The organism is Pseudoflavonifractor sp. 524-17 (assembly GCF_009935845.1).
Classification (GTDB): domain Bacteria; phylum Bacillota; class Clostridia; order Oscillospirales; family Oscillospiraceae; genus Pseudoflavonifractor_A.
Genome location: NZ_QWEK01000002.1, coordinates 1 through 51,151, shown reverse-complemented (window position 1 = coordinate 51,151; position 51,151 = coordinate 1). Strand labels below are relative to the sequence as shown.

66 protein-coding genes are annotated in these 51,151 nt (G+C 58.2%); 52 read left to right on the top strand and 14 right to left on the bottom strand.

Annotated features, from left to right (window positions below; all coding sequences use genetic code 11):
* Nucleotides 1-304: hypothetical protein (locus D1159_RS00390; RefSeq protein WP_161843724.1), on the top strand; the 304-nt coding region annotated here is incomplete at its 5' end.
* Between the two features lie 195 nt (nucleotides 305-499).
* Here the strand turns inward: D1159_RS00390 and D1159_RS00385 are convergent.
* Nucleotides 500-766 (bottom strand): hypothetical protein, encoded by a 267-nt coding sequence (locus tag D1159_RS00385; RefSeq protein ID WP_161843723.1) that lies wholly within the window; start codon nucleotides 764-766, stop codon nucleotides 500-502.
* A gap of 284 nt (nucleotides 767-1,050) precedes the next feature.
* Here D1159_RS00385 and D1159_RS00380 point away from each other — a divergent pair, with 284 nt between their 5' ends.
* Nucleotides 1,051-1,257 carry a helix-turn-helix domain-containing protein gene (locus tag D1159_RS00380; RefSeq protein ID WP_243152034.1) on the top strand — a complete coding sequence of 69 codons (207 nt, stop codon included), beginning with the start codon at nucleotides 1,051-1,053 and terminating at the stop codon, nucleotides 1,255-1,257.
* Between the two features lie 292 nt (nucleotides 1,258-1,549).
* Here the strand turns inward: D1159_RS00380 and D1159_RS00375 are convergent, their stop codons facing one another.
* The 4 genes from D1159_RS00375 to D1159_RS00360 all read right to left on the bottom strand — a co-directional run bounded on the left by D1159_RS00375 (nucleotide 1,550) and on the right by D1159_RS00360 (nucleotide 6,169).
* Nucleotides 1,550-1,744 carry a helix-turn-helix transcriptional regulator gene (locus D1159_RS00375; RefSeq protein ID WP_347563609.1) on the bottom strand — a complete coding sequence of 65 codons (195 nt, stop codon included), beginning with the start codon at nucleotides 1,742-1,744 and terminating at the stop codon, nucleotides 1,550-1,552.
* A gap of 779 nt (nucleotides 1,745-2,523) precedes the next feature.
* The gene (locus D1159_RS00370) at nucleotides 2,524-3,720 is read right to left on the bottom strand and encodes a site-specific integrase (protein ID WP_161843721.1); all 1,197 of its coding nucleotides are present in this window, start codon (nucleotides 3,718-3,720) and stop codon (nucleotides 2,524-2,526) included.
* A gap of 121 nt (nucleotides 3,721-3,841) precedes the next feature.
* Nucleotides 3,842-4,960 carry a hypothetical protein gene (locus tag D1159_RS00365; RefSeq protein ID WP_161843720.1) on the bottom strand — a complete coding sequence of 373 codons (1,119 nt, stop codon included), beginning with the start codon at nucleotides 4,958-4,960 and terminating at the stop codon, nucleotides 3,842-3,844.
* Nucleotides 4,961-5,836: 876 nt separating this feature from the next.
* Nucleotides 5,837-6,169 carry a helix-turn-helix transcriptional regulator gene (locus D1159_RS00360; protein WP_161843719.1) on the bottom strand — a complete coding sequence of 111 codons (333 nt, stop codon included), beginning with the start codon at nucleotides 6,167-6,169 and terminating at the stop codon, nucleotides 5,837-5,839.
* Nucleotides 6,170-6,344: 175 nt separating this feature from the next.
* Between D1159_RS00360 and D1159_RS00355 the strand changes: the two genes are divergently transcribed.
* The 20 genes from D1159_RS00355 (at nucleotide 6,345) to D1159_RS00260 (ending at nucleotide 18,920) form a co-directional block, all read left to right on the top strand.
* A complete protein-coding gene (locus D1159_RS00355; RefSeq protein ID WP_161843718.1) occupies nucleotides 6,345-6,542 on the top strand; it encodes a helix-turn-helix transcriptional regulator in 198 nt (65 codons plus the stop codon).
* A gap of 172 nt (nucleotides 6,543-6,714) precedes the next feature.
* A complete protein-coding gene (locus tag D1159_RS00350; RefSeq protein WP_161843717.1) occupies nucleotides 6,715-6,927 on the top strand; it encodes a helix-turn-helix domain-containing protein in 213 nt (70 codons plus the stop codon).
* A 45-nt stretch (nucleotides 6,928-6,972) separates the two neighbouring features.
* A complete protein-coding gene (locus D1159_RS00345; RefSeq protein ID WP_161843716.1) occupies nucleotides 6,973-7,362 on the top strand; it encodes a hypothetical protein in 390 nt (129 codons plus the stop codon).
* A gap of 2 nt (nucleotides 7,363-7,364) precedes the next feature.
* A complete protein-coding gene (locus D1159_RS00340) occupies nucleotides 7,365-8,180 on the top strand; it encodes a hypothetical protein (RefSeq protein ID WP_161843715.1) in 816 nt (271 codons plus the stop codon).
* A 15-nt stretch (nucleotides 8,181-8,195) separates the two neighbouring features.
* A complete protein-coding gene (locus D1159_RS00335) occupies nucleotides 8,196-8,888 on the top strand; it encodes a hypothetical protein (protein WP_161843714.1) in 693 nt (230 codons plus the stop codon).
* 207 nt (nucleotides 8,889-9,095) lie between these two features.
* Nucleotides 9,096-9,425, top strand: a complete 330-nt coding sequence (locus D1159_RS00330) for a hypothetical protein (RefSeq protein WP_161843713.1) — start codon at nucleotides 9,096-9,098, stop codon at nucleotides 9,423-9,425.
* Between the two features lie 16 nt (nucleotides 9,426-9,441).
* On the top strand, nucleotides 9,442-9,861 hold the full coding sequence (locus tag D1159_RS00325) for a hypothetical protein (RefSeq protein ID WP_161843712.1): 420 nt from the start codon (nucleotides 9,442-9,444) through the stop codon (nucleotides 9,859-9,861).
* Entirely contained in the window at nucleotides 9,858-11,453 is a 1,596-nt protein-coding gene (locus tag D1159_RS00320) for a DNA cytosine methyltransferase (protein ID WP_243152029.1), read from the top strand. Before D1159_RS00325 ends, D1159_RS00320 begins: the two co-directional genes overlap by 4 nt.
* Before the next feature lie 213 nt (nucleotides 11,454-11,666).
* Nucleotides 11,667-12,239 (top strand): hypothetical protein, encoded by a 573-nt coding sequence (locus D1159_RS00315; protein ID WP_161843711.1) that lies wholly within the window; start codon nucleotides 11,667-11,669, stop codon nucleotides 12,237-12,239.
* 192 nt (nucleotides 12,240-12,431) lie between these two features.
* Nucleotides 12,432-13,241 (top strand): hypothetical protein, encoded by an 810-nt coding sequence (locus tag D1159_RS00310; RefSeq protein WP_161843710.1) that lies wholly within the window; start codon nucleotides 12,432-12,434, stop codon nucleotides 13,239-13,241.
* Nucleotides 13,238-13,432 (top strand): hypothetical protein, encoded by a 195-nt coding sequence (locus D1159_RS00305; protein WP_161843709.1) that lies wholly within the window; start codon nucleotides 13,238-13,240, stop codon nucleotides 13,430-13,432. Before D1159_RS00310 ends, D1159_RS00305 begins: the two co-directional genes overlap by 4 nt.
* Nucleotides 13,429-13,776 (top strand): hypothetical protein, encoded by a 348-nt coding sequence (locus tag D1159_RS00300; RefSeq protein ID WP_161843708.1) that lies wholly within the window; start codon nucleotides 13,429-13,431, stop codon nucleotides 13,774-13,776. Before D1159_RS00305 ends, D1159_RS00300 begins: the two co-directional genes overlap by 4 nt.
* Nucleotides 13,777-13,779: 3 nt before the next feature.
* Nucleotides 13,780-14,361, top strand: coding sequence for a DUF1064 domain-containing protein (locus tag D1159_RS00295; RefSeq protein WP_161843707.1), 582 nt, complete (start codon nucleotides 13,780-13,782; stop codon nucleotides 14,359-14,361).
* Nucleotides 14,362-14,364: 3 nt separating this feature from the next.
* Nucleotides 14,365-15,006 (top strand): hypothetical protein, encoded by a 642-nt coding sequence (locus tag D1159_RS00290; RefSeq protein ID WP_161843706.1) that lies wholly within the window; start codon nucleotides 14,365-14,367, stop codon nucleotides 15,004-15,006.
* Nucleotides 15,003-15,398, top strand: coding sequence for an ASCH domain-containing protein (locus tag D1159_RS00285; protein ID WP_161843705.1), 396 nt, complete (start codon nucleotides 15,003-15,005; stop codon nucleotides 15,396-15,398). Before D1159_RS00290 ends, D1159_RS00285 begins: the two co-directional genes overlap by 4 nt.
* Nucleotides 15,395-16,189: a ParA family protein gene (locus D1159_RS00280; protein ID WP_161843704.1), complete on the top strand. Its 795-nt coding sequence runs from the start codon at nucleotides 15,395-15,397 to the stop codon at nucleotides 16,187-16,189. The genes D1159_RS00285 and D1159_RS00280 overlap by 4 nt, the downstream gene beginning before the upstream one ends.
* 3 nt (nucleotides 16,190-16,192) lie before the next feature.
* On the top strand, nucleotides 16,193-16,435 hold the full coding sequence (locus D1159_RS00275) for a hypothetical protein (RefSeq protein WP_161843703.1): 243 nt from the start codon (nucleotides 16,193-16,195) through the stop codon (nucleotides 16,433-16,435).
* A gap of 14 nt (nucleotides 16,436-16,449) precedes the next feature.
* Nucleotides 16,450-17,622 carry a ParB N-terminal domain-containing protein gene (locus tag D1159_RS00270; RefSeq protein WP_161843702.1) on the top strand — a complete coding sequence of 391 codons (1,173 nt, stop codon included), beginning with the start codon at nucleotides 16,450-16,452 and terminating at the stop codon, nucleotides 17,620-17,622.
* Between the two features lie 101 nt (nucleotides 17,623-17,723).
* On the top strand, nucleotides 17,724-18,422 hold the full coding sequence (locus D1159_RS00265) for a hypothetical protein (RefSeq protein ID WP_161843701.1): 699 nt from the start codon (nucleotides 17,724-17,726) through the stop codon (nucleotides 18,420-18,422).
* Between the two features lie 15 nt (nucleotides 18,423-18,437).
* Nucleotides 18,438-18,920, top strand: coding sequence for a hypothetical protein (locus D1159_RS00260; RefSeq protein WP_161843700.1), 483 nt, complete (start codon nucleotides 18,438-18,440; stop codon nucleotides 18,918-18,920).
* Nucleotides 18,921-19,252: 332 nt separating this feature from the next.
* On the opposite strand, the gene D1159_RS00255 is transcribed toward D1159_RS00260, so the two are convergent.
* The 9 genes from D1159_RS00255 to D1159_RS00215 all read right to left on the bottom strand — a co-directional run bounded on the left by D1159_RS00255 (nucleotide 19,253) and on the right by D1159_RS00215 (nucleotide 24,487).
* On the bottom strand, nucleotides 19,253-19,573 hold the full coding sequence (locus D1159_RS00255; RefSeq protein ID WP_161843699.1) for a hypothetical protein: 321 nt from the start codon (nucleotides 19,571-19,573) through the stop codon (nucleotides 19,253-19,255).
* Entirely contained in the window at nucleotides 19,570-19,770 is a 201-nt protein-coding gene (locus D1159_RS00250) for a hypothetical protein (RefSeq protein ID WP_161843698.1), read from the bottom strand. Before D1159_RS00250 ends, D1159_RS00255 begins: the two co-directional genes overlap by 4 nt.
* 85 nt (nucleotides 19,771-19,855) lie before the next feature.
* Nucleotides 19,856-20,242 carry a hypothetical protein gene (locus tag D1159_RS00245; protein WP_161843697.1) on the bottom strand — a complete coding sequence of 129 codons (387 nt, stop codon included), beginning with the start codon at nucleotides 20,240-20,242 and terminating at the stop codon, nucleotides 19,856-19,858.
* 116 nt (nucleotides 20,243-20,358) lie between these two features.
* Nucleotides 20,359-21,387 carry a hypothetical protein gene (locus tag D1159_RS00240; RefSeq protein WP_202620873.1) on the bottom strand — a complete coding sequence of 343 codons (1,029 nt, stop codon included), beginning with the start codon at nucleotides 21,385-21,387 and terminating at the stop codon, nucleotides 20,359-20,361.
* Between the two features lie 169 nt (nucleotides 21,388-21,556).
* Nucleotides 21,557-22,558, bottom strand: coding sequence for a hypothetical protein (locus tag D1159_RS00235; protein WP_161843696.1), 1,002 nt, complete (start codon nucleotides 22,556-22,558; stop codon nucleotides 21,557-21,559).
* 134 nt (nucleotides 22,559-22,692) lie between these two features.
* Nucleotides 22,693-23,142, bottom strand: a complete 450-nt coding sequence (locus D1159_RS00230) for a hypothetical protein (protein WP_161843695.1) — start codon at nucleotides 23,140-23,142, stop codon at nucleotides 22,693-22,695.
* A gap of 156 nt (nucleotides 23,143-23,298) precedes the next feature.
* Nucleotides 23,299-23,532: a hypothetical protein gene (locus D1159_RS00225; RefSeq protein WP_161843694.1), complete on the bottom strand. Its 234-nt coding sequence runs from the start codon at nucleotides 23,530-23,532 to the stop codon at nucleotides 23,299-23,301.
* 135 nt (nucleotides 23,533-23,667) lie between these two features.
* Complete coding sequence (locus D1159_RS00220) at nucleotides 23,668-23,811, bottom strand: hypothetical protein (RefSeq protein ID WP_161843693.1); 144 nt, start codon at nucleotides 23,809-23,811, stop codon at nucleotides 23,668-23,670.
* Between the two features lie 154 nt (nucleotides 23,812-23,965).
* Entirely contained in the window at nucleotides 23,966-24,487 is a 522-nt protein-coding gene (locus D1159_RS00215; protein WP_161843692.1) for a hypothetical protein, read from the bottom strand.
* A 536-nt stretch (nucleotides 24,488-25,023) separates the two neighbouring features.
* On the opposite strand from D1159_RS00215, the gene terS reads away from it, so the two are divergent.
* The 30 genes from terS to D1159_RS00070 all read left to right on the top strand — a co-directional run bounded on the left by terS (nucleotide 25,024) and on the right by D1159_RS00070 (nucleotide 51,141).
* Nucleotides 25,024-25,758, top strand: a complete 735-nt coding sequence (terS, locus tag D1159_RS00210) for a phage terminase small subunit (protein ID WP_161843691.1) — start codon at nucleotides 25,024-25,026, stop codon at nucleotides 25,756-25,758.
* Nucleotides 25,755-26,240 carry a hypothetical protein gene (locus D1159_RS00205; protein WP_161843690.1) on the top strand — a complete coding sequence of 162 codons (486 nt, stop codon included), beginning with the start codon at nucleotides 25,755-25,757 and terminating at the stop codon, nucleotides 26,238-26,240. The genes terS and D1159_RS00205 overlap by 4 nt, the downstream gene beginning before the upstream one ends.
* A 311-nt stretch (nucleotides 26,241-26,551) precedes the next feature.
* Entirely contained in the window at nucleotides 26,552-28,360 is a 1,809-nt protein-coding gene (locus D1159_RS00200) for a phage terminase large subunit family protein (RefSeq protein WP_243152027.1), read from the top strand.
* Between the two features lie 129 nt (nucleotides 28,361-28,489).
* Complete coding sequence (locus D1159_RS00195; RefSeq protein WP_161843688.1) at nucleotides 28,490-28,726, top strand: DUF6148 family protein; 237 nt, start codon at nucleotides 28,490-28,492, stop codon at nucleotides 28,724-28,726.
* Between the two features lie 11 nt (nucleotides 28,727-28,737).
* Nucleotides 28,738-30,354 carry a phage portal protein gene (locus D1159_RS00190; protein WP_161843687.1) on the top strand — a complete coding sequence of 539 codons (1,617 nt, stop codon included), beginning with the start codon at nucleotides 28,738-28,740 and terminating at the stop codon, nucleotides 30,352-30,354.
* Nucleotides 30,347-31,447, top strand: a complete 1,101-nt coding sequence (locus D1159_RS00185; protein ID WP_161843686.1) for a head maturation protease, ClpP-related — start codon at nucleotides 30,347-30,349, stop codon at nucleotides 31,445-31,447. Before D1159_RS00190 ends, D1159_RS00185 begins: the two co-directional genes overlap by 8 nt.
* Nucleotides 31,448-31,682: 235 nt before the next feature.
* Entirely contained in the window at nucleotides 31,683-32,051 is a 369-nt protein-coding gene (locus D1159_RS00180; RefSeq protein ID WP_161843685.1) for a hypothetical protein, read from the top strand.
* 154 nt (nucleotides 32,052-32,205) lie between these two features.
* The gene (locus D1159_RS00175) at nucleotides 32,206-33,255 is read left to right on the top strand and encodes a major capsid protein (protein ID WP_161843684.1); all 1,050 of its coding nucleotides are present in this window, start codon (nucleotides 32,206-32,208) and stop codon (nucleotides 33,253-33,255) included.
* Between the two features lie 77 nt (nucleotides 33,256-33,332).
* Nucleotides 33,333-33,710, top strand: coding sequence for a hypothetical protein (locus D1159_RS00170; protein ID WP_161843683.1), 378 nt, complete (start codon nucleotides 33,333-33,335; stop codon nucleotides 33,708-33,710).
* Nucleotides 33,707-34,132 carry a hypothetical protein gene (locus D1159_RS00165; RefSeq protein ID WP_161843682.1) on the top strand — a complete coding sequence of 142 codons (426 nt, stop codon included), beginning with the start codon at nucleotides 33,707-33,709 and terminating at the stop codon, nucleotides 34,130-34,132. The genes D1159_RS00170 and D1159_RS00165 overlap by 4 nt, the downstream gene beginning before the upstream one ends.
* Nucleotides 34,133-34,231: 99 nt before the next feature.
* Nucleotides 34,232-34,939 carry a phage tail protein gene (locus D1159_RS00160; protein WP_161843681.1) on the top strand — a complete coding sequence of 236 codons (708 nt, stop codon included), beginning with the start codon at nucleotides 34,232-34,234 and terminating at the stop codon, nucleotides 34,937-34,939.
* A 1-nt stretch (nucleotide 34,940) separates the two neighbouring features.
* Nucleotides 34,941-35,549, top strand: a complete 609-nt coding sequence (locus D1159_RS00155) for a hypothetical protein (RefSeq protein WP_161843680.1) — start codon at nucleotides 34,941-34,943, stop codon at nucleotides 35,547-35,549.
* 22 nt (nucleotides 35,550-35,571) lie between these two features.
* The gene (locus D1159_RS00150) at nucleotides 35,572-35,931 is read left to right on the top strand and encodes a hypothetical protein (protein ID WP_161843679.1); all 360 of its coding nucleotides are present in this window, start codon (nucleotides 35,572-35,574) and stop codon (nucleotides 35,929-35,931) included.
* Between the two features lie 2 nt (nucleotides 35,932-35,933).
* Nucleotides 35,934-37,391 carry a phage tail protein gene (locus tag D1159_RS00145; RefSeq protein WP_161843678.1) on the top strand — a complete coding sequence of 486 codons (1,458 nt, stop codon included), beginning with the start codon at nucleotides 35,934-35,936 and terminating at the stop codon, nucleotides 37,389-37,391.
* 231 nt (nucleotides 37,392-37,622) lie between these two features.
* Nucleotides 37,623-38,141 carry a phage major tail tube protein gene (locus tag D1159_RS00140; protein WP_161843677.1) on the top strand — a complete coding sequence of 173 codons (519 nt, stop codon included), beginning with the start codon at nucleotides 37,623-37,625 and terminating at the stop codon, nucleotides 38,139-38,141.
* Between the two features lie 471 nt (nucleotides 38,142-38,612).
* On the top strand, nucleotides 38,613-39,023 hold the full coding sequence (locus tag D1159_RS00135) for a hypothetical protein (RefSeq protein WP_161843676.1): 411 nt from the start codon (nucleotides 38,613-38,615) through the stop codon (nucleotides 39,021-39,023).
* 149 nt (nucleotides 39,024-39,172) lie between these two features.
* Nucleotides 39,173-42,781 (top strand): phage tail tape measure protein, encoded by a 3,609-nt coding sequence (locus tag D1159_RS00130; protein ID WP_161843675.1) that lies wholly within the window; start codon nucleotides 39,173-39,175, stop codon nucleotides 42,779-42,781.
* On the top strand, nucleotides 42,778-42,981 hold the full coding sequence (locus D1159_RS00125) for a tail protein X (RefSeq protein WP_161843674.1): 204 nt from the start codon (nucleotides 42,778-42,780) through the stop codon (nucleotides 42,979-42,981). The genes D1159_RS00130 and D1159_RS00125 overlap by 4 nt, the downstream gene beginning before the upstream one ends.
* 46 nt (nucleotides 42,982-43,027) lie before the next feature.
* A complete protein-coding gene (locus tag D1159_RS00120; protein WP_161843673.1) occupies nucleotides 43,028-44,248 on the top strand; it encodes a contractile injection system protein, VgrG/Pvc8 family in 1,221 nt (406 codons plus the stop codon).
* Complete coding sequence (locus D1159_RS00115; RefSeq protein WP_161843672.1) at nucleotides 44,248-44,472, top strand: hypothetical protein; 225 nt, start codon at nucleotides 44,248-44,250, stop codon at nucleotides 44,470-44,472. Before D1159_RS00120 ends, D1159_RS00115 begins: the two co-directional genes overlap by 1 nt.
* A gap of 76 nt (nucleotides 44,473-44,548) precedes the next feature.
* Nucleotides 44,549-45,241: a phage tail protein gene (locus tag D1159_RS19400; RefSeq protein ID WP_243152026.1), complete on the top strand. Its 693-nt coding sequence runs from the start codon at nucleotides 44,549-44,551 to the stop codon at nucleotides 45,239-45,241.
* Nucleotides 45,242-45,620: 379 nt separating this feature from the next.
* On the top strand, nucleotides 45,621-45,944 hold the full coding sequence (locus D1159_RS00105; RefSeq protein ID WP_161843671.1) for a GPW/gp25 family protein: 324 nt from the start codon (nucleotides 45,621-45,623) through the stop codon (nucleotides 45,942-45,944).
* 120 nt (nucleotides 45,945-46,064) lie between these two features.
* Complete coding sequence (locus D1159_RS00100) at nucleotides 46,065-47,204, top strand: baseplate J/gp47 family protein (protein ID WP_161843670.1); 1,140 nt, start codon at nucleotides 46,065-46,067, stop codon at nucleotides 47,202-47,204.
* Between the two features lie 67 nt (nucleotides 47,205-47,271).
* Nucleotides 47,272-48,060: a phage tail protein I gene (locus D1159_RS00095; protein WP_161843669.1), complete on the top strand. Its 789-nt coding sequence runs from the start codon at nucleotides 47,272-47,274 to the stop codon at nucleotides 48,058-48,060.
* Complete coding sequence (locus tag D1159_RS00090; protein ID WP_161843668.1) at nucleotides 48,047-48,853, top strand: hypothetical protein; 807 nt, start codon at nucleotides 48,047-48,049, stop codon at nucleotides 48,851-48,853. Before D1159_RS00095 ends, D1159_RS00090 begins: the two co-directional genes overlap by 14 nt.
* 12 nt (nucleotides 48,854-48,865) lie before the next feature.
* Nucleotides 48,866-49,444, top strand: a complete 579-nt coding sequence (locus tag D1159_RS19085; RefSeq protein WP_202620872.1) for a hypothetical protein — start codon at nucleotides 48,866-48,868, stop codon at nucleotides 49,442-49,444.
* Nucleotides 49,445-49,454: 10 nt separating this feature from the next.
* Entirely contained in the window at nucleotides 49,455-50,252 is a 798-nt protein-coding gene (locus D1159_RS00085; RefSeq protein ID WP_161843667.1) for a hypothetical protein, read from the top strand.
* Nucleotides 50,253-50,267: 15 nt separating this feature from the next.
* Nucleotides 50,268-50,609: a hypothetical protein gene (locus D1159_RS00080; protein ID WP_161843666.1), complete on the top strand. Its 342-nt coding sequence runs from the start codon at nucleotides 50,268-50,270 to the stop codon at nucleotides 50,607-50,609.
* Nucleotides 50,602-50,727, top strand: coding sequence for an XkdX family protein (locus D1159_RS00075; RefSeq protein WP_161843665.1), 126 nt, complete (start codon nucleotides 50,602-50,604; stop codon nucleotides 50,725-50,727). The genes D1159_RS00080 and D1159_RS00075 overlap by 8 nt, the downstream gene beginning before the upstream one ends.
* A gap of 45 nt (nucleotides 50,728-50,772) precedes the next feature.
* Nucleotides 50,773-51,141 carry a hypothetical protein gene (locus D1159_RS00070; protein WP_161843664.1) on the top strand — a complete coding sequence of 123 codons (369 nt, stop codon included), beginning with the start codon at nucleotides 50,773-50,775 and terminating at the stop codon, nucleotides 51,139-51,141.
* The last annotated feature ends 10 nt before the right edge of the window (nucleotides 51,142-51,151 follow it).

Genomic DNA, 51,151 nt, shown 5'->3' with positions numbered 1-51,151 from the left:
GGTGGACGCCCGGAGCAAATCCAACACCCACCGGCTGGATGAGATGGGCGAAAAGGTGGACACGCTCCAGCGCCTGACCTCCGCCGTGGAGGTCATGGCCGCGGAGCAGAAGCACCAGAGCAGCACTATGGAGGAGATTAAAACCGACGTGACCAATCTGGGGCGGAAGGTGGACGCCATAGAGAAGAAGCCCGCCAAACGCTGGGACGGCATGGTGGAAAAGCTCCTGTATGGAGTGGCGGGCGTCCTGGCTGCGGCCCTGGGCACTGGCTTGCTGTACCTCCTGCGGGCGGCGCAGCAATAGACGGCGTAGACAGAGGAATACAGAAACAGGAACCAGCCCTTTTCGGGAGATATAATATTCTCCTGGAGAGGGCTGTTTTTTATTTTAGGACTGGGTTGCCGCAGAGGGCCGTAAGGCCCTGTTTGCCGTTTGCGCCCCCCTGGGGCGCGTTCTCCGGGTGGGTGGTTATCCCTCCACCACCGCAGGGGCTCTCTGTTACCGGTGACAGGGAGCGGCGATCCGCTTCTCGTATTCCTCTCCGTCCCGCTTGCTGGCCCGGTCCATCTCCAGGATTTTGCCGTTCAGCCGGTCAATCTCGGCAGCCCTGGCCTGGTAGACCTTCTTCTCGCCGTCGGCCTGGACAAAAGCCTTGCAGAAAGCGTCCTTGTCGCCGTCGAAGTTATAGTAGGCTTCTTCAATCTTCTCGTACTCGAAGGGGAGGGGCCGAAACCCGGTGCGCTCGATAAACTCGGATATCATCATTTTTGTGTACCTCCTTGAATTTTGGGGTCCGTTCTGTTATTCTGGAGGTGCCGGGCTTTCCCGGTGCCTCTTTTGGGGCGGGGCGGCGGTTTGCCTTGGTCGGGGGCCGCCGCTCCTTTTGCCGTTCGGCTTTCCCTCCCGGCATTACGAATTATACTACTTATAGAAAGCATACACAAGAGGTAAACCATACAATATACTACTTAAAAAATGTATAAAATGAACACTTTGCAAGTAGTATGTTGACGGTTATAATTAGCGGCGGGAGGTGGTACGCTGTGCCAATGAAATACGACAAGCTCTTTGCACTAATGAAAGAAAAAGGGCTGACTACCTATCGCATACGCCAGGATCACATAATTACCGAAACGACGCTCCAGAAACTGCGGGAGGGGCGAAATGTGACAACGGACTCCCTTGCCAGCCTGTGCCATGCGCTATCTTGTCAGCCAGGGGACATTATGGAGTATGTGGAGGACCCCGCCGATTGAAAATCCCAAACGTTTGGGCTTTTGGCGGGCCGGTAGGCGGGCGCAAAGTCACATTTCTGTGACGCTTGTGACTTTGCTACTGTCACAGGCTAAACACGCATGGCTGTATAGCTTTCGGGGGTTTGTGACACTTGTGACAGTAGGTAATAAGAACTAAACGAATTAAAGAGAGAACACCCGCATAACGCGCCTAATCCGTATGCGCGTAATATGCGAGTGTTCCCAGTGTCACAAGCGTCACAAAACGAAAAGCCCGGACGCCTAAAGCGTCTGGGCCAAAGGTCCAGCCTGGTTATTTTCGGCCCTTATCGGGCAGGGATGCGCTGGTGTGTGTCTTTACTCTCGGCTCCGGGTTGGGCGTGATCTCCAACAGGTCCGTCAGACCGCAGCCCAGCGCCTCACAGATCAGGTCGATGTGGTCCAGGCTGATCCGGGTTGCGATCTCGTTGTAAAGCTCGCTTATTGTGTTTTTGCGTATCCCCGTCATTCAGGCGAGGTCCGCCTGGGTCAACCGTCGTTCGCCAAGTCGGGTTGACAGTAAAATCCTAACCATAGCCATGCTCCTTTGCGATACAGTATAGCGATATTCATACCGCATCGCTTGATTTTGGTACAGAATATCGAAAACCGATACACAAATTATGCAGCGGGGGTGTGTTACCTGCGTGTTACTACCGGCCCCGTTTCCCCCGGTTTTGAGCGGTTCCAAAAATTCAGCAAAGCCCTGAATTTCAAGGGCCACAACGGATTAAAAATTGAACTGATTCATGGTACAATGACTTACCGGCTTTGCCGAATCAAGATTTGAGGAGAACTGTTATGCAAAAGGACACTATCAAAATTGATGTGGGCTTAATTCCGAACTATGTAAGGAACGATCTCGCTGCAGCAACTTTAGAATTCATGAAACGAATTCTGGAACAGCCTGGGGGCAGAGAAATGTTGGACACAAAAATGACACAGAGGACAAAAAAATAGGGGAGAAGTGGGCAGTATCCTTAACCTCAAACTCTCGTTTTAACCTCATTTTAACCCCAACCTTTCTTGTTTTTCTTTCTTCTGTTTTGTCAGACTTTACTACACGGAAAAACCCCGGAACCGTTGTGGCTCCGGGGTTTTGCAGCAATATCAGCGCTTGGAGAACTGAGGCGCGCGGCGGGCGGCTTTGAGGCCATATTTCTTACATCCTATCTAGAAAAGTCCTGTATTTTCAACGGCTGTACAGTTTTTAATTTTTAATGCACCCTTATATGCACCCCAAAAATACTATTTTGGATTGTTCGCAAATGCCTGGTTGACCTTCGAGATCAGATCCTTCGGCTGGTTATAGGTCAGGTGTGTGTAGATGTCCAGCGTGATCTTGGCGTGCTCATGGCCCGCCAGCACCTGCACTGTTTTGACGTCGACGCCGGCTAGGAGCAGGTTCGTGATGTAGGTGTGCCTGAGCTGATGGGGTGTCACCTCGAAGTCGATACTATACACCACATCGCTGTTGTGGGCGGCCCGTTCCCCCAGGACGGGGGTTACGGTATGCGGGATCTTCTGGCCGTTGACATAGCGGTAATAAGTCCGCTCCCTGACGGTGCGGGTTCGCACATAGCCCCACACCCGGCGCCATTGTGTTTCCGAGAGGGCTCCCCCATCCCGGTTGGCAATCACGAAGTCCGAGGCCGAATTCTCCTTGACCTCCTTCAAGCATTCCACCAGCTGGGGCGGGATGGGGATCGTCCGCTTGGCAGCCTTCGTCTTAAGGTCAGTCAGAATCACCGGCCGGTTGTGCTCCGTGTGCCAGGCCCGGCAGACAACGATATGCGGCGCATCCCCCTCCAGGAAGACGCTGTCCCACTGGAGGGCGAGAGCCTCCTCCCGGCGCAGGCCGGAGTAGAGGCAGAGCATGATGAAGGGGTACGGGGGTAGGTCGCGGACCGCGTCCAGGAGAGTGGCGACCTGCTCATCGGTGAGGGCCTTCTTCTCCTTCGGCGTTTTGCCGCCGCGGGGGTTTAGGTTCTTGCAGGGCGACTCATCAATGATGCGGCTCTCCAGAGCAGAGCCGAAGATCATCTTGTAGAGCATCTGGACGCTGCGGTAGATAGAAGCGGACTGCTGGGCGGCCTTGCCGATGGCCATTTTCACATCGTCCGGGGTGACCTCGGCCATGTACTTGTCCCCCAGCGGTTCGATGATATAGATTTTCACCTTGGAGGTATAGTCCGTCAGGGTGGTGGTGCGGACATGGGAGCCGTGCATGGCAAGCCATTTCTCAGCGTATTCCTTCACGGTTGGGTTCTCCCGGTGGTAGACCTCCTCCTCGATTTCCCGTTGGACGATGGCAATTTTAGCTGTCAGCTCTTCAGGGGTCTTAGCATAGACGGAGATACGATTCCCGCTGGGCCCTTTGAGCCGCTTTCTATACTCGTTTCGACTGGCTATAAATTCATAGATGGGCTTTTTTCGGCGGGGCATCCTCTTCACTCCTCTGCGGCGCGTTCCGCCCAGTATTCCTGAACACCGCAGCGGACCGCTTTTTCTACCCACGGTTGGGCTGTGCGTTCCGCTGGAACGGAAATTTTTATTGCACACTAGGCTATAAAAATTTCTCAAATCTATGATCCCATTCCTGTAGAAATTCGGAATTGACTACGGAAGTTATACCAGAGCACCAACGTTCCAAAGCGGGTGGAATCACAACCGCAACAAAATCCGCGTATTCTTTCTTCAAATATTGCTCATGGTGTTCTATGATATAATCAATAATCCTGGTTTTTGTCCAACTTGGGTAGCAGTCTGTTATGCCGAATTTTCTTATAGATGTTATGATTTTATCCTTTGTATGATGATTCAGAAGGGAAATGTAATCGACAGCATCAGACTGCAACAGCAATCCAAGTTCAAGCGATTTGTTGACACAGGAGGATTTATGTGTAGTCCATGGAAGATTCCCTCTGTTGTAGAGGGAACGGACGATATTAATATAGGACACTTTATCTGAGTCTGATAATTCTATAAACCCGGTCGCTTCGTACAAGTCAGTGACATTAATATCCAGAGAGTAGTCGGTGCCGACTGTCAGCTCATAAAAAAGACGGTACATATGTTTACATGGAAGGACACGGCTTTCATGGTCAGGACAGGTACAATCAAAGAGGGAGACAGAATAAATTGAATTCATATCATGGGAAAGGAAAAAGCCGTTACGCATTTTATGGTCAATGTAAACTGGAAACGTCCTGATGGAGCGTTTCTGTCGGATAAGCTGCTCGTAGGAATCGTGATCACACGAGAGGACATTCCAGTCAGACTGAATCTTCTGGTCTGGGGAGACAGTGGGGAAAAAATCAGTATGAAATACCTGTAATTCGGAAAGTAGCGTTGTATAATCGGAAACAGCCTCTTTTGCCTGACTGCTCGGAAAAATACAGGTATTGCGAAACCATTCCACACCGCCCCGCGATTGAGAGCAAAATGATTGCAATCTCGAATAACCATCAACAATCTCTTGCGCACAGTTCAGTTTTTTGCGGATGTCCGTCTTGGGATTGTTTAATTCCGAGGATAGTCTTGATATTTGAAGTTGATATTGATGCAGAGTTTTGTATTTGCGCTGTGCAAAGCCTTCGGGAGATATAAATTGGCGGAATTGTAACACAAAAACAGTCACAAGTATTAGAGGGAAAGCAAACATCATAATAAGAAGACTAAACATAATTACAGCCCTTTCCTTACCACAGCCGGGTCCCACGCTCCGCTGGGGTTATTTTTTGCTATCCATCTTGCGCGTTGCCCAACTGATTCTTGTCACTCTTTATATATTTCCCAGGGCTGACCATGGTATCAGATTGGTCGACCAATAGTTCCTGCCCCTCCTGATCGAGTTGTCGAAGTTCTGTATCAAAATAGCCCTTAGATAATCTGTGCCATCAAGAAATCGGCATGGTTGAATGCGTCATCGGCAAGTGCGCAGAGGTCTGCATGACCGGCCATTCCGTGTCATCATCACCGAACCGGGATGGTAAGTCCCCTCCGAATCTCTAAAAATGCGCAATAGACCAATAGAAGAACGATAATACCACCTCCCATCCGGATGCCAACAAGGAGGGTTATGTAGAAATGACAAACGTGAGTGTTATCAAGGAAATCTACGCAGATATAGCGGTGTTTAGGCTACTATCGTAACTATTATCCGCATCTTCCAGGCACCTAAAAGCTGGACAAATCTCAGAAGCCAGGGTGCCAATACCAATGAGCCTATCATAATAACTGAGCGGGGTATTCTAGAGGGACAAGCCACAATAAGCGTCTGAAAGACACTATGCTACAACTTTTTGCGCAGATTATTGTACGTTTTAATAAAGATTAAGGATATGCCAGTCACAGAATGATAAACGAAGATGCCAGATTTCCTTATAAATTACGAAAATACCCTGGAAATGCGCTGGAAATCAAAGCTCGGCCTATGCTATGATTCAACTGCGCAAATACACAGCCTAGGCGCCGGGGCGGAAAGGAAAGACTATGGAAGAAATAGATGAAGTAATTCTGGCTCTATTTCAGAGCCTGTCCCAAAAGCAGAAAGCAGAGGTCATTTGCCTTGCTCAAACAATACTTGCATCTGGGCAAGAAGAAGCTGCTTCTGATCTGGCGTCATTGCCTGAATAAACCCCAGTAAGCATCTGTCCATATCGTCCAGCCCGTCCCCGTCCGTGGGGGCGGGCTTCTTTTTTTGTTCTTCACCCCGAAGGAGGTAGTCTATTGAGCAGTCAAGAACTTCCCCGATTTTTAGGAGCGTTTCAAAGTCGGCCTCTCGCTTTCCTGTTTCGTACTGCGAGATAGCACTTTCGGAAACGCCGACCTTCTCCCCGAGCTCTTTCATGGTCAGCCCTTTCGACTTTCTTGTTGCGCGAAGCATTTTCATATCAACACCTCTCCTTTATGTTAGAATTATAGACTTTACAAACTGTGAAGTAAACCATCAAAAACAAAACTTAACAAAACGAGCAGAAATAGCTTGACAATACGTGAAGTTTATTGTAGTATGGACTTGTACTTAACAAAACGTGAAGTTATGAGGTGAGAAGATGCGGAGTTGGATGGAAAAGGCGAGAAAATGCTGTGGACTCACCATGAAGGCGGCTGCGACTCAACTTGGCATTTCGGAAAGCTACTATTCCATGATTGAGCGCGGGGAGCGCCAGCAAAAACTGGACATTGCTCTTGCTGTGAAGATGTCAGGGGTTTTTGGCGTCTCGTTAGAGTACATTGTCAACCAGGAAGAGGCGAGCGCATAAAAAAACTGCCCCAGGCGGCAGAAGGGAGGGCAGGCTACGGCGGCATGGACAGCAAAAATGCCCTGTCAGGTGCGGGGGCACCTGACAGGGCAAGCGGCCTAACGAAAACCAACAAAAGGCCACTGTTGGATTATATCACATCCTTCTGTGGACTGACAAGGAGGAAAAACTTATGAAGCTTTTGACCCGAAAAGAGGCGGCGGAGCGGCTGGGTATGTCGCTGCCCACGCTGGACCTGGAGCGGACCACCGGGAGGCTTGCCTACATACAAAGAAAGCCGGGAAGCAAAGTGTGGATTACCGAGGAGGCCATTGCCGAATATCTGGCGCGTGCCACCCATAAGGCAAGACCGGAGATGAAGCCCTATCGGTGCAGATGGGCTTGATATCCCGCTTGCAGAGGGACATTGAACAGGAAGGAGCGGGAGGCAATGCCTAAAAAGATCTATCCCGGAGGCTTTCGACTGACGCTGGCGACGGCCAGGAAGCTGGCCGTCCAGGAGTTCGGGACGGCAAAGGGCCTGGAGCCGGACCGGGGGACGTGCCTGGAAGGGTTTTTCAGGATGGAGCTAGAAAACCTTGTCGTCTCCATTCGGCCAGATATGAGAATGAGTGGGTGTATTGAGGCCCATGTGGCGCTGTGTACGGCAAGCCATACCTGCATCGGCTATTTCAACCGGGAGACGCTGGAGCCGGACTACGACGTGATGGAAAAGTACGAGCGCCAAGAGAAGCGCGAGGCGCTGGAGCAATGGGTGTCCGGCGGAGGGCCGGAGCCGTGCCACAAGCTCATTGACGAAGTGTGGGAGAAGGGGCGGTAAGCATGGCGGAAACCTGCAAGCCGGGAAAGAAAATCGTATGTTTCAGCGGTGGACATTCCTCTGCGTTGGCAGCGATTGAGACAGCGAGGAAATGCGGGAAAGATGGAATGGTGCTTCTTAACCACGACATTTCGCCACACGTTGAGCATGAGGACATCAAGCGGTTCAAACTGGAAGTGGCGGAGTATATCGGACTGCCTATCACCTATGCCAATATGCCGGGGTGGGAGACGACCCCGCCGCTGGCTGTTGCCGTGGCAAATAAGGCGTTTAAGGCGTACAACAGACCGGCGTTCTGCACCAGCAGGCTAAAAACAGAGCCGTTTTATAAGTGGCTGGAGGAAAACGGAGAGCGCGGAGACTGGGTAATATACGGATTTGACGCAGATGAAACCAACAGAATGAACCGAAGAAGCGACATTATGAACGCCATGGGATACAAAGCTGTGTTCCCGCTGGCAGACTGGGCGAGGACGATTTGGGCGACAGAGGAAGTGGGAATAGAGAGGCCCAGCACCTATGCGACCTATAAGCACGCAAACTGCATCGGGTGTTTGAAAGCCGGGAAACAGCACTGGTATTGCGTGTACTGCCTGCGCCCGGATATTTGGGAAGAGGCAAAGGCGGCGGAGGCGGAAATCGGATACAGCATCATCAAGGGCGCTTACCTGAAAGAACTTGAACCGAAGTTCCAGGAAATGCGCGATATCCTCCACATTATTCCAACGGATAAGACAAAAAGCGCCCTATTCTGGAAGGAAGTCCGGGAGGCAATACCGGAGGAACAATTAGAGATACCGTGTGACTGTAGCTTTTAGAGGAGAAGGCCAGATATGAACACTATCTACAAACCGAGGGGCGCGGCGGCGGAGTACGGCGACTACGCCGTGAACATCTATACCGGATGCCCCCACCGCTGCTATTACTGTTTTGCGCCCGGCGTACTGCATCGGGACCGGGAGGCGTTTCACTCCTGCGTGGGACCGCGCAAGGACATCGTGACCGAGCTGCGGCGGAAGTTGGAGCGAGAGAAAATCACTGGGAAGCTGGTCCACCTGTGCTTCACCTGTGACCCGTATCCCACCGGCCACGACACGACGGCCACGCGGGAGGTCATTCAGACGTTGAAGGAGTACGGCAACCACGTCCAGATTTTGACCAAGGGCGACGGGAGCCGGGACTTTGACCTGCTGGATGGCGGCGATTGGTACGGCGTGACTATCAGCGGAGCGGACCACGAAAGCCAAGAACCGGGGGCAATACCGGAGGGGCAAAGGCTGGGGATTATGCAGAACGCCCCGTGCAGAAAGTGGGTTTCCTTTGAGCCGGTCATACACCAGGACTTTGTTTTGACCATGCTTTCCTTGATTGGCGTGGGTGTGCGGGTGAAAATCGGGAAGCTGAACTACCACCAGTCGGACATCAACTGGGCGCAGTTTGGCCGGGAAGCCGAAAGGATTTGCCGAACGCGAGGACTGGACTACTACATAAAGGATAGCCTGCGGGCGGAAATGGACAAGCCGTGAGCGTGGGCGCGGACTTCTCCCGGACCTGCGAGGGCTGTGAGTACATACGGGGATCGCCGTGGACGGTAAAGGGAAGCTACAAAGAAACGTTCACGGCGTTTCGTTGCTTTGCGTCGGGGCCGTACCGGGGATATCACATGGGCACGGAACGGTTTTTCCCATATGTCCCAGCGTGGTGTCCAAAGATACGGGGAAAGGATGGGGACGATGGGACCGGAAAACAAGTTTGATCCGAACGCATTTACGCTATTCCTGGGCGACACACCGATTGCGCGGGGAGAAATCGCGCTGGCGGAAATCACGGTGCCGGATGAAGCGACTGAACCGCCGAAGGGCTTAGACGTGTTCCGGTGTGTGGAATTTACGATGACGGTCAAAACGCCGAAGCGCTGGCGGTGCCAGAGCCGGAAGCGGTTTATTAAGCTGATGATGTCAGAGGGGATAGGACGAAACCACGCGGAATGGATGGCGGACTTTGTGCGGGGCTGGATGCCATACAGGGAAGCGTGGAGGGAATACATCTGGAAAAAGCTGTGAAATGGGAGGTGAAACCGTGGAAAAGGTCAAGTACATCAAAATCCGAGCGGGACAAGACAAAAGGGGTCCCAACGAAAGCCCAGCGACTGAGCAGCCGTTGACGGTAAAGCCGCCTTACGGATGCGGCGTACCCCTTGCAGGTAAGCGGGTTTCGTGGGGAAAGGAGAAAGGAATGGAGCGGGTGGAGCTTTCGGCGGAAGCCAGAAGCAGAACGGAGCGGAATTTCTTTCGATGCAACGGCTGGACCGTGGCGTGGTATGTGTTCCTGACGGTGGCCGGGGTCCTGCTGTATAAGCTGGGCGCGGCCTACGCTATGCAGGAGCGGGGGTATTTCGCCGTCGGCGGCGAAGCGCTGGCGCTGCTTCTGCCTGTGCTGTACTACTGCGCGGCGGCGACCGTCCGGGACATCATCAAGGACTGGAGAGAGAGACGTTGAGCAGGATTCGATTTAGTGCGCCGGATGAAATCATCGTGGACAATTTCGCGGGCGGCGGCGGTGCTTCAACCGGGATGGAGCTGGCGACTGGGCGCATTGTGAAAACAGCAATCAACCACGACCCGGACGCTATTCTGATGCACAAGACCAACCACCCGCACACCCGGCACCTACAAGCCGACCTGTGGGACGTGGACCCGGTGAAGGAGTGCGGCGGCTGTCCGGTAGGGCTGGCGTGGTTCTCCCCGGATTGCAAGCACTTTTCCAAGGCGAAGGGCGCGGCCCTGGTGGACCGGAATATCCGGGGCCTTGCGTGGATTGTCCTGCGCTGGGCCGGGACTGTCAGGCCCCGCGTGATTATCCTGGAGAACGTGGAGGAATTTCAGACCTGGGGGCCGGTCCGCCGGGGAAAGCCGGTCAAGAAAAAGGCGGGCCAGACCTTCCAGCGGTGGAAGAAACAGTTATCAGACCTGGGGTACACCATCGAACACCGGGAGCTGGTGGCGGCGGACTACGGAGCGCCCACAACACGAAAGCGCTTTGTCCTGGTGGCGCGGTGTGACGGACGGCCTATCGTGTGGCCGGAGCGGACCCACGACAGGGACGGGGCCGACGGCCTGCCGAAGTGGAGGGCGGCGGCGGAGGTTATCGACTGGGGCCAGCCGTGCTATTCCATATTTGCAACAAAGGAGGAAATCAAAAGCCGGTACGGCGTCAATGCGGTAAGGCCGCTTGCAGACAACACAATGCGGCGCGTGATTCGTGGGGTGGACAAGTTCGTGATAAAGACCAAGACGCCGTACATCGTGCCGTGGATCGTGACGAACACCACAAATTCGGTAGGCGAGCCAGTAACGGACCCGATACATACCATCACCACGGCGGGAAATCAAATGTTGCTGTCTCCCGCACTGATTCAGTATCACACAGAGCAGAGCGAGAATGTACGGGGGCAGGGCGTCGCGGAGCCGCTGCGAACGGTGGACGCCTCCAACCGCTACGGACTGGTGGCGGCAAACCTGGTGGAGTATTACGGGAACGGAAACCCGCTGGACATTTCCCAGCCGATGCGGACCGTGACTTCACACGACCGGGAAGCCCTGACACTGACGCATATATGCGAGTTCAAAGGGCAGGACATAGGCCAGGACGAAAGGAAGCCCCTGCGGACCATTACGGCCAGCGCCGGGGAATTTGCGGAAATCCGCACGGAGATACGGGCCTATGGGCCGGATGCGGATATGAAGCACTGGCCGGAGATACGGACGTTGCTTAACCGATTCTGCGGGTACGACCTGAAAGACAATGAAGCCCTCCTGCTGAATGTGAATGGGGCACATTATTTCATGGCCGACATCGGCCTGCGGATGCTGACGCCGAGGGAGCTTTACAACGCCATGGGATTCCCGCCTGACTACATCATCGACCGGGACTACACGGGCCGGGCCTACAGGAAAAGCAAACAGGTGGCACGCTGTGGGAACGCGGTATGTCCGCCGATGGCCGAGGCCGTGGTGCGGGCCAACCTCCCGGAGTGGTGCGGGAAGAAACTGCGGACGATGGAGGAGCTGGAAAGAGTGGTGTCGGCGTGACATGGCAAGGAAAAAGCGGAAGCCACGCAAGACACCTGCCAACGCCACGGCCTGGTGCGCTCTGCATGAACGGCTGATGAACGACGTTTACATACGGCGGCGGGGGTGCGTGATGCGGCGGTGTAAACACCTGCATTGGTTGAATGACAAAGGGCAGAAAAACGATGGACACCCGGTAAACGGGTCCAAATCAATGAACGTGAGGCAAAGAGAATGGTTGACATCAAAGGGATGGACAAGGCGCGGGTCCTGAAAGCGCTGTATGAAAACAGCCACCTCCAGGGGATGGGGTTCATGCAGGCCAGCGGGCCTATCACGGTTGAGCATTGCGCCGGGCTGCTGGAGAAGCAGACCTATTTCGATTACCTGTATGGGCGGGTGCTGAAAGTGGAGCTGTCCGAGGATGAGTTCGACGAGCGCCTGTACGACCGGGACTGTGGCGAGGGGGCCGCGCAGCGGGCCGTCGATTCCGTCCGGGTAGAGCGGGAGGGCGGAGAAAACGCCGCCGGGAACGCGGACGAAGAGAAGAAGGAGCCGTCCTTGGAAGAGCAGGCGGAAATGACGGAGGAGGCCGTTCACAAAATCCTGGACATATTGAAGGAGCTTCCGCCTCCCTGCTTTGCCGTCGCCTGCATGACGCTGAAAATGGCGCTAGGGCCGATGGGAGGAATGTCCGCAGCGTCCGCGCCGCTGATGATGGGTGGACCGTTTGCGCCGCCGTTCAGGACAATGGAAATGCCGTTTGGGTGGCCAACCGGGAGGGTGCCGCGCGAGCGGTTCGGATAAAAGAAAACGCCCTGCGCGAGCTTCCTACAGCTTGCGCAGGGCGGACACCCCGGAGGGTGCCCATGACAATCAAGTACACAACATATTGTACCACACTCCGGGGACATATACAAGGGGAAAAGTACGCGCGCAGGCGCGTTTCGGGCTTGTATGGAATAGTAACTTAACGACCACGGAGGGGGTGCTATCGGTATGCGCACCGTGTACCGGGAAAAGAAGTATGTCTGCGGGGAATACCTGGACGTGTTTATCTATCCCGTCTTTGAGACGGGGAAGCACAGCGGCGGGAAGCGGGCCAAAAGAAGGCCCTCCACGCAGGCCCAAAAGAAGCTCAACCAAAAGCACCGGGAAGAAAAGCTGACACGCCTCTTCCACGCGAATTTCACGCCGGAGGACCTGGAAATCCACATGACCTACAGGGGGGAGCAGCCGGGGAGCGACGAGGAAGCGGCCCGCAACCTGCGTAACTATATCCGGCGGGTTCAGCGCCTGCGGAAAAAGATGGGCCTGCCCCCGCTGAAATACATAGCCGTCACAGAGCGGGGGAAGCGGGGCGGGCGCTATCACCACCACATCACTGTCAACGGGGGGATAGACCGGGACACCCTGGAAGGTATGTGGGAATATGGACGCGCAAACTCCAGACGCCTGCAATTCGATGAAAACGGGCTGGCCGGGCTGGCAAATTACGTCGTGAAGTCCCCCGTCGGGGGCAAGGCGTGGTCCGCCTCTAAAAACCTGGTGGACCCGGAGCCAAGGACAAGGGATGGGCGCATATCCGGGGCGAAAGCAAAGGAGCTGGCCGAACACAAGCAGGACAGCACGCGGTTTGAAAAGCTGTATCCAGACTATCTGGCGTCCGGCCCGGCGGAGGCGTTTCACAACGACGTGAACGGAGGGACCTATCTCTCTATACGCCTATACAGGAAGGACGGGAAATTTATCAAACCGAAGAAACCGAAACAGAAGCGGTGTAATCAAGAAGGGAGGAAACACACATGAGCATGGTTGAGTTGCCGGGCGGCGGGTGCGCTACGGAATCGGAGGCGATTTCTGCCCTGGTGCGGGAAAGCAAGCGGCGGGGCGTCAGTTACGGGCACCTGGTAGCCAGCACAACCGAGCGGGACCGGACCGAAATCATCCGGGACTACTGTGCGGAGAAGAGGCGGAAAGGGAGGAGGAACGGGAAATGAAAAAGTTTTTCGACCGCCTGCGCCGGTGGCTGATTAAGAAGCTGGGCGAATACACCGAACAATTCACCCCGATACAGCGGCAAATTGAATGGACGGAGACGGAAAAACCACAGAAGGTACAGGCGCAAATCAGCGTTGCAATGCCAAGTCCGGACAGCGCGATTGACTTTAGGCAATACTGCGAGGAACAAGTGCTATACATACTTATGCGGGAACTGTATCAATCTGGCTTTATTCTGTGGGAAAGCCAGAACGACGAAATAATGCAAAAGGTAAATGTGCGGGCGACGCTGCGCGTGGTGAACGCGAACGACCTGACACCGCGTTTCCGATGGGTGGAGTGAGCCATGGGAATTGACGTGAAGGACCTGCCGCCTGCCTATCAGGCCCAGGCTTTGCGGAAGTGGGCGGAGCAGGAGCGGCGGAAGAAGTGTCCGCCTCTCCCCTCCCCTGTTGATGCAGAACCGGGGAAGCCCGCCAAGTACCACAACAAACCAACCGAGCGGGTGACGCCAGCCGGGGCCGTCCTGCGGTTTGACAGCCAGAAGGAAGCCCGCCGGTATGACGAGCTGGCCGCGCTGGAGCGGGCCGGGGAAATCCGGGAACTGCGTATACAGGTGGACTTCACTTTGCAGGAAGCCTATACCGATAGCGAGGGCCGACGGGTGCGGGCTATCCGGTATAGGGCGGATTTTGTGTATTGGAAAAGAAAAAACGGGGCCCCCGCAAAGGCCCAGCACAGCGGGCTTTGTGGGGAGAGCGCGAGCAGCGAAATAAGCGAACTTTCGCCGCGAGGCGGAAGTGAGGGATATGGAGCTTGGGAGCGCGAGGTGGAGGACGTGAAGAGCCGCGCAACCCGTACGAAGGAGTATCTCATGAAGCGCAAACTGATGAAGGAGCGCTTCAATATCGACATTCAGGAGGTGTAATGCGTGAAGCTGAAAAAGGTCGCGGCGCTGTGCAACGCCAACAAGGCGTTCTTCCTGTTCGATGAAAACCGTGAGGGCGGGGAAATCCGCCAGTGGCTGGGGGACGGGTATTCCATGTACCTGCTGTCCGGCCTTCCTATCCTGGACGAGAACAACGTGTGCGCTATGTTTGATATCCCGGAGAAAAAGCGGAAAAAGTGCCGGACCAAGCGCCAGCCGGTGCCGAAGGTCTACAGTCTGGAGGACTGGGAGCGGGGCGAGCGGGCGATTAACGACGAGTGGCCCACGGTGGAGTATGACGGGCGTATTGTGAAGCCGCTTAGTACAAGCGACGGTATGACGTTCGTCCAGGACAAGTATCTGGCCCCGCTGGAGGACATAGCCGACTACCTGCGGCTGTTCGAGCGGGCGGACACCAACTGGGGCAAATACATCGTAGCGAAAAACGGGATGGAGATTGCCGCTATCATTATGCCGTATGACATCATCAGCGCGGGCTTTGTGGAAGAGCTGGAGAGCCTAGCCTACAAGTGCCGCCAAACGCTGGAGGCGAAAAAGCAGCAGGAGTATCTGAAAGCCTTGGAGCGGGAGCCAGGGCCACTGTTTCGGGAGGGCGGAGACGCCGGAGAAGGAGGGGGAGAATGAAAGCCTTTACTGCGCATCAGCCATACGCATACGCGATTGTGGCGGGGTTAAAAGGATATGAGACGCGTCCAAGGCGGACAAGCATCAGGGGCCGCGTGGCCGTCCATGCTGGATTGCGAGACATAACAGGAAACGAGGTGAAAATTTGTGAAACGTACATCCCACAAGGGACCATCCTTGCAATGGGTGCGGTTGTTGGGACCGTGGAAATTGTCGATTGCGTCCCCGTAGAGGAAGTTGCGGAGGGGCTCACGCCCAAGGAAAGGGCGCTGGGGGACTACTCGCCGGGGCGCTGGGCATGGGTCCTGAAAAACCCGGTCATGTTCCGTATGCCAGCTTACGCACGCGGGAAACAGGGCTGGTGGAACTGGGAAGGGGGAGACAAAACGTGAGAACGCTGGCAGTCGTCAATCTGAAGGGTGGGGTGGGCAAGACCGTTTCGGCGGCAAATATCGCCCACATCCTGGCCGTGTACCACCACAAGAAAGTGCTGCTGGTAGATGGGGACAAGCAGGGCAGCGCCTCCCGGTATTTCGGGGTGTACGGGGAGCAGGACGGGACGGCGGCGCTTCTGCTGGATGACACGCTGGACGCCGAGGGCGTGGAGCGGGTCATTTACCGGACCGGGTGCAAGGGGCTGGACATCATCACGTCCAACATGGAGCTGTACGCGGCGGACCGGGCGCTGTTCGACCGGGACGACATGGACACGGCCCGGGTGCTGTTTGGAGCCTTGGACTTGGTGCGCAATGACTACGATTTCTGCATCATCGACAACGGCCCGGCGGCGGACACGGTGACGCTGAACGTGCTGACGGCGGCGGACGACGTGCTTATCCCTATCCGCCCAGACGAGTTTTCTTTTTCCGGTCTGTTGGACCTGGTGGAACAGGTGGACGCTGTGCGGGAGAGCGTCAATCCGGGGCTGACGCTACGGGGCGCGTTCTTCACCCATTGGCAGAACCGGGAGCCGTTCAAGCAGGCGCGGCAATCGCTGGAGGATAGCGGTATCTGCCCTGTGTTCCAGACGGCCATAAGCTACAATCCGAAGGTGCCGGAAAGCACGCTGGAGGAAATGCCGCTGTGCGCGTTCGCGCCCCGCTCCTGGGCCGCTATCCAGTACAAGAAGCTGACGGCGGAATATCTGGCCTTGACCGATTTGAGCAAGGGGAAGGAGGGGTAAGCAATGCTGATTCTGACGCAGAGGAAGAGCGAGGTTGTCAATCTCGACAGCGCGGAAGCAATTTTCGGGGAGCCGGAAACTGCGCGCTTTAACGCCGAATGGAATGTTTTTGCGCGGGGAGCAAGCGGAAAGAGCGTGACGTTGGGCCGGTATGAGAACGAGGCACAAGTGCAGGAAGTTTTACGGGAAATCATGGAGGAATACCGGATACCGGGCAGGCAGATGTATGAAATGCCGGAAGCGTGAAGGAGGGATAAACCGTGGGGTTCGATATTATGAGCTTGCAAAAGGGCCGGGGGCAGGTCCAGGCACGGAGCAAGGCGGACGAGGGCCGCGCCGTGCTGAAATACATAGACGTGGACGACCTTTTGCCGTCGGAAGATAATTTTTATCCCATGTCGGCAATCGACGAACTGGCCGGGCTGATCGAACTGTCCGGCGGCGTGAAGCAGCCGGGGCTTGTGGTGCCGCTGGGCGGCGGGAAGTACAAACTTCTTTCCGGCCACCGTCGGCGGCTGGCTTCTCTCCAGCTTGTGAAGCAGGGCAAGGAAGCCTACCGGAAGATGCCGTGCATGGTGGAGGACACCGAGCGGGAGACGGGGCCGGAGGCGGAAGAGCTGCGGGCCATTGACGAGGAAATTTTGATTATCACCACAAACGGTCATAGGGAAAAAACAGACTGGGTTAAGGTGCAGGAGGCAACGCGCTTACGCGCACTTTTGGAGAAAAAGCGCCGGTTTGAGAAAATCCCTGGCGAGACGCGGAAAATCATTGCGGAGCAGTTGGGCACCACGCCCGCACAAGTGGGCCGGTATGACAGCATTGCAAAACACCTGATAGCGGCGTTCAAGACTTGGCTGGAAGAGGGGAAAATCAATATCTCCGTGGCCTATGAGCTGTCCACCATGTCCGAGCGGGAGCAGTTGACGGCGCTGGACCGGGCAAGAGCCATGAAGCGCGGGCCGTCCATCGACGAAGTGAAGCGCCTGCGGGAAGAACTGCGGACACCGGAGCCGCCGATACCGGCGGGCGGGGTCACGATGGTCATAGCGGACGAGACGGGGCCAGCGCCGACGCCGGAGCAGATGGAGGAAATTTTGGAGCGGGCGAAGGACCGTTCGGCCAGCGGCGCGGCTGTTCTCCCGGCAAGGCTGGAGGATGAAGCGGGAGCGCCGAAGGTGGATTGGACACCGGAGGCATACACAGGGGATACCGGGAAAATCGTGGACTTCCCCACGCTGCCCTCTCCCCCACCTGCGGAAGATACGCCGAGGCCGGAAAAGGAGCCGATGCACAAGCGGATGGCCGCAAACATCCTGGAAGACCTGCAAATGTACTGCGAGGAAATGCTTGGCATTGAAGCCGGGCTGGCGGACACATGGATGGAGCGGGCCGACGCGCTGGCCGTGGCAATCGCCGCCCTGCGGAAATGAGGGGCGGAGCGGTGGAGAGAAATATTGAAAGACGCACGCGCCCGCCGTTGATTCATGGAAGAATGATTTATTGCTGTGAACAATGCGGGAAGAGCTGGCCTATGTATCTGGAAAAGGGCGTTGAAGAGTTCGGGGAAAATCACAAACCGTCGCCGTTTACAATCGCCTGCCCATACTGCGGCGGATGGGCAATGGATGTGTCCGGGATTCAGAAGGTACCGGGCGGCAGGTATGTGCCGCTGCCGGATGGGTACAGCTATTTTGCAAACGTGGGAAATAGGGATTGTGGAGTGCCAACTTTTCCGGCCGGGGAAGCGAAAAAAGAGCCTAAAAAGCAGACCAAAGTTTTGATTGCGGATGAATTAGACGGGAACGGCGTAGGGGCGCCAGCGCGCGCGATAAAATATTTGGCGGACTGCATGGAGCGAGAAACACAGGAAATTGAAGAGGTCGCCTGCATGATTGCGGAACGAACGGGCGTTTCCATGGAGGCGGCGGAGGGAATGATCCTGAATGTGTTGCAACGGGACGCGGGTGGACTGCGGGAATGTTTGGAAGAACTGAACAGTTTGCTTGATGCAGACAGCAGACAGATGGCGAAAAACAGGGAGTTTCTGGACCCCACGACTGCCTGGGACCAGAAAGAGGCACGGGAGAAGCTGCGGGCCGTAGAGCGGGAAACTGCCTCCCGATTCCGACAGAGAAAAGCCAGAGAAAGCGCATGGGCCGCGCGGAAGCGGATTGGCCAGCGCAAACGGGAATGGCGCGGGTCGTGGAGAGAAGCCAAAAGAACGAACTGACGCGGAGGTGGAGCTATGCGGCGTAAGGACGTGAAAACAGTAATAGCCTACTATTTCGGGATTCCAGCTATGAGGCGGATGCTGGCCGACGAGCGGGCTGAGCTGGAGGGAGAATACGACGGATTGCGCGGTATCGCCTATGACGGGATGCCGCACAACTCCACGCCGGGAAAACCAACCGAAGTGCTGGCCTTGCAGGCGGACGCCCGGAACGTGTGGAACAGGATGGAGGAAATTTCTGTAAAAGACCGCGTTCTGACCATGGACCGGGATATGATTCAGAGCTGTTTGGACGCGATAAAAGGTGAGTACAAAAGGCTGATTTTTTTCAAGTACCGGGATAAGTACAGTTGGGTGCAGATTGCAGTCGCAAACGGGGTGCCGGACAGGACGGTACGCTGGTGGCACGACAAGGCCGTGGACCGGCTGGGGGAAGCCCTGGAAGAAGTGCCGATGGTAGACGAAATTTTGGGGCGTGCTTCGCGTGCGCGCGTATAGAAGATTTTGGGGACAGATTGCTGGGCGCTTCCTGCGATCTGGACGGGCCGAGACCAGCGGTGGATATGGGCGAAAAGGGACTGGGATCTTCAAGTTTTGGTCCGAGGTCAATATGCGCGTAATGCGATAGCTTCCCCAGGCACAAAAACCGCGCTGGAAAAACAATTTGCGAATAGGCAAAGAAAAGCCCTCCGGGAGCCGCTTATGCGGCCTCTGGAGGGCTTTTGTTGGGGACCCCACGCAAGACCCAGCGAAGCGGGCTGCGTGAGGAGAAGGAGGAATAACAGAGCGGTGCGAGCTTTCGGCAGAGCCGGAAGCGAGTGGAGCGGAGTTTATTCCGACGCGGGTTCGCCGTCCTCTTCAAAGGGGTCCTGGAGGGCTTTCTGGCGCTCTTCCTCGGCCTGGCAGTCGGACAGGTCCAGGATGGGGAACGGGAAATGCGGCGGTGGGGGTATCAGCTTGTAATACTCCCCGTTGCGGTAGTTTTCGTCTGTTACCCAGTTCCACCAGCCTATATCCCCGTGCTGCTCCATTGCGGCATCCATTGTCGAGCGGGCTTGTTCGCGGGTCAGGCCGTCGAACAGGAGCCGGGAGCCGTCGGCAAAGGCGGCGACACAGCGGTAGGGAGCAAAGACTTGCGTTTCGTCCGTCATTCTGAGCCTCCCTTCTGCGCCTCGCGGGCCATGCGCTCTTCTACGGCCTGGAGAATGTAGCCTTGCAGACTTTGACCAGCGGCGGCGGCGGCGGCACGGATTTTTTGCCCTTGCGCTTTCAAAGGGCGGACGTTGATATAGTCGCACTTTTCAGTGTACCGGGCGTTGGACGCTTTCTTGTTCTCACTGATTGGCATTCCAAGACCTCCTTTTCGCGTTGTATGGGCATTATAGCACGGTTTAATGCGGTATTCAACCGTGTTTTGCCTGCTTGCGTTGTGGTTAGAGCAGGAAGTATATTTGCCCTCCTTCCCCTACGGGGTATTCCAGCGCAGCGGAAGCAGGAGCCGGGGTGTCCTGGGGTTCATCCGGGCGGTAGCCGTGTGCGGCCAGCTTGCCTAAATCGTTCACGTCCAGGCCGTCGCGCATATACTTTGCCGGGTCCATCATGCCGCCGCTGATGATGCCGTCCAGCACTTGGGCGGATTCGTCGGCGGTGAAGAGGGTCCAGGACTCCACGCTTGTTCCGGTCGGGTGGCCGGGCGGCGTGGTGATAAGGGCAAAATACTTCTCGTCGTTCTTGCGGAAGGGTACGCGGCGGGTCGTGAAGCCGACGCGGGCACACTCGATTTCGTACTCCTTGATGGAGCGGAAGCCGTGATACTCCATGTTGTGGTCCTCCCTTTTGGTTTTGGGTGCTGGGGTTTACCCATGAGCACCCGCCCGTTGCCGGGCGGCTGGGCTTGCACCAGCGGCGGCGGATGCCGTCGGCCTTGCGGGTCTTGTTATGCCAGGGGCATGAGGGCTTGACCATCGGGGGCGGTTCGGATTTCGGCGGTTTTGTCCTCGGCGCTGGGGGTTGCAAGGGGCGCGGCCTGCTGGGCGGCGTCGCCCTCGGCGGCGGTGGCCGGTTTTGTGTCGGTGATTCCTAAAATGTGCTTGGCGTCGTAGATGGCATTTCGGGTAAGCTGGCGCTGCCACGCTTCATTTCTGCGGGACCATTTGAAGCCGTGGGATTTCAGGGCGAAGCGGATTTCGTCGCCGGGGATTTCGTCGAAGAGGATTTGCAGGCGGTTTTGCTCCATGTTCAGGAAGAGCTTGCCGCCGTCAAATTCCAGGGTGTTTTTGGCGTCGTCCTTGTGCTGCTCCAGGCCGTCCAGCTTGGAAAGGTTTTCTTGCGTCCGCTTGATTTTGCCGCGCAGACTGGCAAGCTCAAAGTCGGGGAATGGGGTTTGTGCAAAGGCAGGGGCGCAGCTGATTGCCTCGTCCATTTCGGCGGCGGTTTCGTCGGTCATGCCGGGAAAGCCCTTCATGGTTTTGTGCTTGCGATAGTGGGCGTTCATTGCCTTGCCACGGTCAAGTGTGGACTGGAGGCGCTGGAGACGGTCGGTAAGCATTTCGCGGGCGTGGGGGTCCGTGGGGGCGATGGGGCCGGTGCCGACGCTTTTGATTTTGGACAGGATTCCTTGGATTTCGTTATACTCGTGCATAAGCGTTTCACGGCGGGAGTTCTGTTTCTCCTTCTTGCGGACGGGGAAGTTACTGCCGCCGGAAATGAGGATGGAGGGACAAGCGGCCTCGTTGCGGTAGTAGTCGTTGTAGTAGGCGGCAAGGCGGCGGGCGTAGCGGTCCAGAAGCGCGTCCAGCTTGTCATGATAGAAGGGGCTGACCTTCTGCTTCTGGCGCTCCACCAGGGCGGCGGCTTTGTCAACCTCGCTGCGGTATTCGGCGGTGGCGCTGCCGGGCCTGTAGTCGCGCATGGAGTTCATATCATTTGCGCGGCGGGCGGATTCCTCGTTGATTTCATAGTACATTTTGCGTACCTCCGTTTTGTGGTTTTGGGTTTTCGGCCCATGAGCGCCCGCCCGGATGCCGGGCGGCTGGGCTTGCACCAGCGGCGGCGGATGCCGTCGGCCTTGCGGGCTTGATTATTGGGCAGCCGTTGGCAGCTTTGACGCCTTACGGATGCCACATGACCATGGATCAGAACAGGGACAGGTTGCCGCCGTCCTGGGCCGCTTTCATCATGTCGGCGTAGGATTGCAGCCGGGCGTCTTTTTGGGCCTCGTAGCGTTGGACCTGCTCGGCGCATTTCTGCGCTTTCTCCTGGGCGTCCTTGCGGCTGTCAGCGTAGGCGACGGAAAGACCATAAACCGGGTGGATGGCGTGCCAGAGCTTGCCGCGCTTGTCGCCGATGGCGTAGTAGTTATAAACGCCGTCGGTGTAGCCGTCTACCTTGTGCGGCTTCTGCTTCTCGTCGCCCTTGTCGCGGCGGATAGTGTAGAAGCTGCATTTCTTCCAGGGGCCGGGGACCGGCGCGGGGGCCGGTTCCGGGTCAGCCTTGGGAGCGGGAAGCGCCAGGAGCCGCGCCGGGGCGGGGAGTGCCAGACGGACCGGGGGAAGGGTGAACGCGGGGCGGGCCTGCATTGGGGCCGGGATGCTGGGGGCGTCCTCCATGATGGAGGGGGCCGGGGCCGTGCTGGGCTTCACCCAGTAGGCGGACTTTTTCTTGCTCCAGATGCCGCCCGCCGCTTTGATTTCGTCGGCGTACTTCTCCACGTCGCCGGTAAACCAGACGTTAGGCGCGCCGGTTTTTTCGCCCTTGACGGTCAACGTCAGGCCAGGCAGGCCGCTAAAGCGGGCCTTGATGGTGTCCAGGTCCGGCGCGTCGGCGTTCTTCTCTACCTGGGCGAAGCTGTAAATATAGGACAGCTTCTTGTAGAAGTGCGGGGACTGCTCCGGGACATCCTCGCCCGCTTCCGTCGCGGCCTCAATGGCGGCGCGGCTGGGCTTGTTGGTGTGCTTCCACAGGTCGCAGGTGAAGAGCGGGGCCGCGTCGGCCTTGACGTGGTAGCCACGGCGGGACCATTCCGGGATGGTGTGGAAGGGCAAATCCCCCTTGTAGGCGTCCAGGAGCTGGGAAAGCTGGTCGTCAGTCATGCCGCGGGATTTCAGGGTGTTGGTGATGATTTCGGTGTTTGTCATGGTAAAAACCTCCTGTAAATTTTGGGGTTGGGTTGATGTGTTCCGGGGATTGTTCCCCATGAGCGCCCGCCGGGGTTGTCCGGCGGCTGGGCTTGCACCAGCGGCGGCGGGATGCCGTCGGCCTTGCGGGGATGTTAGGCGGATTTCTTTTCGACGGTCCAGGGCTTCCGGCGTCCGCTGGATTGAAAATATTTCGTGCCCTCGTCGGGAGTGGACCAAAAGCGGCGCAGGGTGTCTTTTCGGTCCTCGTGGTTGTGCCAGTCGTAACCGCTGGGAAGGTGTGCGCAGACTTGCCAGCGCTCCCGCTTTTCGTAGCGGTTCATAGCCTTGACCGTTGCCATAACGGTGTCGGGGTCCGCGTTCACCAGTCTGCAAGCGCTGACAAAGGCGCTCCAGGTGCAGGAAGATTCTTTGTCGTGGCGCTCGTAGCAGGCACGGTCCTCGACGGTCCCCAGGTCTAGCGTTGCACCAGGGAATGGACGATGCCGCCGGTAGAAAATGCGGGCGTCGTTCTCGGCGTTCAAATACTCCTGGGCCATTTCCACCAGGATTTCCGGCTTGTAGGTGAAAACTTGCTCTTTCATGGTTTTATCTCCCTTCCGGCTTTCGCCTGTCAAATGGTTTTCATGTTATCCGGGGGTTCCCCCATGAGCGCCCGCCGGATTGCTCCGGCGGCTGGACTTACACCAGCGGCGGCGGATGCCGTCGGCCTTGCGGGGGTTTGGGAGGTCCGCAAGTCTTTAGCCGCTTGCGGTCGCTGTTGTGCGTTCAACTTTGCCGGGCAACTTCTCACCTGCCCGGTGGCTATACGTTCGGTTTTCAAGGTTCAGGTTCGGCGGTTTGCATTCAACCGTGCCGCCCGGGATGGTTGCATCATAGCACGGTTGAATGCGGCTGTCAAGCGATTTTTCCAAAAAATTTTCGGTTTGCGCAATTTGCACGGTTGAATGCGTTTCACGTTGTGCAGATTGCATGGTTGAGTGCGTCCGCTTGACTTTTGCCGTCGTGGATGGTATTCTAAGCGCGGACCGGGGCGGCGGCGAACTCGCCGCCCGTGGCCCTATGGGGAAGCGTCGGGTCAGCCTTGCAGGGGAGGCCCGGCGCTTTTCTTACTTGCTGGCGTTGTGCCGCTCTTCAAGCGCTTTTTTGAACGCCTGGAAATCCTCGGCCTGGTCGGCCATTCGCATAATTTCCAGCCGCTCCGCGCTCTTGGCTTCTTTCACCAGCAGCTCGGTTTGCGTCGGCGTGGTCATGCCCTCCCTCCTTCCTGGACGGCTTGCGCCGGTTCGCTAGGCCTGGGCCGTTTGGCCTGGGCTTGCCTCGCATCATAGCGGCGGATTTTTGCGCCGTCAATCCCCCCGAAACCGTTCCCCACGTCCCCCTTTAGGGGGGACTGGGGAATTATTTTTAGCCAAAATTTCCGGGCGGTTTTTGGCAAAAACGGCGAAAGCGGGAATTTTTGCGGCGGGGTTGCCTCCAGAATTTCCAGTGAATTTTTTCCAGCCGTGGGGGACTATAGGGGGCGTTAATGTACCAGGAAACAAGCCCTTGACCGCGCGCATAAAATACCTCGCCGGAAAAATCGCTGGAAATTTTCGCGGCAAAGTGCGGGCGGTATTCGGCCCGATCGCCGTGGAAGAACGCAGACCGGCGCGGCAATGGCCCAGGAGCCGGACCGCCTGCGGCCAGCTCGCCGCGTCGATGAAAACAACAGCGCCGGAAAACGACAGCCCAAAGAGGGCCGAAATTTTCCGGCGCTTTTTTCGTGAAAAATTCTCGTGAAAAAATCCGTGCAGAGACAGCAGACCAGTCAGACACCAGCCAGCAGGCACCACCGGCAAAGCCCCACAGGAAAAGCCCGGCGAAAAACTCCAGCGGGAGCGGGAGAGAATCGCCGGGGGCATACGCCAGCAGCAGGACCGGCACCAATGGCCAGAATTATGCAGGGCGGCGACGGCTTGCAGAATGGCCGCGCCGAGGGGTTTTATGCGCGCGGTATCAGGTCTATACCAGGTCTATTTACGACCCCCTATAGTCCCCTCAGGCCCCATGCAAGAGCCGCCCGCCATCTCTGCGAAATCCACAGCCAGCACCACCAGACAGCCCACACCACACCAGAACAGGCAGACCGGCGCGACGACGACAGCGACCAGCCCGACGGCCACAACCGGACCCGCCCGGAGGGCCGTAGGTACTCCCGGAGGGGATTGTAAGGTCTGCGGGTCCGTGAGCGCAGGATTTTTTTAGGTATGAGGGATTTTTTTCGGCTTCCCCATGATGGTCCGGGAAAAAGTAGGGGGGCAAAAAAGAGGGGGTGGAAAAATCGGGGGCGGGTCCGGCGGCAAAACCAAAAAAGTTTTTGGAGTTGCCAACTAATGTCACTTTTTTAAGATATAATGGTAGCGTGAATAGTCAGCCTGCGGCGGAAACGTCGCGGGCTTTTGCTTTGTCTGGAGGTGGAGACTGTGCGGTCGGGGGGCAGGAAGATTGACGCCGCAAAGGCAGAATATGTCCGCCGCCGGACCGATGGGGAAAAGGTAAACCTCCGGGAACTGGCGGAGCAGATGGGCTTGTCCTATTCCTATGTGCGAAACAGAAAGCGGGATGAAAAATGGGACGAGGCCGTGCCGCCTAAAAAGAGGGGCGGGCAGAAGGGCAACAAGAACAGCAAGGGAAAGCGGAATGCCGCCGGGAGCCATAAGGGCGCGCCGCCGGGAAATAAGAACGCGGAAAAGGACGGAGCTTACAGCGCGGTCTTTCTTGATTCCTTGACCGAGGAAGAAAAGAAACTGGTGGCGGAAACACCGCTGAAGGTCCGGGAAGCGCTGGAGCATGAAATGAAGGTGCTGAAATTCCGGGAAAACAAAATTCTCTCCAAAATCGCGGACTACGAGAAAGCGGAAAAGGGAGCCATGTATCTAAGTGCCATGACGGAGATACGGGGGAAGAACAATACAACCATGTGTTTCAGCGACAGCGCCTTTAAGCGGGTCCAGAGTTTGCAGGAGGCGCTTTATAAAGTACAGGGCCGTATCGCAAAAATCACGGACAGCCTGCGGGCGTTGGAGGAAAGCGCAGCGCGTCTTGAACTGGAGCGGCAGCGGCTTGACATCCTACGTATGCGGGCGTCTGGCAGCGCGGATGTGGAAGGAGCAGAACCGGACGACCTGACCGGGACGGAACGGGAGGACGAAAAGTGAAGCTGTACACAAGTAATGTGGTGGCCGACTGGCTGGCGGTGACACCGCGCCGGGTGCGGCAGCTCCGGGATGAGGGCGTGCTTGTCGAAAAGGCTTCGGGGCTTTATGACCTGCAATCGTCGGTGGTCCGGTATATTTCCTATCTGCGCCATGGGAGCGGGAACACCAACTTGAACGACGAGCGGGCCAAGCTTACGCGGGCCAAGCGCAAGGCGGCGGACATGGAGAACGAGGTGCGCCGGGGAAACCTGCACAGCACGGCGGACATCGAAAAAGGGTTGGCCGCTCTGTGCCTGAATATGCGGGGGCGGTTCTCCAGTCTGCCTGCGAAGCTGTCCGGGGAGCTGTCGCAGATGGGCGGCAACCAGGCAGGCATACACGATAAGCTCAAAACGGCCATAGACGAGACGCTGGAGGAGCTGTCACGCTTCCATGTGGCTTTTGCGGTAAAGGGTGGAGACGATGAAGAAGAGGACGAATAGCACGGGGTAACCGCTGGAGCCAAGCGCAAGCGGGCCAGGTAGGAGAGGACGAGCAAGGGAGCGGGTGGAGTTTTTGCCGCAGGTGGAAGCGGAGACAAACGGACTTTGTGAGGACGAGCCAACCAGGCAGAGCGGAAAGGGGCGGGAAAAGCCCAATGGACAAGAAGAGGGATGATACGGGGCTCCCGCGCGAGCCCAGCGAAGCGGGTCGCATGGGGAGAGAAGAAAGGAATGGAGCGGGTGGAGCTTTCGGCGAAGCCGGAAGCGAAACGGAGCGGAATTTCTTTCGAATCGCGCCGCAGACAAGAGAAATGTTCGCCAGGTGTGTTGCCAACCTGCGCCCGCCCCCGGCGCTGACGCTCTCCCAGTGGGCGGACAAGTACCGGATGCTGTCGGCGGAGAGCAGCCCGGCGCCTGGACACTGGAACACAGACAACGCACCCTATCAGCGGGAAATCATGGATGCCATCGGGGAGCCCCATGTGCGGAAGGTAGTCATTATGACTGCCGCGCAGATCGGCAAGACCGCCATGCTGATGAATGTGCTGGGCTACTACATGCACTACTACCCCGCCCCGGTGATGGTGATGGAGCCAACCCTTGATATGGCACAGGCTTTGTCGAAGGACAACCTTGCACCTATGATACGGGACACACCGGAGCTGCGCTGCCTGGTGGACACGAAGAGCCGGTACAGCGGAAACACCATCCTGAAAAAGAATTTTCCCGGCGGTCATGTGACCATCGTGGGAGCCAACAGCCCCGTGGGCCTGCGTATGCGGCCGATCAAGGTGCTGCTGTGTGACGAGGTGGACGGATACCCAGACAGCGCCGGAACAGAGGGCGATCCTCTCCTGCTGGCGCAGAAGCGGCAAACTGTTTTTTGGGACAAGAAAACCGTCATTGTCTCCACGCCAACCATCAAGGGCCACAGCAAAATTGAAAAGGAATTTATGGAAAGCACACGGGAGGAATGGACCGTGCCATGCCCCGGGTGCAACCATTACCAACCGCTGGCGTGGAGCAGTCTCAACTTTGAGGCATACCGCGCGGACCCGGCGAAGCCAATCCTGTATCAATGCGAGCGGTGCGGGAAGCTGTTCGGGGAATACGAGTGGAAAGCGCAGGGGCGGCTGGGGCGCTTCCGGGCGGAGAATCCCACCGCCGAAACGCGGGGCTTCCACCTCAATACGCTGGCGTCCAATTTCTGCGGCTGGAAGGACGTGGTGGATAAATTCATTTCTGCCAACGAGCAGTTGGCTGTCGGCAACATCGAGGAAATGAAAACCTGGACCAACACGGAACTGGGGCAGACCTGGGAAGAGCCGGGAGAACACATCGACGAAAGCAAGCTGGTCAGCCGCCGGGAGCTGTACGACGCGGAGGTGCCGGACGGCGTGCTGGTGCTGACCGCCGCCGTGGACGTTCAGAAGGACCGTTTTGAGGTAGAGGTTGTAGGCTGGGGCGTTGGAAAGGAGAGCTGGGGCATCCGGTATCAAAAGATATACGGAGACACGAAGGAAGAAAAGGTCTGGGAGGACCTGGACGCTTTTCTGCAAGTCTCCTTCCACAAAAAGGACGGGACGGCCCTGGGAATCGCCGCCTGCTGCATCGACAGCGGCTACCGCTCTGTAAGCGTCTACCGATTCACGGTGGACAAGTTTGACCGGCACATATTCGCCATCAAGGGCAAGGGCGGGCAGGGAATCCCCTACTTCAAGAATCCGAGTACGGATAACCGGGTCAAAACCCCGCTGTTCACCATCGGCGTTGACGAGGGGAAGGACCTGCTATACCAGCGGCTACAGCACACGGTACGGGACCCGTCTATCACCAGCGGGCCGAACTACTGCCACTTCCCGTTGAATCCGGAGGCCGGGTACGATGAGACGTACTTCAAGGGCCTGACATGTGAAATGAAGATCACTCGGTTCCGCCGGGGGAAAATGATTGTGGCGTGGGACTTCCGGGACAAGAATTACAAGCGAAACGAGCCGCTGGACCTGCGTAACTACGCCACCGCCGCGCTGGAAATCTATAACCCGCCGCTCCGGAAGCCAGAGCCGGGGGCCGCAGCACCGCGCCGTGTGTCCAGGCGGCAACTGAGTGGAGGTATCTAAATCGCGGTCATTTCTGCCGAAATGACAAAACCGGGCTTGCGCCCGGCACGATTTCCGGGGGAAACCGGTTTCCCCCGGAGGTCCCCTTCCGCTCTCCGAGGGGATTTTAAGAACGGAGGAGGAAACGCAATGGCGATATTCAGCAAAGAACTGTGTACGCAGAAATTAAGGACCTGGCTAGCGGCGGAGGATGCAATCGCCACGGGCCAGCGGTATCAAATAGACGACCGCAGTCTCACCAGAGCGGACCTGTACGACGTGCGGAAGGAGATCGAGTTTTGGGCCGCCCGCCTGGCAGAGTGCGAAAATGAGGAACAGCACGGGGGACGTATCCGGGCGTTTCGCTTTGTGCCGCGTGACCTGTAGGGAGGGCGGATATGGCAAAGCAAAATTTTCTGGACAAGTGCATTGCAGCAGTCTCCCCCGTGCGGGCGGTACGGAGAGTAGCCGCAAGAACGGCCCTGGAATTTGCAAACAGCGGATACGGGAACTATGGGGCAAACCTGACCAAGAAGAGTATGCGAGGCTGGATGTTTTTCGGTGGAAGCCCAAAGGAGGACATTGAGGACAACCTTGACGTGCTGCGCCAGCGGTCCAGGGACGCCTACATGGGAATCCCGACGGCCTCCGCCGCGCTGAAAACCCTGCGGACGAACGTGGTGGCGGGCGGGCTTATGCCGTCTCCGCAAATCGATGCGGAGTATCTGAAGCTGACCAACGAGCAGGCAGAGGCTATGCAGGCACAGATTCTGCGGGAGTTCGCCCTATGGGCGGACACGCCGGTATGCGACGCGGATCGGGTGGACAACTTCTACAAGCTCCAGCAGCTCGCTTTTCTCAGCTATCTGATGAACGGGGACGCTTTTGCCCTGCTGCCAATGAAGGAGCAGCCGGGCCAGCCGTACAGCCTGCGGGTGCGCCTGATAGAAGCGGACCGGGTGTGTTCGCCGGACGGATATGACCGCCTCGTGCCGTGCGAGGTGAAGGGCAGGAAGGTTTACAGCATCGTCCAGGGCATCGAGACGGACGAGGACGGCATGGTGATTGCCTATTGGATATGCAACCAGCATCCGCTGTCCAGCCTTGCAAACCAGACGGGGCCGATGGAATGGGTGCGGGTGGAGGCATACGGGAGCAGCGGCAGGCCGAACGTACTGCACATTATGAACCGGGAGCGGGCGGGCCAGCGACGGGGCGTGCCTATCCTGGCCCCGGTCCTGGAGGCGCTGAAACAGTTGGGCCGGTATACCGACGCGGAAATTACGGCGGCGGTGATCAGTGCTATGTTTACGGTGTTCGTGGAGAACGCCACCGTGCAGAACGGAACGCCAATCGGGGAAATGCTACCGCCGGAGATGCTGGTTGACACCCAAGACCAGGGGAGTATTGAACTGGCTCCGGGGGCTATCCTTTCCCTGAATCCGGGGGAGACGGTGAAGTTTGCGGACCCGACACACCCTAACAGCGCATACGATGCTTTCTTTGACGCCATGGTAAAAGAAATCAGCTCAGCACTGGAGATTCCCCCGGAGGTGCTGGAAAAGCAATTCACCAAAAATTTCAGCTCGGCGCGTGGGTCCCTCAACGAGTTTTGGCGGACCTGCGAAATGCAGCGGGATTGGTTTTCGGACGACTTCTGCCAGCCGGTCTATGAAACCTGGTTTGCCGAGGCTGTAGCAAGAAGGCGCATCCAGGCACCGGGCTTTTTCAGTGACCCGGCCATCCGCAAAGCGTATACGGACTGCAAGTGGAATGGGCCGAGCAGGACGGCGCTGAATCCGTCCCAGGAGGTAGAGGCCGCTGCAAAGCGGGTGGACGCCGGTTTCTCCACAGCGGAGGAAGAGACGGCAAAGCTCACCGGAGGGGACTATAACCGGAACATTCGCAAGCGTGTGGTTGAGGCCAAACGAAAACGGGAGGTGGACGAGATCGCAAACCAGTCCAAGACGCCTGGCGGGGCCGGACAAGAAAAAGGAGGAGAGAGCGGTGCCTAAATTCTGGCAGTTCTGTAATGTGTCAGATGGGAGTGCGGAGCTGCTGCTTTACGGAGACATTGCAGACAAAAGCTGGTGGGGAGACGAAGTGACCCCAAAGCAGTTTGCCGAAGAGCTGAACGCATTGGGGGCTGTTTCGGAGATCACCGTGCGAATCAACAGCGGCGGCGGTGACGTGTTCGCCGCGCAGACCATTGGCAATTTACTGGAGCAGCACCCGGCCTATGTGACCGCCCGCATCGACGGATTGTGTGCGTCGGCGGCGACTGTCGTAAGTAGCCACTGTAACAAGGTTATAGCCGCGAACGACAGCTCTTACATGGTCCACCCGGTTAAGCTGGGAATCCGTGGCTATGCGGGAGCGGTGGAGTTACAGGAATATCTCAACGCCCTGGCTGTAATCAAGGAAAACATCATCAGCCTTTACGCAAAAAAGACCAGGCACACCAAGGATGAAGTGACGGCATGGATGGACGTGACGAGCTGGTGGACGGCGGCCCAGGCCAAGGAGAACGGGTTTGTAGACGAGCTGACAGACGATGAACAGGACGCAGTTGTGGAGAACCGCAACGGCGTCCTCTTTGTCAATAGCGTCAGCATGAACCTCCCCTTTGCGCAGGCCCCTAAATTTGTACAAGATAGCCTGACGGCCAGCGCCGCCGGACGGCTTGCAAATAAAAAACCGGCGGGACAGCCAGAGAAACAACAGGAGGTACAGGACATGGAAGCGAAAGACAGCATCAAGACCGCGGACGATCTCCGCAAGGAATACCAGGAACTCGTTGACCAAATTGAGCAGGCAGCGGCCGCCGCCGCAACCAGCGCCGAGCGCTCGCGTATCCAGAGCATTGAGGACATGGCCCTGCCAGGCAGCGAGGCGCTGGCGGCGGAAGCCAAGTTTACAAAGCCCGTGAGCGCGGAGGACTTTGCCAAGGAAATGGTGAAGAACGCCAAGACCCAGGGGGCGTCCTATCTGGCGCAGGTGGAGAAGGACGCGAGGGACAGCGGCATGGACGGCATACACAACGCCCCGCCCGCTGACAGGACCGGCGGCGACACGTTCCTGGATGCAATCCGGGGCATGAATCAGTAAGGGGACGAATCCAGGGCCCCCGCCGGAGCCCAGCCGATAGTCGGGTTCGGTGGGGAGAGGAAGAATCCTGAAATGAGTGAGCTTTCGGCTTGATTTCAAGGGGTCACAGCGGGCCAAAAGGCCCGTTGGGGAAAGGAGGAGCAAGGGAGCGACGCGAAGAATGGCTGAAGGGCCGTTTTGAGCAGAGCGGACTTTGCAACGACGCGGCGAAGGATATGAAAGGAATGAGGACGATATGAGCATGGACCTTGCGGTGAAAACGTACCGCTATGACCCGCACTACTTTGAAGCAGGGATCGGACCTGTAGCCAAGGCTGTGAAGGTGGCGGCAGTGGATATCCCGGCACACGCGCCCGTGGTGTTGAACAGCGACGGAAAGCTGGCACTGATTGCGGCGACTACGACTGGGGAGGGCGACAGTGCCAAGACGACCGTGACCACCACGGGTATCTATGGTGTGGTCCCGGACAGCATCCGGGCGGACGAGGAAGGGCCGGTGTGGCTCACTGGGGAATACTTTGCAGACAGCCTGGCGCTGCCGGAGGGCGTGACCGTGGTGGACGTGGAAGTTCCCTTGCGGAACATCGGGATTTTCTTGAAATAGAAACGCGAGGATAGACGCGCCCTGCCGGATGGACCGAAGCGAGGGCGAGCGCAGGGCCGCGCAGCGGCCCGGAGACCAGCCTGAGACAGAGGGAAACCGGCGGGAAGAGCGCGTCCAATCCGGGCGTGACAACAAAGAAAGGGAGGAAAACATTATGCCGAATGAAATTGACATCTACCAGCCGCGATACCTTGCCGAAGTGGTACGGTCTGCGCCGCCGGTACATACGTTCCTGCGGGACACGTTTTTCACCAATGTCAAGACCTTCACCGAGGAACAGGTTGACATTGACTTGCTGAAAGGCGACCGCGAGATGGCGGCGTTTGTCCACCCGAAGCTGGGCGCGGAGACGATGGAACCGGAGGGCTACGAGACCAAGAGCTACAAGCCCCCCATGGTCAACCCGGACCTGGTGACGACGGCGGAGAGCTATATGCACAGAGCGCCGGGGGAAATCCTCTACAGCGGGAGGACACCCGAGCAGCGCGCGGCGGAACAGCTTGTGCGGGAGTACAAGCGGCTTGACGACGCAATCAGCCGCCGGGAGGAATGGATGTGCGCCCAGGCGCTGACCACCGGGGAAATTCATGTTGTGGGAAAGGGCGTCAATGAAGTAATCGACTTTGGCTTCACAAATAAGGTGGTCCTGACGGGGACGGAGCGCTGGGGGCAGAGCGGCGCGGACGTGCTGGGGAACCTGGAGGATTGGACGGATACGGTCTACACCAACGGGTTTGCCAACGTGGACCGTATCATCTGCGGGCGGCAGGCCCTTAAACTCCTGAAAAACGACAAGGGAATCCTGGAGAAGATGGACAACCGGCGCTACCAGGCGGGGGAGTTCAATGCGCGGGACCTGCCAAACGGCGTCCGCTACCACGGATACCTGACGGATTCCGGGCTGGAAGTCTACTCCTACAAAGAAGTCTACATGGACCGGGTTACGGACCCGGCGCACCCGACACTTCGCAGGCTGATTCCCGACAACATGATCGTGATGATTTCCCCGGACGTGGGCTTTATGCGAGCCTACGGCCTGTGCTCCTACTACAACGAGGCCAAGCAGCTTATCACCGCCGAGACCGCGCGGCTGCTCCACGCATACATCGCACACAAGCCGGAGCGGAAGGTGCTGGAGGCCTGCACCCGCCCGCTGCCCATTCCCGACAAGGTGGATAGCTGGCTGGTTGCGACCGTGTGCTAGGCGCATATCGCCGCCTACGGCGCGATACCCCCCTGCCCTACGGGGTGGACGAGGGATTTTATCAGGAGGAACAAGCTATGGCAAGAACAAAGAAAGCGGACCAAGAGACGCCGGAGCAGGACGAGAACCCCGCGCGGAAACCGGAGACGCCGGAGCAGGAGGCGGATGTGTCCGCAGATTTTCCAAATCCGTGCGTGTACTGCGGGCCGAGCGTGCGGGGCGTGGCAAGGCAGTACACCACCTATCAGGGCGGAATCCCTGACACATTGCGGAAGTTTATTGAAGAACACCGGCCGGCCCGGCAGCTCATTGTCTCCACGGCACAGTTCCCGGCTATGCGCCGCAGGCTGGAAACACCGGGGACTGCGGAGGCGAAGCTCTACAAGCGGGTCAAGGAGCAGATGGCGGGATCCCCGCGAAAGCCCAGCGAAGCGGACTTTGCGGCGACGCAATGAAAGTACTGTTCGACTATGGGACGGGGAGTGGACCGGAGGAGGTGCGCTCCCCAACTTTTAAGGACTGCGCGGCGGTAGAGGTAGAAAAGGCTTTCCTGAACCCAGATGAACACGCGCAGGTGCGCACGGTTATTTACGACGGCGTGACCTATGAGGACATCGCCGTGATAGAGATTGGGCCGAAGGAGGGCAAACGGTCCTCGGTAGTACAGATGCAGCATGATTTCGGGCAGGGGCTGTATAAGCGATCCATTACCTTGTACTGCGCAGAAAAGGATATGGGCGGCATCAAGCCGGAGCAAAATACGCGCCTGTCCATGAACGAGAAAAGGGGCGGCACGTTCTTCCACAAATTCCGTGTGGCGGAATCCACAACAGAAATGGGGATGTACCGCCTGAAGCTGGAGGAAGTTGATGAGTGACAAACGGGGTCCCCGCGCGAGCCCAGCGGAGCGGGCCGCGTGGGGAGAGGACGAGCAACGAAATGGAGCAGATGTCTGCCGCAAGGCGGACGGAGCGGAATGGAGTTTGTGAGGACGATGAACACGCAAGCGAGAACCAACGCAATCACCGGGTCCATCACCGTCACGGTCAACGAAGCGGCGGGGCAGGAAGCTATCGAGCGGGCAAAGGCGCTGCTTGCCAGCATTCCCGGCGGCTTGGACAAGGCCGTGAAAGCCGCCATGAGCCGGACTGTCCGCAGACTGCGAAGCGAGAGCAGCAGGGCAATCCAGGAGAAGTACGACATTTCGGATGCAGGCATCCGCACGGAAAAGCATGTACGGGTCAGCTACAGCTACCAGAACGGCGTACAGGCCACCATCACATTTTCCGGGCGGAAGATACCGCTGTACCGTTTCGGCGGCGCGTCGCCAGCGGTCCCGACGCAGGACATCGCGGCGGGAAGAAAGCCGGTGATGAGAAAGGGCGCATGGACCATGCAATACCAGGGCGTACCGGCCAAGGGCCACCAGTTCAAGGATACCGGCCCAACACAGTTTATGGACGCCTTTGTGGCGCGCATGAAGTCCGGCCATATCGGAATCTTTGAGCGGACCGGCGGAATGACCAGCGAAGGAAGCGACGCCATCCGGGAGATCATGGGCAGCTCTGTGGCACAGATGGTAGGAAAGCCGGAGGTCGCGCAGCGGCTGACAGAGGAATCCTACCAGACGTTTGAAACGGAGCTGGACAAGGCGGTGTACCGGGTTTTGACGGGGTGGCGGTGAAATGGTTAATCTGCGCAACGAAACCAAGGTGGGACTGCTGTACGCCCTGGAGGACTTCACAAAGCTGGCGACGGGAGAACTGCTGCTGCCGGTAAAGCGGCAGAGCCGGGACGAGCGGGAGCCGAAGCCCAGGCCCGCCAACGTATACAAGGCCCGCCTGCCGGATATGGCGTCATACCAGAAAAAAGCCCCGTTCATTCTCCATCAGGCAGTGACGGGCGACGACGCAATGAAGAACGCGAACAAGGGAACAGGCCAGCAAATACGCCGGGAGCTGCAAAGCATCTGCGTTGTGCGGTCTGTTTTCTGCGTCTACCACCCGGACGAGCAGGAAGGGGGGCTGGCGCTTCTGAACCTGATGGAAGAAATGCGCACGGCGCTGCTGCTGTTTCCTATCCTGGATAACTTGTTTGAGCTGGACCTGGAGGAGGGAATCAGCCAGATGGTATATCCGGAAACCGGAGAGCGGGGGACCGCGCCGTTCTACCTGGGGGAAATGGTGACCACATGGAAGCTGCCGGCGATAAAGCGGCTGGACGCAGCCCGGGTGGTACAGGGACTGCCGCCGGTAGACCCCAAGGCTGTGTATCATACCAACAAATTACAGTGAACCGGGAGAGGAGAAAAAACGTATGGCGAGAAAAACGACGGATGCAGACAATGGAAAAAGTGCTCTGGAGACGGCGGATGCTGCGGTGGAGCAGCCTGATACCTCGGATGAGATTACACCCCAAAAGGATGAGCGCAATACATCCGGCTTTTACTGCTACATCGGCCCGAACCTAAACGGGCTGATTCAGACCGGGACCATCTACCGGGGAACCCGGAAGGATGCGCTTGCCAAGGCGGAAAAGGCTATCAAGGCCGATTCGCTTGTGAAAACCCTGATTGTCTCTGGGGACAGTCTGCCGGAAGCCAGGTTGAAGGTAAAGACACCGGGAAATGCCTTGCACGCGAGTTATCAGAAGCTGGCGGGGAAGGAAGGTAAGTGAACATGGCAAATTTAGGAATTCATGTATTTGAAAAAGCCACAAGCGTTTCCACTCCGAAAGTCGCCGCAGTTGGCATTCCCTTTGTGGTGGGAACGGCACCTGTCCACACGGCGGAAAAACCCGCCGCGCCCAATACGCCTGTGTTGGCCACCAGCTGGGATGAGGCGGTGGAGAAGCTGGGGTTCTCTTATGACTGGGAGGCTTACTCTCTGTGCGAGTTCATGTACTCCCACTTTCAGCTTTTCGGGGCGCAGCCGGTAATTTTCTGCAACATCCTGGACCCGGAGGCCATGAAGAAGGACGTGGCGGCGGCGGACTATGATGTTGCGGACCACAAAATCACCCTGCCTATCGAGGCTGTGGCCGGGTCCATCCAGGTCAAGGTGACAGAGGATGTGGAAGGGACGCCCACCCAGCGGGAGCTTGCGGCGGACGAGGATTACAGCGTGTTCTATGACCGGGACGGCACGGACACCTATGTGTGCATCGTGGAGCTGCTGGAGAATGGCAGCGCCTACAGCGCCGCAAAGGTGAACATCGCATATACACAGGCAGATCCCAAGGCCACAACCGTGGCCGACGTGGTGGACGGCGTGGCCCAGGCGGATGCCTGCCTGACGGCGGTAGGCGTGGTGCCGGATCTCATTTGCGCCCCGGGATGGTCCCACATTGCCGCTGTGGCCGCTGTGATGACCACAAAGGCAGCCGCTGTCAACGGACTGTTCAAGGGCAAGGCCGTCATCGACGTGGATAGCACTGACAGCGGCGTGACCGAATACTACCAGATCCCCGCCTACAAGAACAAGAACAGTCTTGTAGACGCGGACCAGATTCTGTGCTGGCCCATGGTGCAGCTGGGGGACTACCGCTTTCACCTGTCCACCCAGCTGTGCGGCCTGATGGCGGAGGTGGACGCCCTTAACGGGGGAATCCCATACGAATCCCCCTCCAATAAGAATCTGAAAATGGACGCCTGCGTACTGGCAGACGGCAGACCGGTCAACCTGACGTGGGAACAGGTGAACCTTGTAGCGGGAAGCTGGGGCGCCGTTACGGCGGTCAACTTCATGGATTCCGGCTGGGTGGCCAAGGGCAACTACACCGCCTGCTACCCCGGCAACACCGATGTCAAGGACCAGTTCATCCCCGTGTCCCGGATGTTTGACTTTATCGGCAACACCCTGATCCGCACGTTCTGGTCCAAGCTGGACAAGCCCATGACCACGGCCCTGCGGGACAGCATCTTGCAGACCTGCAATATCTGGCTGGGGGGGCTATCCGGCGGCGGCTACCTCTACGGCGCGCGGGCGGAACTGCTGGCAGAGGAAAACCCGCTGGCCAATCTGCTGGATGGACACATTACGCTCCATGTTTATAATGCGCCGCCCGTTCCCGCGCAGGAAATCGACTTCATCCTGGAATACGACGTTTCCTATATGGAAACAGCGCTTTCGGCATAAGGAAAAAATGGGTCACCGCCGGAGCCCAGCCGTCAGGCGGATCCGGCGGGGAGTGGACGAGCAACGGATTGGAACGAACGTCCAAATGGGGTCCCCGCAAAAGCGAATGCTTTTGTGGGGAAAAGAGGAGCAAGGGAGCGAGCGCGGTTTTCGCCGCAGGCGGAAAGGTCACTTAGCGGACGTTGCGACAACGCCAGGCGGACGCAGTGGAAAGGAGTTTGTGAGGACGACATGATTTATCCGAACGGCCATATCGACTACCTGATGTATGAGAACGGCGGGGCACTGATTGGCGTCGCCAAGGTGACAATGCCACCCATCAAGTACAAAACTGTCACGGCGACGGGTGCGGCGCTTATGGGAGACGTGACAATCCCCCTGGCCAGCATGATTGAACCCATGACCATCAGCATTGACTTCTCCAGCGTGGCAGACGCCATTGTGCAGCTGGGTACCAACGAGTGGCACGATGTCGCCCTCTACCTGGCGGACCAGTATTTCGATGGCGTGAAGCGGAAGGAAGAGCTGGAGCAGGTACGCTTTGAAATGTCCATCCGGCCCACGGAGATCAACCAGGGGACCATCCAGACGGCCAGCGCCGCCGACGCATCCGGGACGTACAGCGTGTGCCGGTACACGGTATATAAGGCAGGGCAGAAAGTCATTGACATTGACCAGTTCAACCAGGTCCACGAAGTCAACGGCGTGGACAACGCGGCCGACGTGCGCCGTGCCCTTGGCATGATGTAGTCGAAAGAAGCCTGCTGCATTGCGCTTCCGTCTAACGCCGAAAGCTCCATATTCGCAGGTTTCTTTCTCCTATCAAAACCGCACCCGCTGCGCTGGGCTGCGGTTTTGTTTTAGGACGGGGGAAACGAAGAATAAAGCCGCCTCTCCCGGTGATGGGAGGGGCGGCTTGTTCCAGAATGGGGTCCCCGCGCAAGCCCAGCGGCTGCGCAACCGTTGGCAGCTATGCTGCCTTACGGATGCGGCGTACCCCTTGCGGGTGAGCGGGTTGCGTGGGGAGAGGAGGGGCAACGGAATGAAGCGGATGCCCAACTAGGGATCCCCGCAAAAGCGGATGCTTTTGTGGGGAATCGGAGGAGCAAGAGAGCGGAACGAGGAACGGCCAAAGGCCGTTGCGAGTATAGCGGACTTTGCGACGACACCAGCCGGGCGGAGCCGAATGGAGTTTGTGAGGACGAAAGGAGCGATTTTACCATGGAAGAGGAAAAGAGACTGGATATGGCGGGCGTGGCCGAGGACGCGGCGGACGCCGAACGGGCGGAAGAGGAAGCCAAGAAAGAGCAGGAAACCGGGAGCTACACCCACACATTCAAAAAGCCGTTCCGATGGAAGGAACGTACTTTTGACAGCCTGACCTTTGACTGGACCACCCTGAAAGGCAGGGACCACCTGGAGATCGAACAGGAAGTCCTTATGAAGGGCCGGACGCTGGTATCCCCCGCCTTCACGGGGGAATTCCTGGCGGGCATGACGGCGCGGGCCTGCACAGAGCGGGACGAGAAGGCAAAGCGCGTGATTGATACCCAGGCCGTCATGGAGATGGATATGGTGGATTTCCAAGCCATTACGAGGAAAGCCCGGGGTTTTTTGCTGCGTGCGGAGTGAAAGCCGAACGGCTTTGGATCCAAAAACAATGTATCCTCCTGGCGAGAAACAACGGCGGTTCCCCACTGAACTACCTGGAAGAACCCCTGTGCCAGTTCGGTGGGTGGATACAGGCTACCAATAAATTGAACGGAAAGTAGGTGCGAGGCATGGCGCAAAAGCAGTATTCTTTTGATTTTGTTCTGAACGCCGTGCTGAACGGCGGATTTTCCGGTACATTCACAAAAGCGCAGCAGGAATTTATACGGCTGGGTACGGAAATCAAAAACCTCCAGGCCATCCAGCGGGACATTGCGGCCTATCAAAAGCAGGCGGCGGCAGTGCAGAACACGTCCGGGAAACTGGAAAATCTGCGCCATCAATATGAGCTGATCAACCGGCAAATCTCTGAAACAACCGGCTCCACAACAGCCCTGGAGCGGGAAAAGCTGAAATTGGAGCAGCGTATTGCCAACACCGAAGCGGCGCTGGAAAAGCAGCGGGCCAAGCTGGACAGCACACGGGACCGGCTGGACGCGGCAGGCGTGTCCACCGATAACCTAAGCGCGAAGGATGCCGAGCTGACAGAGCAAATCCGGGCGCTGACCGAGGAACAGAAGAAAGCCGCAGAGGAAGCGGGCCGGTTTGGAAGCGCCGGTATGCAGGCCATAGAGGCGGTAGGCGGGGCCATTGCCGCCGCTGGAATCGCCGAAGGGGCAAAAGCAATCGCGGACGCCTACAGGGAGTGCGTGGACGTATCGAAAGCGTTCGGGCAGGGTATGTCCAACGTGGAGGCAATCGCGGATTCCAGTATCTCGGAAATGGCAGCGCTGACAGCGCAGGCAAAGGAGCTGGGCGCGACAACTAAGTTTACGGCCAGGGAGAGCGCCGACGCCATGGGCTATATGGCAATGGCCGGATGGGACGCCCAGGAAATGCTGTCCGGCATGAGCGGGGTCATCAATCTGGCGGCGGCAGCGGGAGAGGACCTGGCGCAGGTGTCCGACATTGTGACGGACAACCTGTCCGCGTTCCGCCTCACGGCGGCGGACACGGCTCACTTTGCCGACGTGCTGGCCGCGGCAGCGGCCAAGTCCAACACCAATATTTCCATCATGGGCGAGACGTTCAAAAATTCGTCCTCTGTAGCGGGCGCACTTGGGTACAGCATTGAGGACGTGGCGGTTATGACGGGCCTCATGGCAAACAACGCCGTCAAGGGGTCCCGGGCCGGGACCGCGCTGCGCAATATCTTCAACGGACTGCTGGGCGGCGTGACGCTGACGGCGGAAGCGTTCGGAGAGTTAGACTACTCCGCCGTCAACTCAGACGGGTCCATGAAGGGCCTGATGGAGACGGTGAAGGACCTGCGGGGCTACTTTGACCAGATGACCGAGGCCGAGCGGGTAAACAACGCCATGGAAATCGCAGGTATGCGGGGCTACAACGGACTGCTGGCAATCCTGAACGCCACGGACGAGGACTTCCAAAGCCTGTACGCCTCCATCAACGACTGCTCCGGCGCGGCGGAGCGAATGGCGAAGGTAAAGCTGGACAACCTCAACGGCGACGTGACCATTCTGAACTCCGCCATGGAGGCGCTGCAAACCACCATCGGGGAACAATTTAACCCGGAGCTGCGGGGAATGACACAGTTAGGAACCGATATACTGAACTGGGTCAACGGATTGATCCAGGAGTGTCCGGCACTGACGAAGGGGATTATGGCCGGGACGGGCGCTTTTATGGCAATGGGGACCGCCGTTGTGGGGGTGAACGCAGCCATAAAGGTGTTCAAAGCGCTTAATCTGGCGGCACTGTTTACAGGCCCGGCAGGGGTGATGCTGGGCGCCGCGGCGGGGATCGCCGGTGTGACGGCGGCAGTGGTGGGATTCACCGAGGCCACCCGAGACGGCGGACCGGCGGTAAGGGAACTGACCGAGGCGGCACGGGAACTGAACGCGGCTATGGAAGAGGCGGAATCCGGATATGAAAGCACGGCGGTGGAGATTCTGGCGGCGGCCAACACGGCGGAGCTTTATATCGGAAAACTGGAGGAGATCCAGGCCGCCCAGGGAGAGAACGCGCAGCAGAGCAAGGAGTATCAGAATACGCTGGGCCTGCTGCTGCGGACCATGCCGGAGCTGTCCAGCTGTATCAGCACCACCACGGACGAGTACGGACGCTCCACCTACGTCCTGGAGACCGACACGGCCGCGCTGCGGGTCAATACAGAGGAGTGGAAGAAGAACGCCCAGGCGAGGGCTTATCAGGAGTACCTGAATTCTTTGTACGACCAATACGGCGATGTACTGGTGGAGGCTGCGGAAAACGAACTGGAACTGAGCCTGGCGGAGCATAAGCGGGACGAGGCGGTGAGAAAGCAAAATGACGTCCTGAAGCGGCGGGGTGAGCTGTGGAAGGAGGCCGAGCGGGCCGCCCAGAAGCAGACCAGGGAAACCGGGGTGCTGACAGACGCGACGGCCTTCCTTACCCAGGAATATGAGGACCTGGGATACGAGCTGGAGGATTTGAATGAGGAGATCTCAAACGCGGAAGCGGACATAAAGGACCACGAAGAGGCCATCCGGAGGGACGGGGAAGCCGCCGCACAGGCGGAAGAAAAAATGGCGTTCCTGGAAGACGCGGTAAAAGACACCCTGAAAGCAATGGGCCTTTATACGGAAGAAGAAGAGAACCTGACCGAGGAAGAAGCCGCGGTACGGGACGCACTGGACGGCACGATGGAGAAGGTCCAGGCGCTGGGGGAGGCATACAGGAAAGCCTATGAGGAAGCATCCGAGAGCTTTGCCGGTCAGTTCGGGCTGTTTGACGAGGCGAAAGCGGACGCACAGGCTACTGTGGAGGCTGCGCAGAAGGCGCTGGACACACAGCTTGCCTACTGGCAGGGGTACGCCGCGAATATCGCGGTTCTGAAAGAGCAATCCGCAGAAGACCTGGGAGTGACCCAGGAGAATTACGACGCGCTGATGAAGTTCGTCATGAGCGGGACGCCGGAGGCGGCGGGACTAGCGGCGGATATGGTAAAAGCGGTCAAAAGCGGCAACACCCAGGTACTTACCGACCTTGCAAACACGCTGGGGGAAATCGAAGAGAGCCGGGACCAGACAGCGCAGGACGTGGCAGAGTGGACCACGGGGCTGCTGGAGCAGACGCAGCAGCTTGTCCACGATATGGAAGAGGAGCTGGGGGCGCTGGATATGTCGGAAGAGGCCAGGGAGAGCGGGCGGGCCACTGTGCAAGCCTACATCGACCAGGCGGAAGGTATGCTTCCCCAGGTAAGAAGCGCCTATACGAATGTTGCACGGGTTGCGTCTATTTCCCTTGGACCGCCGAGGTATGCAGACAGCGCATGGTACGCGAATCGGAATCGCGGCTACGCCGCCGGCACCCAGAACGCACCGCCGGGCTGGGCATGGGTAGGAGAAGACGGGCCGGAGCTGATGCGGATGCACGGTGGGGAGCAGGTGCTTCCAAACCGTGTATCCCGGCAGGTGGCGGAGGATTACGGCGCATACAGCCGGTACACCTGCGCCCAGGAGGTACAGCCCGTCCGGCCGCCCCTGGAGGTTATAGGGACGGCAGGCACGGCGGAGGGCAGGCCGAAGATGGAAATGCACTTCCACATCGCCGCCGGAGCGCCGCCGGAGACAGTGAGCGCCTGGCAGGACTACGCGAACCGGGGCGAGCTGAAAACCGTAATACTGGACGTACTAGAGGAAACAGATGCAGATATGAGAAGGAGAGCCATGGTATGAGCGGTTTCTATGCAACGGCCCAGGGAGATACGTGGGACATGATTGCGTATCGGAAGCTGGGAAGCACGGACTATACGGACCAGCTCGTCAGCGCAAATCTGAAGCACGCCGGGACGCTCCTGTTCCCGGCGGGGGTCACGCTGCGCCTGCCGGAAATCGAGGAAAAGCCAAACACGAACCTCCCCCCGTGGAAGCGATAGCTCGTCGGGGCGAAATCCGCTCCGTTCCATTTCCGGCTGACGCCGATTGGGCAGCCGTTGGCGGCTTTGCCGCCTTACGGATGCCGCACACCCCCTGCGGGTGAAACTGCACTACGCTACTTTGCCCCTCCTCTCCAAACCGGACCCGCTGCGCTGGGCTCCGGTTTGGGCTGCGCCGGTATCTGGCGCAGATAGGACGAGAGCGCGAAAGGGGGAGAATGAAATAGCAGAACGCATACTTGCACGGCGGACATCGGTTGATGTTACGTTCGACGGGACGGATATTACACAGGATATCAAGCCGTACCTGCGCAGCATCACCTACACCGACGACGCGGACGACATGGCCGACGACTTGAAAATCGAAGTGCAGGACCGGGACGGGGTATGGCTGGAAAAGTGGCTGAGGTCGGCGGTGGAAGCCGCCGCCGGGGGCTGGCTGTCCATCGGCGCGGTTATTAAACCGGAACACTGGAAAAAGGATGGAGCGCTGAAGACGGGGGCGTTTGAGCTGGACAGCGTGGACGCCTCCGGTCCTCCTGCCAGTGTAACGATAAGCGGCGCAAGCCTCGCCTTTTCCAAGAGCCTGCGGCAGACCAAGAAATCCAAGACGTGGGAAAATTACACCCTGTCCGGTATCGCGGCGGAAATCGCGGCGGGCGGCGGCATGGGCAGTCTATATGAATCCAGCACAAACCCGTCCTATAGACGGATGGAGCAGGCCAAGCAGAGCGACATTGATTTCCTCAAAAAGCTGTGTCAGGACGCCGGTATCTCCATCAAGGCAACGGACGGGAAGATTGTGCTGTATGACCAGGCAGAGTACGAAGCGAAGGACCCGGTCCTCGCCATCGAGAAGGGGGAGAAGGGAGGGTACATCAAATACAAGCTCTCCTCCGGCTCGGCGGACACCAGGTATTCCAAGTGCCGCGTCCGCTACATGGATCCAGGAACGGGGAAGTGTATCGAAGGGACGGCGGAGGACGGAGACGTTTCCGGGGACCAATGCCTGGAGATAACAGCCAAGGTGGCCAGTACCGGGGAAGCGCAGGCACTGGCGAAGAAGCGCCTGCGGCTGCACAACAAACTGGCGAAAACCGCCACGTTCACCCTGCCGGGAGACGTGGGACTTGTGGCCGGGGTCACAGTCCAGCTCAAAGGATGGGGCGGCTGGGACGGGAAATACATTGTCACCAGGGCAACCCATACGGTGGGAGGCGGCGGATACACCACGCAAATCAAGATACGGAAGGTTCTGAATTACTGATGCTTACAGAGGATATGGTACGGGAAGGGAAAGTGACCGCCGTGGATCCCGACAAGCGGATTGCCAAGGTGTGGTTTGACGCCCTGGAAATCAAATCGGACTGGATGCCAGTGCTTATGACTGGCAGTTATATGCCGAAGGTGAATGACCGGGTGCTGGTGCTGTACTTCCCCGTGTTCAACGGAGACGGTGTGATACTGGGGGGCGTAAACCCGTGGAAATGAAAAAAGGGGCCCCCGCCGGAGCCCAGCCGACAGGCGGGTCCGGTGGGGAGAGGAGGCGCCCCGGAATGAGTGAGCTTTGGCCGAAGGCCGAAGCGAAGGATATGAAGGGAGCGACGACGATGTGGCGCTGATTGGCTACCTGGGAAAAAGCGCGGACGATGGGATTGAGTTTATTGTCTCCCGCGAGGTATTCCGCACCCCTAAAAACATGCAGTGGAGCGGTTCGGCCCGGTACGCCACCCATGAGCGGCACAACACCCACGCGCTGACAGAGTTTACCGGGCTGGACCCGGACCGGTTTTCCTTTGATATTCTGCTGGCGGCGGAGCTGGGTGTGGATCCGCTAAAAGAAGTAGTCAAGATTTGGGACTTTGAGCGCAGCGGCGAGGCACTGGGGCTGGTCATAGGCGGGAAAGCATACGGGAAATACCGGTGGACCATCACGGACCACAAGACCAAGATGGAGTACATGGACGGGCTGGGGGATATGTACGCTGTAGAGGTATCGGTAGACCTGCTGGAATATATGAAGGGGGAAACCCACAACGCCGGAAACACGGCCAAGGCCAAAGCACCGGCGGCTTCGGCGGCGGGTGGAACCGGCGGGACGGTCTACACCGTAAAGAAGGGGGACAACCTCTGGACCATTGCCAAAAAGTTTTATGGGAGCGGCGCGGGTTACATCAAGATCTATGAGGCGAACCGGGATGTGATAGGGGGAAGTCCGAACCTGATCTATCCGGGGCAGGTATTCAAAATACCCCAATGAACCCGCTGCGCTGGGCTTCATTGGGGCCCCCTTTGATTTGAATGCTCGGGCGGAGTGAATCCGCCCTGCGCCAAGGTTTTGCCTACGGCAAAACGTTTGTGACGCCGGACTTCCGGCGGCGCGCCCATGGCACGTTATCTCTGAAAAACGGGGCCTACGCCGGAACGTAAGCGGAGCGGCCATAGGGGTCCCCACCGAAGCCCAGCGTAAGCGGGTCCGGTGGGGAGAGGAGAAATAACACAGCACGGCGAGCTTTCGGCGCAAGCCGGAAACGAGCGGAGCGAAGTTTATTTCGACGACGAGAGAGGAGGAGCAAGGGAGCGGGCACAATTTTCGGCGACAGCCGAAAAGGGCGCTTAGCGGACTTTGCAACGACGAGATGGAATACACCGTATCTGCCACGGACCTTGCAAATATCCGGCTGGACGAGGGGGACAGGGTAAAGGAAATCCTGCGCAACGTGGCGGTTATTCTAGCGACGCCAAAGGGAAGCGTACCCATGTACCGGAGCTTCGGCCTGGACATGAGCTTCTTAGACAAGCCTATAAATGTGGCAAAAAACCGGGCTGTCATCCCAGTACGGGAGGCAATCGAGGAATGGGAGCCGCGGGCAGTGTACAAGGACATGAGGCTGATGCCGGACCCGTCCAATCCTGGGAAGCTGACCTTCACGGTGCAGATTGAAATCAAGGAAGGGGAATGAACGGGGGCCCAGCACGAGCGGGTCCGGTGGGGAGAGGACGAGCAACGGAATGGAGCGGATGTCCGCTGTAAGGCGGACGGAGCGGAATGGAGTTTGTGAGGACGAGAAGGAGGCGACGATGTGAGCCGTGGGGCGGAATACAGATTTATCCCGACGGATCCCAATGACATCATCATATGGCTGACGGATATTTATGAGGAAATCATGGGCGTGACGGTACAGCCCGCAAGTCCGGAACGGAACTTTATTCACTGGATGGCGGAGGCAATCGTGCTGGAACGGGTGCTGACCAATTATGCGGCCAACCAGAACATCCCCAGCCGGGCAGTGGGGGACAATCTGGATGCCCTGGCGGAGCTGTTCTACACCCAGGCGCGCCCGCAGGCAAAGGCCGCAACCTGCACGGTACGCTTCAACATTTCCGAGGCCCAGGGGTTTAACCTGCTGATACCGAAGGGAATCCGGGTCACGGATACAGGAAAGACGCTGGTTTGGGAGACGCTGGAGGATGTGTATATAAGCATCGGGGAGACGTACGCGGACAGTAAGGTCCGGTGCCAGACAGCGGGAAAGCAGGGAAACGGATATGTAAAGGGGCAGATTGATTCCATCATAGACCCATTTGCCTACTTCCTCTCCTGCGAGAACCTGACCGAATCGGACGGGGGCGCGGACGCGGCCACCGACGAGGAATTTTATGAGCTGCTGCGCCTGAGCATGGATGGCTATAGCTGCGCCGGAGCGCGGGGCGGGTACATCTACTTTGCAAAGCAGGTCAGCACAGAGATTGCGGACGTGATTGCCGCCTCCCCCACGCCGGGGGTAGTTAAGCTGTATGTCCTGATGAACGACGGTACACCTGCCACGCCGGAGATGAAGGAGCAGGTTTTGGCCGCGTGCAGTGCAGACGACGTGCGGCCATTGACGGATCTTGTTTCCTTGGAGGACCCGGAAAATGTGGACTACCATGTGCGCCTGACCTACTACATGGGGCAGGACAATCCAATCAGCGCCCAGGCCCTAGATGCGGCGGTGAAGGAAAAAGTGAGGGAATACACGGCCTGGCAATCCGCGAAGCTGGGGCGTGATATCAACCCGTCGCGGCTTATCTCTATGCTGATGGAGACGGGAATCAAGCGGGTGGACCTCTTCGAACCGGCCTTTACCGATTTGAAAGATGGGAGCGGAACAGAGGCCCCACAGCTTGCGCGGCTGGCAGGGGACCCCGAAATCATCAACGGAGGGTACGAGGATGAATAAGGTGTGTACTTGCCGTTGACGCGCCTTGCGGCAGGGAGCAAAACGGCTCAGATCAAGGGAGCGGATCATGGATAACTACGGAATTACCAAAGAAAATCTGCTGCTTCTCATGCCGCCGGCGCTGACACACGACAAGTCTATTATGGCGCTGGCGGAGGCGGACGCCGAGGCCCTGGTGGCGCGGCTGGCGGAAATTGACCGGGTGCGCATTATCTCCAACATTGACGCACTGGAGGATGCTGTGCTGGACATTCTGGCCCGCGACTTCAAGGTGGACTGGTGGGACGCGGATTATAGCGTGGAGGAAAAACGCCGGACCCTGAAAGACAGCTGGCGGGTCCATAAGACGCTGGGGACCAAGGCGGCGGTGGAGACGGCGCTGTCGGCCATCTATCCGAACGCCAAGGTGACGGAGTGGTTTGAGTACGGCGGGGAGCCCTACCGGTTCCGCCTCCAGCTGGACGCCAGCCATGAGGACATCAATTCGGAGCGGCACCGGCGGGTGCTGCGCCGGGTGGACCTGTACAAGAGCCTGCGCTCCCACCTGGACGGCATCAAGTACATCATCAAACCGGATCGCGCTGTAACAGCGTTCGTGGGGGCGGCGGCGGTTGGCAGTTACACACGGCTGGGGGTCAGCGTCCAAGTCAACGGGCGGGTGGACCGGCCCCACATTCCCCTCCGGGGGTGGGCCGGGGTGCAAGGCGTGGGGCTGTACGCCAAGGTCCACGTTCCGGTGAACCTGCACGGGACAATCGCCCGGCCCCACAGGACGCTGCCGATACACGCGGGGGCGGCCCTGGCCGGGACCTATACCAAAATAACCATGGAGGTGACTGTAAATGGGCTGGGCTGATTCTGTCGTAACCAAGACCGGGCTCTACCTGCTCAACGAATCTTTGGCGGGGTACGCCCTGACCATCCGGCACGGGGCCGGGGGCGCGGGGCTGCTGGACCCGGCGGAACTGGAGGACGCGGCGGCGCTCTCGGACCCGAAGCAGACCTTTTCCATCTGCGGTGTGGAGGATGTGGAGGGCGGCAAGCGGGTGAGAATCCAGATCACCAACTGGGATGTGGAGGAGACCTACATCCTCCACCAGATCGGGGTGTTCGCCCGGCTGGACTATCAGGAGGAGGATTCCCTGCTGTTCTTGATGCAGGACAGCAGGGGCGTGCAGATCCCCGCCCGGGCGGAGAACCCGGAGTTTTTGTTGGAGATCTACGCCATCCTGGCAATCAACAACGCCGCGGATATCCAGGTCAACATCGACGCCAGTACCGTTGTGTCGGAGGGATTTCTCCGGGAGACACTGGAGGCCCACAATACGGACGAGGGGGCTCACCTGGGGCTGCGGGAGGAGGTGGAACAGGTCCGGGAGGCGGCGCAGGCGGCCCGGGAGGCGGTAAAGGAGCTGGCCGAAGGGGGCCTGCCGCTGTTGGTCATCGGAGAAACCGAGCCGGAAAGGGGGGCGGTATTTTGGTTTGACACCCGGGCGAGGCAGTCGGAAATCATTGAACTACAGCTGGGAGGTGAGGGCGATGAGACGCCGGTGACAGCGGAGATTGACGGGCGGGACCACCCGGTAACCAACGCGGCGCCCTTGGGCGCGGAGGAAGATGAGATCTACGAGATCGAAATCACAGACTAGGAGGAAAACAGTATGCCGAATATTGCGAAGAAAGCGATCCTGCGGGCCAAGGTGGCGGGGGTGCTCACCGACCTGATGGTACAGACCAACGCGGAGAACGTCCGGGTGGACGGCACCACCCTGTCCGCCAAGCTGGCGGAGCTGTTGGCCGCGGTAGAGACCCGGCCCACCGGCGAGGACATGGACACCGCCATCTCCCAGGCCATCTCCGGCCTGATCAACGGCGCGCCGGAGACTTATGACACTCTGAAGGAGATTGCGGACTACATCTCCACCCACCAGGAGGCGGCGGACGCCCTCAACGCCGCCATCGGCGGTAAGGCAGACGCCGCGGACCTCACCGCCGCCGTGGCCCGTATCGCCGCCCTGGAGGCCAAGAAGGTGGCGGAAGCCGACCTGGCCGACGACCTCAAGGCCAAGGTCAACGCCGCCGCCCAGGGCAACCACAGCCACGAGAACAAAACCGTCCTGGACGGCATCACCGCGGAGAAGACCGCCGCCTGGGACGGCAAGAGCAAGATCCATTACGCTGCCGCCGAGCCCGCGGACCTGGCCGAGGGCGATCTGTGGGTGCAGCTGACTGAGGGATAAGGAGGCGGACATGGCAATCCGTGAATACAATGGCGTGCTGTCCTACAAGGACAAAACCGGGGATACCCATTTACTTTACCCTGTGACCAAAAAGGACTGTGTGGACGGCCTGGAGGAGATGGACGCCGCCATCCAGGCCGCCAGGGAGACACAGCGCCAGTTGGATGCCCATGCCGCCAACAGGGCAAACCCCCATGGCGTGACTGCGGAGCAGATTCCATGCGCTACAGGCGGTACAGTGGCGTCTGCGCTCCAGGCAGCGGCATCTCATAGGCATACCACCGCCGATATCTCAAACTTTCCGGGGGCGCTCCCCGCCAGCGATGTCTATCCTTGGGCAAAGGCGGCTGCGAAACCGTCCTATTCCTGGGAGGAAATCTATAACCGTCCCGCCACGCTCCCGGCCAGCGGCGGCAATGCGGACACCGTGGGCGGTTATGATATCAATGGGATTATCAATTCCGCGGTTTCCTTGGGATGCAGAATTGTTACTGGGAGTTACGTCGGGGATGGAGCTGTCTCCAAAACAGTTACCTTCGGCGTAGCTGCCAAGATTGTGGTGATAAGCGCGCCAAATCCGAAACTTGGCTCTACAGGGTCGTCCGGCGATTCAGACATGATGGTTTTTGTGAGAGGAATCTCGTCATTTTCGATTGGCGGAGAAATAAACAAAGATTACGGGGTCGGCGCTTCGGTATCCTGGTCGAGCACTGGGCTGACAATGACGTCATACGGCAGCAGCGCATACGCTTACCTAGAGATTTTAAATATTGCCGGCACAACCTATTACTGGGCCGCGCTTATTTAGACGGGGGGATTTGTCATGCTTATTGTTGAGATCAAAGCGCTGCCCAACGGTGCGCACAGCAACCAGACCATTGACTCGCTGCCGGAGATACCGGAAGGCTGGGCTGTCATCCCGGCCCATTTAGAGGATAGGGCGATAGGGTATCTCCCCTTCATCAACCTTGTTTTCCATGACGGTGAAATCGTTGATGTGGAGCAGGGAGAAGTGCCGGAGGCTGTCCGGGAGGCCCTTCCGCGTTATACCACCGAGCAGCTGATCCGGCAGGAAATAACGAACTTAGAGCTATCAGGCATTGAACAGGGACAGGCCATAACAGACCTGGAGCTGATGATTTTGGAGGGATATGCCAATGTTTGAGAAAATCAGAGAGCGATACCAAAGGGGCTACATAAGGGATGACCAGCTTGCAAGATATGTGAGCCTCGGAGTTATTACCCAAGCTCAGGCTGAGGAAATCAAGGGAACGGCACAGTAACCCAACGGGCGGAGGCCTGAATTAAATAGAAAGAAGGACAACAGCATGAAATTTCTGACCAAAAACCTGTGGACCATTTTTGAGGTAGCCCGGGAGGAGCGCACTGACGGCGACAGCTTTGTGGGCGACATGAGCGTGGCGGACGACCTGTTCCTGGCTGGGCTGGCTGGTAAAAAGGACTGTACCTACCGGTGCCTGGCCGGGCTGGACAAGCCCGCCCTGCTGGCGCAGTGGGAGGGGGAGGACAAGCCTGCCGCCAAGGCGGAGTACCGGGCCCTGGTCATTGGCGACCCGGACCACAGAGAGGCGGACCGGTACAAGGAGCTATGCGCGGCCTTTACCATGGGCGACCGGCGGGGCTTCGAGCTTGCGGTACAGAGCGGTCTGGCCGCGCTGGAGGACCCGAAGGCATAAGGCCTGGCCG

Bases quoted from the DNA above. Each gene is read 5' to 3' on its own strand.
- D1159_RS00385 (WP_161843723.1), bottom strand. From the start codon at position 766: ATGATGATATCCGAGTTTATCGAGCGCACCGGGTTTCGGCCCCTCCCC.
- D1159_RS00380 (WP_243152034.1), top strand. From the start codon at position 1,051: ATGAAATACGACAAGCTCTTTGCACTAATGAAAGAAAAAGGGCTGACT.
- D1159_RS00375 (WP_347563609.1), bottom strand. From the start codon at position 1,744: ATGACGGGGATACGCAAAAACACAATAAGCGAGCTTTACAACGAGATC.
- D1159_RS00370 (WP_161843721.1), bottom strand. From the start codon at position 3,720: ATGCCCCGCCGAAAAAAGCCCATCTATGAATTTATAGCCAGTCGAAAC.
- D1159_RS00365 (WP_161843720.1), bottom strand. From the start codon at position 4,960: ATGTTTAGTCTTCTTATTATGATGTTTGCTTTCCCTCTAATACTTGTG.
- D1159_RS00360 (WP_161843719.1), bottom strand. From the start codon at position 6,169: ATGAAAATGCTTCGCGCAACAAGAAAGTCGAAAGGGCTGACCATGAAA.
- D1159_RS00355 (WP_161843718.1), top strand. From the start codon at position 6,345: ATGGAAAAGGCGAGAAAATGCTGTGGACTCACCATGAAGGCGGCTGCG.
- D1159_RS00350 (WP_161843717.1), top strand. From the start codon at position 6,715: ATGAAGCTTTTGACCCGAAAAGAGGCGGCGGAGCGGCTGGGTATGTCG.
- D1159_RS00345 (WP_161843716.1), top strand. From the start codon at position 6,973: ATGCCTAAAAAGATCTATCCCGGAGGCTTTCGACTGACGCTGGCGACG.
- D1159_RS00340 (WP_161843715.1), top strand. From the start codon at position 7,365: ATGGCGGAAACCTGCAAGCCGGGAAAGAAAATCGTATGTTTCAGCGGT.
- D1159_RS00335 (WP_161843714.1), top strand. From the start codon at position 8,196: ATGAACACTATCTACAAACCGAGGGGCGCGGCGGCGGAGTACGGCGAC.
- D1159_RS00330 (WP_161843713.1), top strand. From the start codon at position 9,096: ATGGGACCGGAAAACAAGTTTGATCCGAACGCATTTACGCTATTCCTG.
- D1159_RS00315 (WP_161843711.1), top strand. From the start codon at position 11,667: ATGGTTGACATCAAAGGGATGGACAAGGCGCGGGTCCTGAAAGCGCTG.
- D1159_RS00310 (WP_161843710.1), top strand. From the start codon at position 12,432: ATGCGCACCGTGTACCGGGAAAAGAAGTATGTCTGCGGGGAATACCTG.
- D1159_RS00305 (WP_161843709.1), top strand. From the start codon at position 13,238: ATGAGCATGGTTGAGTTGCCGGGCGGCGGGTGCGCTACGGAATCGGAG.
- D1159_RS00300 (WP_161843708.1), top strand. From the start codon at position 13,429: ATGAAAAAGTTTTTCGACCGCCTGCGCCGGTGGCTGATTAAGAAGCTG.
- D1159_RS00295 (WP_161843707.1), top strand. From the start codon at position 13,780: ATGGGAATTGACGTGAAGGACCTGCCGCCTGCCTATCAGGCCCAGGCT.
- D1159_RS00285 (WP_161843705.1), top strand. From the start codon at position 15,003: ATGAAAGCCTTTACTGCGCATCAGCCATACGCATACGCGATTGTGGCG.
- D1159_RS00275 (WP_161843703.1), top strand. From the start codon at position 16,193: ATGCTGATTCTGACGCAGAGGAAGAGCGAGGTTGTCAATCTCGACAGC.
- D1159_RS00265 (WP_161843701.1), top strand. From the start codon at position 17,724: ATGTATCTGGAAAAGGGCGTTGAAGAGTTCGGGGAAAATCACAAACCG.
- D1159_RS00260 (WP_161843700.1), top strand. From the start codon at position 18,438: ATGCGGCGTAAGGACGTGAAAACAGTAATAGCCTACTATTTCGGGATT.
- D1159_RS00255 (WP_161843699.1), bottom strand. From the start codon at position 19,573: ATGACGGACGAAACGCAAGTCTTTGCTCCCTACCGCTGTGTCGCCGCC.
- D1159_RS00250 (WP_161843698.1), bottom strand. From the start codon at position 19,770: ATGCCAATCAGTGAGAACAAGAAAGCGTCCAACGCCCGGTACACTGAA.
- D1159_RS00245 (WP_161843697.1), bottom strand. From the start codon at position 20,242: ATGGAGTATCACGGCTTCCGCTCCATCAAGGAGTACGAAATCGAGTGT.
- D1159_RS00240 (WP_202620873.1), bottom strand. From the start codon at position 21,387: ATGTACTATGAAATCAACGAGGAATCCGCCCGCCGCGCAAATGATATG.
- D1159_RS00235 (WP_161843696.1), bottom strand. From the start codon at position 22,558: ATGACAAACACCGAAATCATCACCAACACCCTGAAATCCCGCGGCATG.
- D1159_RS00230 (WP_161843695.1), bottom strand. From the start codon at position 23,142: ATGAAAGAGCAAGTTTTCACCTACAAGCCGGAAATCCTGGTGGAAATG.
- D1159_RS00225 (WP_161843694.1), bottom strand. From the start codon at position 23,532: ATGCAATCTGCACAACGTGAAACGCATTCAACCGTGCAAATTGCGCAA.
- D1159_RS00220 (WP_161843693.1), bottom strand. From the start codon at position 23,811: ATGACCACGCCGACGCAAACCGAGCTGCTGGTGAAAGAAGCCAAGAGC.
- D1159_RS00200 (WP_243152027.1), top strand. From the start codon at position 26,552: ATGTTCGCCAGGTGTGTTGCCAACCTGCGCCCGCCCCCGGCGCTGACG.
- D1159_RS00195 (WP_161843688.1), top strand. From the start codon at position 28,490: ATGGCGATATTCAGCAAAGAACTGTGTACGCAGAAATTAAGGACCTGG.
- D1159_RS00190 (WP_161843687.1), top strand. From the start codon at position 28,738: ATGGCAAAGCAAAATTTTCTGGACAAGTGCATTGCAGCAGTCTCCCCC.
- D1159_RS00180 (WP_161843685.1), top strand. From the start codon at position 31,683: ATGAGCATGGACCTTGCGGTGAAAACGTACCGCTATGACCCGCACTAC.
- D1159_RS00175 (WP_161843684.1), top strand. From the start codon at position 32,206: ATGCCGAATGAAATTGACATCTACCAGCCGCGATACCTTGCCGAAGTG.
- D1159_RS00170 (WP_161843683.1), top strand. From the start codon at position 33,333: ATGGCAAGAACAAAGAAAGCGGACCAAGAGACGCCGGAGCAGGACGAG.
- D1159_RS00165 (WP_161843682.1), top strand. From the start codon at position 33,707: ATGAAAGTACTGTTCGACTATGGGACGGGGAGTGGACCGGAGGAGGTG.
- D1159_RS00160 (WP_161843681.1), top strand. From the start codon at position 34,232: ATGGAGTTTGTGAGGACGATGAACACGCAAGCGAGAACCAACGCAATC.
- D1159_RS00155 (WP_161843680.1), top strand. From the start codon at position 34,941: ATGGTTAATCTGCGCAACGAAACCAAGGTGGGACTGCTGTACGCCCTG.
- D1159_RS00150 (WP_161843679.1), top strand. From the start codon at position 35,572: ATGGCGAGAAAAACGACGGATGCAGACAATGGAAAAAGTGCTCTGGAG.
- D1159_RS00145 (WP_161843678.1), top strand. From the start codon at position 35,934: ATGGCAAATTTAGGAATTCATGTATTTGAAAAAGCCACAAGCGTTTCC.
- D1159_RS00140 (WP_161843677.1), top strand. From the start codon at position 37,623: ATGATTTATCCGAACGGCCATATCGACTACCTGATGTATGAGAACGGC.
- D1159_RS00135 (WP_161843676.1), top strand. From the start codon at position 38,613: ATGGAAGAGGAAAAGAGACTGGATATGGCGGGCGTGGCCGAGGACGCG.
- D1159_RS00130 (WP_161843675.1), top strand. From the start codon at position 39,173: ATGGCGCAAAAGCAGTATTCTTTTGATTTTGTTCTGAACGCCGTGCTG.
- D1159_RS00125 (WP_161843674.1), top strand. From the start codon at position 42,778: ATGAGCGGTTTCTATGCAACGGCCCAGGGAGATACGTGGGACATGATT.
- D1159_RS00115 (WP_161843672.1), top strand. From the start codon at position 44,248: ATGCTTACAGAGGATATGGTACGGGAAGGGAAAGTGACCGCCGTGGAT.
- D1159_RS00105 (WP_161843671.1), top strand. From the start codon at position 45,621: ATGGAATACACCGTATCTGCCACGGACCTTGCAAATATCCGGCTGGAC.
- D1159_RS00095 (WP_161843669.1), top strand. From the start codon at position 47,272: ATGGATAACTACGGAATTACCAAAGAAAATCTGCTGCTTCTCATGCCG.
- D1159_RS00090 (WP_161843668.1), top strand. From the start codon at position 48,047: ATGGGCTGGGCTGATTCTGTCGTAACCAAGACCGGGCTCTACCTGCTC.
- D1159_RS19085 (WP_202620872.1), top strand. From the start codon at position 48,866: ATGCCGAATATTGCGAAGAAAGCGATCCTGCGGGCCAAGGTGGCGGGG.
- D1159_RS00085 (WP_161843667.1), top strand. From the start codon at position 49,455: ATGGCAATCCGTGAATACAATGGCGTGCTGTCCTACAAGGACAAAACC.
- D1159_RS00080 (WP_161843666.1), top strand. From the start codon at position 50,268: ATGCTTATTGTTGAGATCAAAGCGCTGCCCAACGGTGCGCACAGCAAC.
- D1159_RS00075 (WP_161843665.1), top strand. From the start codon at position 50,602: ATGTTTGAGAAAATCAGAGAGCGATACCAAAGGGGCTACATAAGGGAT.
- D1159_RS00070 (WP_161843664.1), top strand. From the start codon at position 50,773: ATGAAATTTCTGACCAAAAACCTGTGGACCATTTTTGAGGTAGCCCGG.